This window comes from Microbacterium sp. Root553, from assembly GCF_001426995.1.
Taxonomy (GTDB): Bacteria; Actinomycetota; Actinomycetes; order Actinomycetales; family Microbacteriaceae; genus Microbacterium.
The window spans coordinates 854066-911512 of record NZ_LMFY01000001.1; the positions used below are offsets into that span (position 1 = coordinate 854066).

The window sequence follows — 57447 nt, forward strand, 5'->3', positions numbered from 1 at the left end:
GGGCGCGCCGCCAGGCCTCCTCACGTTTCCCGATCACGCTGAGGGCATAGGTCGCGAAAAGGGCGTCTGCACGGTCGTCGCCACCGCCGTGCAGCTCGGCCACGGCCCGGGCCACCGTCTCCGGTCGAAGCTCGGCAGCATCCGTGCGGATCAGGCGGACCCTGTCACCCCACCCCTCGTGGTCGACTCGTCGCTGCGCCACGGCCAGCATCTCGGGACTGCGGTCGACGCCGATCACGACCCCCGACGGCGCCGTCGCCTCGAGGAGCAGCGCGAAGTTCAGTCCGGTCCCGCACCCCAGGTCGACGACGGAATCCCCGGGGCTCAGGTCGAGCAGCGCGATCCCCGCCTGTCGACCCGCCCGATAGACCGGCCGCTCGCCCGAGAGCACGTCGTACCAGCGCGCGCCCGCGCCGTATCGCCGCATCAGTGCCGCCATCCGCCCTCCCGCTTCCGGGTCCACTCTAGGCTTCAGGAATGAGCACTCCTTCTCGCAGACCGGCACGCGCACTGACCGCGCGCGAAGCGGCAGGACGTACGTGGGACCTGGTCGTCATCGGCGCGGGCAGCGCCGGGCTCGTCGGTTCACGAACGGCTGCCGCCCTCGGCGCACGCGTACTGCTGATCGAGGCGCACCGGTTCGGAGGCGAATGCCTGCACACCGGCTGCGTGCCGTCGAAGGCTCTGATCGCCTCAGCCGCTGCCGCGCACGCCGCGCGCAGCAGTGCGGAGCTGGGTGTGACCGTGGGGGAGGTGCACGTCGACTTCCCCGCCGTGATGCAGCACGTGCACTCCGCGATCCATGACATAGAGCCGGTCGACTCCCCTGAGACTCTCAACCGAGACGGCATCCACACGCTCACCGGTCGCGCGCGGTTCGACGGTCCTCGCTCCGTCGTGGTCGACGGCGCGCGCATCGCGTTCCGTGACGCGCTCATCGCCGCGGGGAGTTCGCCGGTGCGCACGTCGGTCGAGGGCGAGGCATCGATCGACGTCCTCACGAACGAGACCTTCTGGGATCTGGATGCGCTGCCGGCACGCCTGCTCGTGCAGGGCGGTGGCGCGATCGGCTGCGAGATCGCACAGGCGATGGCGCGACTGGGCAGTCAGGTCACGCTGATCCACCGAGGCGATCGGGTGCTGCCGAAGGAGGATCCCGCGGCGAGCGCCGTCGTCCTCGCAGCTCTCCGTGCAGACGGCGTCGACGTGCGCCTCGGCACGACCGTGCGCTCTTTCGACTCCTCCCGATCCGACGACGCTCCGTCACCGTCAGGCACCGCCCAGTTGAGCGACGGCACGACGGTCGTGTTCGATCGCGGACTCGCGGCGCTGGGACGCCGGGTCGAGGTCTCCGACCTCGGGCTGCCGGCAGCCGGTGTGCGCCTCGATCGCCGAGGAGCGGTCGACGTCGACGCCTCGCTGCGCACGTCGAACCCGCGCATCCGTGCCGCCGGTGACGTCACCCCGCTGCCGCGATTCACGCACACGGCCGGCATGTACGGCAGCGTCGCCGCGACGAACGCCGTGCTCGGGCTCTCCCGCAGGATCGACACCGACGTCGTGCCACGCATCACCTTCACCGCCCCCGAGGTCGGAGCCGTCGGCGTCTCACCCGCCGATGCGTCGGCACGCGGGATGAGAGTGGTCGTGCAGCATCACTCGCACCTCGATCGGGCGATCGCCGACGGGCACACCGACGGCTTCACCAGCATCGTGGTCGATCGGCGGGGCAGGGTCACCGGCGCCGTCATCGTCGGCCCGCGGGCCGGAGAGTCGCTCGCCGAGTACACCACCGCGGTCAAGGCCGGAATGAGCGTGCGCACGCTCGCGACGACGATGCATGCGTATCCCAGCTACTCGGATGCCGGGTGGAACGCTGTCGTGAAGGAGGCGCAGCGTGGTCTCCGCGGCGGGGCGGTCGGGTTCGGGATCGGACTCCTGTCCCGGCTCCATCGCCGCAGGCGCTGAGGGCCGACCTCGCGGCTCAGCGCAGGCTGCGGTAGCCGACGACGATGCGCTGCACGGCGCTCACCGCGACGAAGAGCGACCAGACGAGCGCGATCTGCCACGCCCAGAACGGCAGGATGAGCCAGAGCGCGTGCACCGCGATAGTCTCGGTGCCCTCGGCGATCCGGCCGAGGAAGGAAAGAGATCGCCCGTCGTCGATCGTGCGCCCTGTGCGCTCGGCGATCGAGGAGAACGCCAGGAATGCCGTGCCGTTCACGTAGTAGACGAGGAGCACGACGAGGAACGGCCACCAGGGAGCCCCGAACTGCGTCGTGGATCCGAAGGCGACGCCGACGACCGTGGCGCCGTAGACGACGAAGTCGGCGGTGATGTCGAGGAATCCGCCCGCGTGGGAGGGCGCGGAGTCCTTCCCCTCCGATTCGGCGCGCCGTCGGCGACGTCGGGCGAGGGTCCCGTCGAGCCCGTCGGCGACACGCGACACCAGCCACAGCACGAGAGCGACGCCCCACAACTGGAATCCGGCAGTGACGGCGGAGGCGACACCGAGCACGAGCCCGAGCACGGTCAGCCGATCGGGAGTGATCCCCGGTCGATCCAGGGCCGCCGCCGTCGCCTCGAGCGGTCGGGCGAGCACGGCCCGCAGAGAACGGTCAAGCATCGTGCCCGCTGTCTGTCATCTGCGACGGCGACGGCATCGGTGAAGGGCCGTCGCCGTGGCGGCGTCGCAGGATCGCGGCCGTCACGACACCGCCGAGGATGAGCGTCCCCAGCACGGCCACCGCCACCCAGAAGGGCGGCCCGAGTTCGAGCCCGAACGCACCGAGCGCCACGTACGCGGCGGACCCCGGCAGGATGCCGACGGCCGTGCCCAGCGCGTAGTCGCGGCGTCGCACCGCTGTCAGGCCCGCGCCGTAGTTGATGAGCGTGAACGGGATGATCGGCACCAGCCGCGCTCCGAGCACGGCGAGGAATCCACGGTGCGCCAGGGCCGCGTCGAGGCGCGCGACCCGCGCGCCGGTGAGCCGTTCGACGGCTTCCCTGCCGAGAGCTCGACCGATCACGAATGACGCGGCGGCGCCCAGAAGGGCTCCGACGTAGACGAGCACCAGAGCGAGCCAGAAGCCCCACACGAGCCCTGCCGCGATGGTGAGCAGATTCTTGGGCACCGGTGTCAGCGTGAGCGCGGCATACCCCATCACGAAGAGCAGCGCGCCACCCGGTCCGAGACCTGCAGCCCAGTCTCTGACCACGTCGATGTCGCTCGGAGCGAAGAAGAACCCAACCGTTCCGACGACGGCGACGAACAGGAGGAGAAGCAGCAGGCGGACGATCGCCGACCGCTTCGAGGGGGCGTCTCTGACACGCGAATCACCTGCGTCCACAGCATCCTCCCCGACTCCTATACCCTAGTGCGGCGCGACGAGGCCCACACCGATTCCGAAGCGAGGACCCCCGATGAGCAGCACCCCACGACGGTATCGGAGGAGTGCGGCTCTCGCCCTCGCGGTGCCGCTGATCGCCCTCACCGCCTGCGCGGCCCCCGAGAGCAGTGCATCGACGGCCTACGAGGACTGGGACGCGGTGCTCGAGGATGCCGAGGGGCAGACCGTGCAGCTGTGGATGTACGGCGGCGACGATCAGGGCAACGCCTACGTCGACGACATCCTCGCCCCGGCCGTGGCGGAATACGGAGTGACGCTGGAGCGTGTACCCGTCACCGATACGGCGGATGCGCTGAACCGCGTGTTCACCGAGATCCAGGCCGGCCGCGATGACGGCACGGTCGACCTCATCTGGGTCAACGGCGACAACTTCCGCACCGGCAAAGAGGCCGATGCCTGGCTGTGCGGCTGGACCGATCTGCTGCCGTCGATGGCGGCCACCGACCCCGACGACCCGCTGCTGCAGTCCGACTTCGGCACTCCCGTCGACGGCTGCGAGGCTCCGTGGCAGAAGGCGCAGTTCACGCTCGCCTACAACGCCGAGGCGATCCCGAATCCGCCCACCACCCTCGCGGGAGTGCTCGACTGGGCCGAGGCCAACCCCGGACGCTTCACCTACCCGGCCCCGCCGGACTTCACCGGTTCGGTGTTCGTGCGCGAGGTGCTGGCGAGCGTCTCGGGCGGCGCCGATGAGGTGCCTGCCGCGTATTCCGACGAGGCGTTCGACGAGCTGAGCCCTGCTCTCTACGATCGGCTGAGCGAACTCGCCCCGAGCCTGTGGCGCGGGGGCGACACGTATCCTGCGAACGAGGCCGAGCTGGGCCAGCTCTTCGCCGACCGCCAGATCGACATCACGATGACCTACGGCCCGGCGACCCTCACGGATCTCGTCGCCGACGGCACGTACCCGCCCGAGACGACCGTGCTGCCCCTCGAAGACGGCACGGTGGGCAACGCGAGCTTCCTCGGCCTGCCGGCGAACTCCGACTCGGTGGCGGGTGCCATGGTCGTCGCGAACGTCGCCCTCTCGGTCGAGCAGCAGGTCGCGAAGGCGCAGCCCGACGTCTGGGGTCAGTTCACGGTCCTCGACATCGAGAGCCTCTCGGACGCCGACCGGGAGCTGTTCGACACCCTCCCCGAGTCGCCCGTCGTTCCCGGCTACGAGGTGCTGTCCGAGAACGCTCATGGCGAGCTCGCCGCGGAATGGGTCCCCGCCCTCGACGAGGGCTGGCGCACGGGCGTGCTGGACCGATGAGCTTCGCGCCGGTGGCGCGCCGACAGGGGAGCGCCGGTCAGCTCCTCCGCGGCGCGATGCTGGTGCTTCCTGCTGCCCTCGTGACGCTGCTCGTCGTCGGCGGCGGCATCGGCGCGACGCTGTTGCAGGCTCTGGGCCTCATGCCCATCGCCGGCCCGGTGACGCCGGGGGTCGATGCATTCCTCGCGCATCCGGACGACCTCGCCGCCGCGACCGGTGTCTCGATCGCTGTTGCGACGGTGTCGACCGTCATCGCGGTCATCGTCGGCACTGCGGCCGCGGTCGTGATCGCCTCCGGGCGCGCGGGAAGCCGCCTGCTCGCCGCCCTCGGCGCGACGACCGTGACCGTGCCCCACCTGGTCGGCGCTGCGACGATCGGACTGCTGCTCTCCGACGCCGGCGTCCTCCCCCGGCTGCTCGGCATCCCGCCCGAGTCATGGGCTCCCTGGGTGGGCGGCCCCCTGTGGGCTGCAGCGATCGCGGAGTTCGCGTGGAAGGAGTCCGCCTTCGTCGCGCTCGTGGTGACCGGCACACTCGCCACCAGGATCGCGACCTACGACGAGACCGCCGCGCTGCTCGGCGCCGGTCGGTGGCGGCGTTTCCGTCACGTGCTGCTTCCCCTGACCGCGCCGACCATCGTCATCTGCGCGGCGATCAGCTTCGTCTACGCCCTCGGCTCCTACGAGGTGTCCTGGCTGCTCGGCCGCACCTACCCCGAACCGCTGCCCGTGCTGGCCGTGCGGCTGTTCCAAGGCGTCTCGCTCTCCTCCCGTCCGGAAGCGGCCGCCGTCGCCCTCGTCACCTGCGCGATCGCCCTGGTGGCGGTGGCCGGCACATTCGCCGCGCTTCGGCGCACGGCGGTCTGGCGGTGATCCCGTGACCTCGAGCACCCTCACGACGCCACGCGGCCCCGGCCGCATCGTCCGCCTCGCTGTCACCGCGCTGCTGGTGGTCTGGTTCGCCCTGCCGTTCCTTCCCCTGGTGCTGTGGGCGTTCGCCGACGGCTGGTCGTTCCCGTCGCCCCTGCCCACAGCCTGGGGAGTCCAGGGCATCCAGGATGCGCTGGGCTTCGGCCTGCTTCCGGGATTCGCCAGGTCCGTGCTGCTCGGGCTGGTCGTCGCCGCGATCGCCACACCGCTGGGCGCCCTCGCCGCGCGGGCGCTGACGTTCGGCACCGTCCCCTTCCCCCGCACGTTTTCGGCACTGTTGCTGGCGCCCATCGCGCTGCCGCCGTTCGCCGCCGTCCTCGGAGTCAACGTCCTGCTGTTGAGGGCGTACATCCCTCCGGCCATCGGCGTGGTCGTGGTGCTCGTCGTCCTGGCCCTGCCCTACACGACGTTCGTGATGCGCACCGCGTACGGAGGCTACGACCTCTCGTACGAGGAGGAGGCACGACTGCTCGGCGCCGCCCCCGCGCAGGTGCTGCGCCGCGTGCATCTGCCGATGATCGCCCCCGCGCTGGCACGGGCCGCGTTCCTGGCATTCCTGGTCGCGTGGAGCGATTACATCGTCACCGTCATCGTGGGAGGCGGCGAACTCGTCACCCTGCCACTGATCGTGGCGGGAGCCGCCGCCGGACTCGGCAACGATGCCGCCGTCGCCGTCATGTCGCTCGGGGCGGTCATCCCCCCGGTGCTGCTGCTCCTCGCCGTGCTGGCGGTGGGCGGATCCGGTCGCGCGACCGGAAAGCGACGCCCCTCATCCGCTCTCCCGAACACGATCTCTGCCGCCCCGTCTGCCCACCCCACGACATCAGGAGCATCCGCGTGAGCGCCGACCTCGTCCTCGACGGACTCGACAAGAGATTCCCCGGCTCGCCGACGCCGGCGCTGCAGACGTTCTCCCTCACGGTGGCCGCCGGCTCCTGCACGGCCGTGCTCGGCCCCAGCGGCTCGGGCAAGAGCACCCTGCTGCGGGTCATCGCCGGGCTGGAGGAACCGGATGCCGGCACGGTGCGCATCGGCGGGACGGATGTCGCCGGCGTCGCCGCCGAACACCGCGGAATCGGAATGGTGTTCCAACGCTCGCTGCTGTTCCCGCACCTCACGGTCCTCGACAACGTCGCGTTCTCCGACCGCGTCTCGGGCATGAACCGCAGGGCCGCGCGATCCCGTGCCGCGGAGTACCTCGAGATGGTGCAGTTGCAGGGATTCGGCGACCGCAGGGTCGGGGAGCTGTCGGGGGGTCAGGAGCAGCGGGTCGCGATCGCTCGGGCTCTCGCAGCAGAACCGGCGGTGCTGCTTCTCGATGAGCCGTTCAGCGCGCTCGATCCCGCCCTTCGCAGCGACATGCACGACCTGCTCGAGGCGGTACGCCGTGAGGTCTCGCCCACCATCGTGCTCGTCACGCACGATCGCGACGAGGCGGCGCGAGCGTCAGACCGCATCGCTCTGCTCGAGCGTGGCGTTCTTCTGCACGAGGGCACCGTGCTCGACGCGTACCGCCGCCCGCAGAACCTGCGGGCGGCGCAGCTGATGGGAGGCCGCAACGAGGTCACCGGTGAAGTTCGTGACGGCCACCATCACAGTGCGCTCGGAGCGGTGCCGGTGCCACCTGAGACGCCGACAGGTGTCGGAACACTCGTGATCCGGCAGGAGGACGTGGCCGTGCTCGACGACGATGAGCGGGCGGCGCCGTCGGGCGCGATCCCGGGCGTCGTGGAGTCGGTGCGGGTGACAGGTGCGCGCTCCGAGATCGCGGTTCGCTGCGGCGACGTGCTGCTGCACGCCGAGGCGCCGCCGACACAGCGGTGCCCGCTCGGCGGCAGGCTCCTGCTGATGCTGCCGACTGCCGCCGTGCACGTCGTCGCCTGATCCCGCGGGCCGAGTCAGGGGCCGTCGCGCCCGAGGCAGGGGCCGTCGCGGCGCCCCCCGCGGATCAGCGAGTGGCGGCGCGGGCCGCGCCGGTTTCCCTGACGCCCGTGAGACCCGAAGGCCGGGACACGACCTGCGGTTCGACACCGTCGCGGACGGAGGGGATCGGCAGCAGCCGTCGCAGCTCGATGTTCTCGATCGGGTCGAGGACCGAGTGCTGCACGCAGGCAGGAACCAGGCGTCCGTCTTCCGGATGCGCCATCGCGTACATGCACGAGCCGAGGCGCTCCTGCGTCTCCTTGAGCAGGGGATCCTCGGCGACGATGCCCTGTTCCATGAGCTTCCATGCCGGATCGACCTGCTCTGCGTCCATGAAGTTGTGGACGACGAACGTCTTGAAGGAGACCTTGCCCCGCCGCGCCTCGCGCAGCACGCGCCGCAGTCCGCCGGCACGGCGGAGCACGCGTCGGGCGAGACCGATGAGCGGAGGGATGTCGCCCGGGTGGCCGGCGATCGCACGGATGACCTTCACCACGAGCACCGGCTTCGGGATGCCGCCGAAGATCATACCGCCGAAGTGGTCGAGGAATCGGTCGCGAGCGGCGATGTCCTTCGGGTCATCGGGATCGAGCAGGGCGGCGAACCCGCCGCCGACACGCACGCCGACCGTCGAGCGGTTGCACCGCGGGTCGCCGAACTGGGTGGCCTGCCAAGGCAGCTTGTGCCCCGCACCCGCCTCGATCCGCTCCCATACGGCGTCGATCGTGACCTCGCCGAAGTCCTCACGCCAGCGTCGGTCGTCACCGATGAAGGCGGCCGGCTGGAAGGACATCATGTCGAACGGCATCTCGAGAACGTCGCGGGTGACCTGCTCGACCTCGTCGACATTCGACGGCGTCACGGTCATGTTGTGCGCGAGGTAGCTGTCCACACCGTGATCGCGCTTGAGGTCGAGGAACATCTGCGCGAACTTCTCACGGAACGGATTCAGCTCGGCTTCGCTGTGCGGACGCACCGCGCCCTTGCGACCGCGCATGAGCGAGTCGAAGTGGGCGGCGAACGACACCTTGTCGAACCTCGGCTGGCGATCCTCGTCGAGCACCACGTCGAGCAGGTAGTCGTACTCGAAGTCGCCGTGGGTCATCGACATCGGCTCGCGCCCGACCGCGCGCATGGCGAGGAGCGCCTGCGCATGATCTTCGGCCGAAAGCAGGCTGACTTCCCCACCGATCAGCTGCGCGTGGGCCCGAGGTCCCCGAACCTGACGCAGGAACGACATCTGACGCTCGACGTTGTCGACCGTGTGGTCGCCGTCGATGCGCACCTTGTTGGCATCTGCCGAGTGATAGCAGGGCGAACACGTGAGGTTGCACTTGGGAAAGACGCCGTGAGTCCCCTCGCATCCGACCGCGCAGCGCCCGAGCAGCTGGTTCGGCGTCTTCACGTGCTCGGGCAACTCGGACCAGCGGATGGCGAGAGCCCGACGTGTCTCCGGATGGATCGGTCTCGTCTCGAGCTCGATCCGCTTGATCGTCTGTGCGAGTCCCATGGCTTCCTCTCGACTCGGCGAGCGTCCGCACCGTCGACGGGCTCGATGTCCGCGAGTTGTTCGACGCCGAACGCCTCCCGGATTGCCTCCGATTGTCGCACTCCGCAGCTCCACCGGCGAGGCTTCGGGCGAACTCACCCGACAACGGCAGCCGGAGAGAGAGCGGGGCTCACTCGGAGGCCGGGGTGACCGCCTTGCCGGTGACAGGCTCCCCCGGTGCCGCCGAAACGCTCGTCACCGCCCGTCGTCGCCGGTCTCCCTGGCGAAGAGCAGCAGCTCGGGAAGACTCGTCGCGAAGTAGTCCGTCGAGCCGTCGTCGCGGCGGGCGGCCGGCGGCACGTACTGCGCCCTGGCCTCGCCGAGCGACGCCGGCGGGTCGGCACGCGCGAGGCCGAGCGCGTCGTGCACGGCATCCCACGCGGCGAGCGCCTGCCCCTCTCCCCCCTCCCAGGGGCGGAAGCGACGATCGATGAGGATGCGGTGGGCGCGTGCCGCCTCGCCCTCGGCCACCAGCAGCCTGATGTACTCGATCGTGAAGTCGTCGCGGGTCAGCACCAGGTGCTCCGCGGAGCGCAGGCGGTCGAGCCGCTGCGCCGCGGTGCGCCCCACGCGGGCGGCGAGCTGGTCCTGCTCGTAACGGAGTCGGGCGTCGCGCGGCGCGGCGGCGATCGCGCGCTCGTACAGCTCCTCCGCGCGAGCATCGTCGTGGCTGATGTTGTAGGCGGCGAGCGCGGCGTTGCGCAGGAGCACGGCATCCGCACGCCCGAGGGCGATCGCCCGCTCCCCGTGCGCAGTCGCCGCGTGACGACGGCCGTGGGCGTACAGCAGCATGCCGAGCAGCGAGTGGGCGACCGCATCGTCCGGGTCGACCGCCAGCGCCGCTTCCAGCGCATCGAGCGCGTCGAGCCCGAACGGGAACGCCCAGGTCAGGTCGGCCTCGCGAGCGCGGCGACGCTCGTCGGCGGCCCGGGTCTCGTCACCCCGCGTGCGGTGGATCTGCGCCGCGACGTAGTGGGCGACCGGCCGCACGTTGCCGCTCGCGGTCACGGGCAGTGCCGCCGCATCCCGGAGCACACGCAGGGCGTCGTCGAGGGCGCCCGCGTCGCGCAGGTCCCGTGCGACGTCGAGCATGAGGCCCGCGTCGGGTGCGATCCCCCGGCCGGCCAGCACCCGCAGGGTCGCATCGAGGGGATCGGCGACCAGGGCATCGGCGATCAGCGCGTCGGCGGCGGCGTGCTCCCCCGCGCGCCGCTGGAGGATGGCCCGCAACGCGACCCTGCGGGTGTCGTGGCCGACGATGCCGTCGAGGGTGTCGAGCACGCGCACCGCCGCGCGGTTCTGCTGACGCGAGGCGAGCGATCGGGCGAGGGCGAGCCCTGACGCCGCCGCCCAGGTTCCGTCCCACCCCGCCTTGCCGAACGCCTGCTCGGCCTCGATGTGGCGGCCGAGCCGGCGCAGGATCAGGCCCCGCAGGTAGAAGGCCTCGGCATCGGCCGGATTCGCGTTGCGCCGGGTGAGCCGCGCCAGCGCCCGCTCGACCCGCTCGAGGGCGCGCGCGTAGTCGCCGGCCCGGTAGTCGCGGTCGGCGAGGGCGAGGTTGGTGCGCGCGTCGCCGGGATCCCGCTGCAGGGCGGCGTTCCAGTAGCCCGACGGCGATCGCGTGGGGTGGCGGTACTGGCTGAGGTGCAGCCCGGTCAGATACAGCTCCTCGACGGAATCGATGTCGTCGGGGAGCGGAGGCTCCTCGGCCACCCACGGCTCCTCGGCCGCGGCGACCGACGGGGTCCAGCGCACGAGCACCTGTCCGGAGGCGCTGAGCACCTCAACCCTGACGTCGTCTCCCGCATCGATCCCGCCCGCGCCCTCCGCCGTGACCGTGAGCGGCACTCCGGGCACGAGATCCTGCGTCCGCGCGGCGACCACCACGTCGCCGCGGAGGATGCGCGCGGTGGCTCCCGCCTGCGGTGCGGTCACCGCGAACGAGGCCGAGACCCCTCCCTCGCGGTCGACGTGCACCGCCGCATCCGGTGTCGCCTGGTGGGCGACGCCGATGCCCGGGATCGGGTACCAATACTGCGTGAACACCTTCGTCTCGCCGGGGAGGATCCAGGTGAAGTCGGGCTGGTTGTCGGTGTAGACGCCCGCCATGAGCTCGACGTACGGCCCGTCGCCGTCGGTCAGCTGCGCGTCCCAGGCGTGCCCGAAGGGCGCATCACCCCAGGTCCACTGCTTCTTGCCCGGCGACACCCGCCGCTCGGCCCAGTGCACGAACCCGGCCCCCGCGGCATGGTCGTACCCGCCGAAGAAGTCCTGGGTGCTGTCGACGATCATGTACGACGTCGGCACCGGGATGTTGCGATACCAGTCGATGCGATCGGCATCCGGATGCTCGGCGGCCAGCCCCGGGTAGTCCACCCCGTAGTACTCGCGATCGGCGGCGGGGAACCGCGTCAGCGCGCGACGTGCGTGGTCCGCGACGTAGCGCACGTCCTCCGGGAAGAACGATTGGTAGTCGTCGTGCACGCGCGCCGCGACGTTCGCCCACCACAGGAACGACTGTCGCTCGTCCGTGCGGTTGTGCAGCCGCACGGCGAGCTCGACCACCGAGCTGTGCGCACGCAGCCGCACACCGTGCTGCGCCGACATGCGGGCGAACGGATCGTGATCGTGACACCACACCGTCACCGTGCCGTCCTCGTCGACCTCGATCGAGGTCTCCACCGGCAGGTAGGTGGCGGGGCGGTGGTGCTGCGGCCAGTTGAACTCGACGCCGCCCGAGATCCAGGGCCCGGCGAGACCGACCAGGGCCGGCTTGATGACGTTGTTGCGGTAGAAGAAGTCGTAGTCGCTCGTCTTGTCGTACCCGACGTGGATGCGACCGCCGAGCTCGGGCAGCACGACCAGCCGCACGTACTCGTTCTCCAGGTGCACGGCATCCCACTCGCGGACGACCGCCTGGTCGGCGACGCCCTCGGTGAAGGGCAGCGGATAGACCCGCCCGCTCGACCCCTGGTAGACGCGCTGATCGAGGTACATCGGGTACACGCTGGGCGCATCCGCCTCGTATGTGCGGATCGCGAGCGGCTGCCGCCAGGCCACCGCCTCGCCGCGCTCGAGCGCGTCCTGCAGCTCGGCGGGCGCCGCGGGCAGCACGAGGGTCTCGTGATCCGCGTGCGCGGAGGTCTGTTCCTCGGTCATCGTCGGCCTCCTCGTCATGACCTGCGGCGGCTCCCGGCGGCGATGCGCCTCCGATGCGGTGGGTCACCTCCGAGGCTACGAAGACGGCGCGAGCGGAGCTATGGTGAGATCGAGGAACATCATGGACGAAACAGCGATACCACCCGAGCGGAGCGGACGGCCGGACGGCTTCCGCAATCAGCGACTGTGCGTCGTGCCGCGACCCCAGATCGAGGCGGCGCTCTCGCGAACCGTCACCCGCAGGCTGCTGGTGACCGACGCGGGGTATTTCCCCGCCGCGTCCGGTCATCGCCGGATCCGCGCGCATGGAGCCGCCGAGACCATCGTGATCCTCTGCGTCGCGGGCTCGGGGACCGTGCGCCTCGGCGAGGAGGAGCACCCGATGACGCCCGGTGCCTGCGTGACCATCCCCGCGGGGGTGCCGCACGACTACCGGGCATCGCTCGACGATCCATGGACGATCTGGTGGATGCACGTGCGCGGCACCGACGTGGCCGAGCTCACCGGCCCGCTCCTCGGCATCCCCCGCCCGCTCACCCGGCTGCGCGCCGTCGACGGTGCCGTCGCGCTCTTCGACGAGCTCGTCGGACACCTCGAACGACGCGTGTCACCCGCGCAGCTGCTCGCGGCCTCGGGAGTGGCATGGCACCTGCTCACGCGCCTCGCCGCCGACAGCATCCTCCCCGCCGAGGGCTCACCGCTGGAGCGCGCCATGCGGTTCCTCGAGACCCGCGTCGACAGCAACATCCCGGTGGCAGAGCTCGCCGGCATGGTCGGGCTGTCGTCGTCGCACCTGAGCGCGATGTTCCGGCGCGCGACCGGAGGGGGGCCCGGCGCGTTCCACACCGCCGTCAAGATGGCGCGAGCGCGCACCCTGCTCGACACGACATCATCGACCGTGACCGAGGTCGCCGCAGCGGTCGGCTACAGCGATCCGCTCTACTTCTCCCGGCACTTCCGCCGGGTGCACGGCATGAATCCCACGACCTACCGCGCCCAGCACAAGGGGTGACGCGCGCTCAGCGGAAGGATGCCGTCGCGGTGCGACGCACCACCGCCGAGCGGATCTCCAGCACGTCCTCGCCGCCGCCTGGCCGCACCCGCGGGGCGACGTAGACGGGGGAGCGCGCCGCCCAGGCGAACGCGTTCAGGGTCAGCGGCTGCGTGGCGAGCACCTCACGGTGCGGGGTGAGGTCGATCTCGAACGGTCGTCCGTACCAGAACTGGTCGGCGATCAGGCTGTCGCCGATCATGACCCGCATCACATCTCCCGTCCAATCGAGGGTCAGCACCGACCGCTCGCCGGCGCCGGCCTCGAGGGCGCCTCGCGGGAGGTGCACCTCGACCGTCGCGGCATCCGCGAAGTCGTCGTCGGTGGGTGCCGAGAATCTGCCGGACGGACCCCCGGTGCGCACCGGCACGGTCGGTCGCGCGCCGAAGGCCGGTACGTCGAGCGACAAGGGAGCAGGCCCGGCCGCGACCGCATGGCGAGCGAAGACGGATCCTTCCGCAGGGAGCGGTGCGAGATCGGGGTCCCGCAGCGCGGGGAACGCCCCGATGACGCCCGCCCCGTCATCGAGCACGGCGCGGAATCCGTCGTCGTCGAACCATCCGCCGCCGGGCCACAGGATCACGGTGTCACGGCCGTCGACGTCGCCTCGCCACACGCTCTCGGCGGTCTTCCGGTCGAGGAACACCAGGATCGTGTCGCCGATACGAACCTCGCAGTCGAGCCCCGGGGGCAGGGACGGGACGGCGCGGACCGCTTCGTCCTCCACGCGGACCTCGGCACCGGAGATCTCGGCGGCGTCCACGCCCTCGAGCTGCAGCTCGACGTCGATCCCCTCGCTCGCCGCGAACAGCACGACGGTGCGGTCGCCGTCGGTGATCTGCGTGATCGGCTGCGCGGTGACCGTGAGCGCGGGAACGCCCGGGTACGCCTGACGCAGCGGCCAGACGGCGTAGGCACCGCCGGGCACCGCGATCGGCGCGGTCGGGACGGTGATCGCGTGGTCGCCGAGGCGCACGTCGAAGTGCACCCCGTCGAGGTCGGGCAGTGCGGCGATCGCCGGCTGATGGTTGTTCAGGAACAGGAATCCGCGCGCGCCGTCGCTGCGCACCGCCCAGCGGGGACCCCCGTCGATCCGCGTGGGAATCGTCGTCGCGGCGGGAGCGAGCGCCGCGCCGAAGGCGTCGAGAAGCAGATGCTGCTGCCGCAGCGCGTGGAAGTGCGGGCGCTGCGCACCCACGGTGCCCAGCGGTGCGAAGAAGTCGTAGTCGCGCACCGGCACGTCGTTCGGGTACCCGGTCGCCTGCGACTCCTGCGTCGACGACAGCTCGCCGCGCACCTGCAGGCCGCCGTGATACATGTAGTAGCCCTGCCACGCGGATCCGCTGCCCATCTTCGTCAGCGCGAGGGCGGCCACGTCGTCGGGGTCGACGAGCGGACGCCGGTGGTAGGCCACCGCCATGCCGCCGCCGAGCTCGCACGTCACGAACGGCCAGGGATCGTCGGCGCCGAGACCGGCATCCGAATCCTCATCGGCCGCCGCACCCCGCAGATCCGCACCCCGCAGATCCGCCGCCCGCACATCCGCCGCCCGCAGATCCGCCCCGACGCTGAGGTCGTCGCGGACCGTGCTGTAGGTGAAGTGCATCTCTCCGAAGTCCGGCCACCCCGTGTCCGACTCCTCCCAGAAGCCGTCGGAGTATCCGGCGTAGACCGGCAGCACGCGGCCTCGCGGCAGCTGCGCTCCGCCCCACCCGGTCGCGGTCCACAGGCTCGCCCGCATGCCGACCTCCTCGGCGAGGGCGCGCAGGGTCGCCAGGTGCGGACCGTCGTCGTAGAGCTCGTTGTCGACCTGGATGCCGATGATCGGCCCCTCGGGATTCTCCGACGTGTGGAAGAGGCCGCGCACCTGCTCCTCGATGCCGCCGTACCACCGCCGTGTGACAGCGAGGTAGGCCGGGTCGTCGGAGCGGTGCCCGATCGGCAGCGCCTGCAACCAGTCCGGGAAGCCGCCGTTGCGGGTCTCGCCGTGCGCCCACGGGCCGATCCGCAGCATCACCCGGAGCCCCACCCTGTCGGCCGTCTCGATGAACCGACGCAGGTCTCGCCGCCCGTCCCACCGCAGCTCGCCGCGGATCTCCTCGTGCACGATCCACAGCACGTAGGTGGCGAGCACGGAGATGCCGCCGGCCTTCATCTTGCGCAGCTCGCGCTCCCAGTTCTCGGGCAGGTCGCGACTGAAGTGGTACTCCCCCATCACCGGGATCCACGGCTCACCGTTCCGCGTCACGAAGCGCGAGGTCAGCTGGAGACGCTCCGCGGTCGTGTCGTCGTCACCCATCTCGAGCGGTGCGGGCACCACGGCCGGGGGCGCCGAGACGGTGACGGTGAACGGTGCGGGCGGCGTCTGCGGGGCGTCGTCGAACGTGGTCATCCCCTCGACGATAGGACGTCGGCCCCGTGCGATCCATGACGATCCGATGCCGTGCCTGGACGAAGCGCCGGGTGTGCGGTTCGGCCGCGTCACCCGACGAGCGGACCGCCGACCTTCCAGTACCCGAGGAACGACACCCGTTCCTTCGGGATGCCGACCTCGGCGGTGAGAAGGCGGCGCACACGGGCGGTGGCCCCCGACTCCCCCGCGATCCAGGCGTAGAAGGCCGGATCGGCGCGCACGCCCTCACCGTGCTCGTCGCTCCAGAGCGCCACCGCACGCTCCAGCTCCGCACTGTCGCCCGGTGCGCGGCGGACGAGTCGGATGTCGGCGCGATCACCGGCATCCGCCGACACGATGTCGTCGGCCGGGTCCGCGCACTCGAGGATCACGTCGACGCGGTGCGCCTCGCCGAGCGTCTGCAGGATCCCGCGCACCGCGGGGAAGGCGGTCTCGTCGGCGACGAGCAGCAACCTGGTCGCCTCACCGGGATGCCAGTGCAGTCCGTACCCCGTCCAGCCCATCCGTCGATCCGGACCCGTGATCACCACGCGGTCGCCGGGCACCGCCTGTGCCGCCCACTGCGATGCGGGGCCCGCAGGCTCGTGCAGGAAGAAGTCCACGTCGAGCTCGCGCGCCTCCGCCCGGATCCCGGCCGGGGTGTAGGTGCGCAGCACGTTGCGCTCGCCTTCGGGCAGGCTCTTCCAGCGGGTGTACCAGTCGGAGGGATGCGGGGTCGGCTCGTCGAGCAGACCGAAGTCCGCGAGCGAGCCGTCCGCCATCGGCAGCACCAGCTTGATGCGCTGGTCGGTGCCCCAGTTCGCGAAGTGCTCCAGAGCGTCGCCGGCGAACGTGATCCGGATGAACCCCGGGCTCAGTCGACGCGTCGCACGCACCTCCACGGGGAAGGCGCTGTAGGCCCACGGTCGTTCGGCGTTCATCCGGCATCCTTCCTCGCGGGCACGCGGAGCGGGACCACCATCGGCCCTCCGGTGACCGGATCGTCGATGACGATGTTCTCGAGCCCGAACACCTCGCGCACCCGCTCGCTCGTGATGACCTCGGCGGGAGTGCCCTCGGCGACGATGCGCCCGGCCCGCATCGCGATGATGTGCGAGGCGTACCGCGCCGCATGATTCAGGTCGTGCAGCACCGCGACGATCGTGCGGCCTCGATCGTTGAGCTCGGCGAACAGCTCCATGAGCTCGACCTGGTGCGCCACGTCGAGGAAGGTCGTCGGCTCGTCGAGCAGCAGCAGGTCGGTCTCCTGCGCGAGGACCATCGCCACCCACACCCGCTGCCGCTGCCCGCCGGAGAGCTCGTCGACGGACCTCGCCGCGAGGTCGGTCGTACCGGTGGCCGCGAGCGCGCGGCGCACCGCATCCTCGTCGGTGTCGGACCACTGACGGAACAGGCTCTGGTGCGGATACCGCCCCCGAGCGACGAGGTCGGTCACGGTGATGCCGTCGGGAGCGCTCGCGCTCTGCGGCAGCAGACCCAGCCGACGCGCCACCTCCTTCGCCGGGTACGACGCGATGGCCCTCCCGTCGAGCACGACCTCGCCCTCCGCGGGCTGCAGCAGCCGCGAGAGGCCGCGCAGCAGCGTCGACTTGCCGCAGGCGTTCGCACCGATGATCACGGTGAACGAGCCGTCGGGGATCGCCACGCTGACCTCGTGCACGATGGCGGATCCGTCGTACGCGAGCGTGATTCCGTCGGCGTGCAGGCGGGGGTCGGGGCGGGGGTGGGCGCGGGGGCTGTCGAGGTCAGGCACGGCGGCGGATCTCCAGGATGATCATGAGGACGAGGTAGGCGCCGCCCGCCGACACGGTGACGACGCCGACGGGGAGCGCGACGGGCATCACGTGCTGCGCGACGAGGTCGGAGGCGAGCACGAGCACACTCCCGACGAGAGCGGCGAGGCCCAGCGACAGATGCGGGGTGCGTGCGACGAGGCGTGCGATCTGCGGAGCGGCGAGAGCCACGAACGCGATGGGGCCGCCGACGGTGGTGGCCGCCGCGACGAGGACGACGCCGATCAGCAGCGCCAGGGTGCGCACCAGCGCGGGGCGGGATCCGGTCGCCGAGGCGACATCGTCGCCGAGGTCGAGCTGGCGCAGGCGCGGCGGGAGGAGCGCGGCCGCGACCACGAACGGCACGGCGCAGAGCACCGCGGTGCCCAGGCCCGCGGCGGTCACCCCGTTGAGCGATCCCGCGCCCCACGCCGAGGCGAACATCGCCGTGTCGAGTTCGATCTGCAGCAGCATCCAGGTGTTCAGCGAGGCCAGCATCGCCGAGACGCCGATGCCCACGATGATGAGCCGGAACCCCTGCACGCCGCCTCGCACGGCGAGCAGCCAGATCACCGCGGCGGCGGCGAGACCGCCGCAGAGCGCCCCAATCGTGCGGGCCGGAAGGCTGGCGGAGACGAAGACCAGAGCGAGCAGCATCCCGGTGAAAGCCCCGCTCGACAACCCGAGGATGTCGGGGCTCGCGAGCGGATTGCGGGTGACGGTCTGGAAGAGCGCACCGGCGATCGCGAGCAGGGCGCCCACCGCGATGGCCGCCAGGGCCCGCGGCATCCGCCAGTCCCAGACGACCGTGCGGTCGATCGGCTCGCCGCCGCCGAGCAGGATGCGCACCACCTCGTCGGGCGCGAGCGGGAACGACCCCAGTCCCAGGGACAGGACGAACAGCGCGGCGAGGACGAGCAGCGAGATCGCGGCGACCAGCAGGCTGCGCACCCGGACAGGCAGCGCCACCGGGCCGATCCGCACGAGAACGCGGCGGGGGGCTCTGAGGGGAGACGGACGGGAGGACGGCGTGCGGAGGGACGGCCGGCGGAGGACGGTCACAGTGCACGCGCCTTCCCGCGTCGGGCGAGGGCGATCAGCACCGGCGCGCCCACCAGTGCGGTGACGATGCCGACGGGCACCTCCGCCGGCGCGATGATCACTCGCCCCAGAACGTCGGAGAGCAGCACCACCACGGGAGCGAGCACCGCGGACAGCGCGATGATGAGTCGCTGATCCACCCCGAACGTCCACCGGATCACGTGCGGCACCATCAGCCCGACGAACGAGATCGGCCCGGCGATCGCGGTCGCGGCGCCGGCCAGCACGGTGACCGCCACGATCACGCCGATGCGGATGCCGACGACGTTGGCGCCCTGTGCGCGCGCGACGTCGTCGCCGAGGCCCACCGCGTTCAGGCCCGCCGCCAGCACGAGAGCGATCAGCAGCGCGACGACCACGAAGGGGAGCACCGCGACGAGGTCGTCGAGCCCGCTGCCGAGCAGCGAACCCGCGTTCCAGCTGCGCATCGCCTCGAACGCGTCCGGGTCGCTCAGCGTGAGGCCGGTGGTGATGCCCGACAGCACGGCCCCGAGCGCCACCCCCGCCAGGGTGAGCCGGAGGGGATCGGCGGCGCCGCGGCCGGCCGACCCGACGAGGTAGACGGCGACCGTCACCACGAGTGCTCCGAGGAACGCCAGCCAGATGAACTCGGAGGCGTCATGGAGCCCGAGGAACGCCACCCCGAGGGCGACCGCCACCGCTGCTCCCGCATTGACGCCCAGGATGCCGGGATCGGCGAGCGGGTTGCGGGTGAAGGCCTGCACGAGCGCGCCGGCGACGCCCAGAGCGGCTCCCGCGACGAGGCCGACCGCGGTGCGGGGGATGCGCAGCTCGAACAGCACGAAGTTCGTCTCGGTGGTGCCGCGACCGGCCATCGAGTCGAACACCGCGGCGGGCGAGAGCGGATTCGCGCCCACGGTGAGCGAGAGCAGCACGGCCAGCACGAGAGCGCCGCACAGGACGATCGTGCCTGTCGCTGCCCGTGCCGCACGTCGCGGCAGCGGGGCCGCGGTCGGTCCCGCCGCGGAGACCGCGGTCACCGGTTCGCTTCGAGGTACTTCTCGATGTCGTCGAGCACGGCCTGCGCGCCCTTCGGTCCGACGCCCGAGACCCAGTAGGCGGTGTCGACGAGGGTCACCCGACCGAAGGCATCCGCGTTCTGCGTGAGCGCGGCGGGGATCGCCGACTCGTCGTCGACGTCGGCCGCGGTCACGAAGACGTTGTCGGCCGCCGCGTCGACGATGTTCTCGGGCGAGATGTCGGCCTGCAGACCGTCGGCCCAGTCCTGGTCGGGGATCGTGTAGCCGACGCACTCGAGCAGGCTGCCCGCGAACGACACCGGACCGTACAGGCTGAGGGTCGTCTCGTCGCGCGGACGGATGAGCTGCGCCGTCTCGCCGTCGACCGCGTACTCGTCGCTGAGGCTCTCGCACCGCTCGTCGACGGCGGTCAGCAGGTCTGACACCTCGTCCTCGCGGTTCAGCGCCTCGCCGATGAGCTGCGCGTTGTCGCGCCACGGGTCGGCCTGGGTCTCGATGAAGACCGTGGGGGCGATGGCCGAGAGCTGCTCGTAGAGCGCCGAGTGGCGGGCCTCCGTGCCGAGGATCAGGTCGGGCTTCAGTGCGGCGATGGCCTCGAGGTCGGGCTCGGGCACCGTGCCGACCCCCTCGACGCCGTCGACTCCGAGGTAGGCCGGGGTGCTCGCGACGTTCGAGGCGACCGCCGCACCCACCGGCGTGATGCCGACGGCCACGGCGGTGTCGAGCTCCAGCGGCTCCAGGGTCACGACGCGCTCGACGTCGTCGGGGACCTCGGTGGCCCCACGCGCGTGCTCGACGGCGTGCGTGCCGGCGGACTCGCCGGAGGCCGCGGCATCGGCGGGCGCGGGGTCGGGGGCGGAGCATCCGGTGAGCACGAGGACGGCTGTCGCCGAGACGGCGAGGGCGGACGACAGGGGGCGGCGGAGGCGTGCGGACACGGCGAAGACCTTTCGGGGATCTGCGGGAGAGGCGGCGGGGCCGGTTAGGTAAGGCTAACAAACCTGCATCCGGGAAGAGAAGTCGGCATCCGGAGAATTCCATTCACGCGCATCCATCCAGGTGCGACGGGCGTACCCTGGAGAGGAGGACGGACCGTCCGAGAAGATCTCCCGGCACCGCGACCGTCCAGGAGAGGAGCCACCCGTGGCTCAGTACGACGTCTCGAACCGCTCGGCGATCGTGACGGGAGCGGGAAGCGGAATCGGTCGTTCGACCGCTCTGCTGCTCGCCCGGAACGGCGCATCCGTCGTCGTGAACGACCTGAACGCGGAACACGCGAACGCGGTCGTCGAAGAGATCCACGCCGCCGGCGGCATCGCCGAGGCCTCCGTCGGCGACGCCACCGACGTCGAGTGGATCGCATCCTCGGTCGAGCTCGCGAATTCACTCGCCCCACTGCGCATCGGCGTCAACAACGCCGGCATCGGCGGAGCATCCGCCCCCACGGCCGAGTACGACGACGCCGCGTGGGACAAGGTCATCTCGATCAACCTCAACGCCGTGTTCCGCAACATGAAGGCGCAGATCCCGTCGATCCTCACCAACGGCGGAGGGTCGGTCGTGAACATCGCGTCGATCCTCGGCAGCGTCGGCTTCGTCGGCTCTCCCGCCTACGTCGCGGCCAAGCACGCGGTGGTCGGCATGACCAAGTCGGCCGCCCTCGAGTACTCCGCCCAGGGCGTGCGCGTGAACTCGGTCGGTCCCGGATTCATCGACACCCCGCTGCTCGCGACCATGGGCGACGAGGCGAAGGAGTTCCTCGTCAGCAAGCACCCGATCGGACGCCTCGGCCAGGCCGACGAGGTCGCGAACCTCATCGCGTTCCTCGCCAGCGACGCCGCGAGCTTCATCACCGGCAGCTACCACCTCGTCGACGGCGGCTACACCGCCCTCTGAGTCGCGGATGCCGGTGGCCCGGCGGCCGGGGCCGGTGCCCGGTATCGCCCGGATGCCGGATGCCGGGGCCGGTGTGCAGGGCGCAGGCACGGATGCAGGATCAGACGGGCCACCCGGCCCTGCATCCGTGCCCCGCTCCTGCATCCGGACCCAGGGTCGACACGTCAGCAGCCCGGATCCCGGACGTCCGGGACTACCTCGGCGTGCGCGCCGCCAGCGCCCCGGCGAGCAGCACCGCGACCAGGGCCGCCGCCGGCGCGACGATCAGCCCGGCCCGCAGGCTCTGGGTGTCGGCGATGAATCCGACGACCGGCGGGGAGAGCAGGAAGCCCAGCCGCAGCAGCCACGACACGACCGTCAGACCGACCCCCGGGCGCAGCCCCGGCAGCTCGTCGGCGGCGTGCATGGCGGCGGGGATGAGGGTCGCGATCCCGAAGCCGATGGCCGCGAAGCCCGCGATCGTGCCGGGGACGCTGGGAAAGATCAGCGCGAGGGTCATGCCGACCGCCGCGATCAGGCCGCCGACGACGGCCACAGCTCGCTGTCCGAAGCGGTCGGTCATCCCGTCGCCCAGCATCCGCCCGATGAACTGGGCGCCCACGAGGGCGATGAAACCGAGCGGCGCGATCGCGGCAGCGGCGCCGAGCGACTCCGAGAGATAGAGGGTCGCCCACGAGTTCCCCGCATCCTCGGCGATCGCTCCGGCCATGGCGATCAGTGTCAGAGCGATCACCATCAGCACGATCCGCGGGCTGACACCGCGGCGCACCGACGATGCGACCTCTGCGGGTTCGGCCACGGCCCGGGCGTCGGCCTCCTCATCGCGTCCCGGCAGGCAGAACCTCAGCGCCGTGAGCGCCACCGCCGCGAACACCGCGGTCGAGATTCCCAGGTGCACGCCGAGGGGCAGCTGCAGCGCGATGGCCGCCGCGGCCATTCCGCCACCGACGACCGCGCCGATCGACCAGATCGCGTGGAACGTGTTGATGATCGACCGACCGTACCGACGCTGCACACGCAGGCCGTGGGCGTTCTGCGCCACGTCGGTGATCGCATCGAAGGCGCCACCGCACAGCAGGGCGACCGCGAAGAGGATGCCCGTGGGCGACAGCGCCGCGGCGAGAAGTCCGAGGGCGGTCGCGATCGTGCCGAACACGGCGATGCGCGCCGATCCGAACCGGCGGATCAGCACTGCGGATAGAAGGCCCGCGGCTATCGCCCCCGCGGGGAAGGCGGCGATAGCGAGGCCGTAGCCGACGTTGTCGAGCTCGAGGGCCGTCTTGATCTCGGGGTACCGCGGGAGGATGTTGGCGAACAGCGCCCCGTTGGTGAAGAACAACGCCGAGACGGCGATGCGCGCTCGGGTCGTTGCGCGATCCGGAGCGGCGGATCGAATCGATTCGACAGTCGTCATGTCGACGACGTTACACGCTCACGCGCGCGCCCGCCCTCACCGAGACGCGCTGCGCCGACGACCCCCGCGCCGCGCCTGCGCCATCCCCCGATCCCCCGTCACGCACTCATGGCGTGCAGCGGCGGTCGCGTCGAGACCGCGACGGCGAACTCGTCGCGGGTCAGGTCGAGTCCGCCCGCAGAGCCCGCGGCGTTCATCATCGCGGTGACCAGCGCACGGTCGATCTCCGACGGCCGATCCATCGCGATCCGGAGCGGGATGGACGCATGCACCCACAGTGTTTCGACCACACCGCCGTCCATCGCCAGAGTGAGCGGGAACGACTCGTTCCGTCGCAGCTTGGTCATGGCCACCATGCGCAGATGAGTGAGCGTGCGGTCATCGATCTCGATGCGCTCGGCGGTGTTTCCGTAGGTCAGGTGGCCCATGATCTCTCCTTCAGGCGAAGACTTCGCTTGATAGATAGATTACTAGGTTACCTAGCTAAACGAAAGCCGGAGTTAAGGGATCTCGCCGATCTCCTCGATCAGGCGACGCAGGAAGCGGCCCACGACCTCGGTCTGCTCGGGGGTGAACTCGCTCGCGATCGCCTCGACCCTCTGCGTGAGCTCGTCGGCCGGCGAGTGGAGATCGCGCAGCGAGGCGCGGAGCACTTTCGAGCGCGCATCGTCGGGGTGCGGTGCCACCACGATCTGCCCGCGCTCCTGCAGACGACGCAGCAGGCTCGTGATCGCCGCCGTGCTCACGTTCAGGTGGGCTGCGAGCCCTCCGGGCGTCGCCGGCGCATCGTCCGGGGCATCGACGATGTACCGCATGGCCTCGCGGTCGGTGTCATTGGGGGCGCGGACCGCCGCGAGTCGTCGCGCGAGTTGCGCTTCGGCACGGCGGAGTTCATCGACACGGGCGACCAGGTCGGTCTTCGCCGTGCGGACGTGGATATTCATCTTCATGCGACACCCCCTGAAACTTCCATGCTACTACTCGGAAGCCACGTAACCAGGTGAGCTAGCTATATATCTGTACGCAGTATCTCGGCGTGGGTGCCAAGATAGAGGCCTGCGCCGATGAGGCTCTGAGCACCGACGAGGAGGTGGCGTGATGGAGAACTCCGAAGAGTTCACCCGTTCCGGCTACTGGTATCCGGACGCCGAATCAGCCAGCACCGTCGACGTGCTGAATCTGCTTCGTCGCTACAGATCGGCCGAGACGGCCATGCGCGCCCGCACGCGCGTCTCGATGAAGATGAACGAGACCGATCTGGTCGCCCTGCGGTTCCTGCTGCGCGAACAGCGTGCGGGTCGCATCGTGCGTCCGATCGACATCGCTCGCATGCTCGACATCTCGACGGCGTCCACGACGACCCTGATCGACCGGCTCGAGAAGGGCGGGCACGCCCGCCGCGAGCGCCACCCCACCGACAGGCGGGCCGGCGTCGTCGTCCCCACGGTCAGCAGTGACGACGAGGTGCGCGACACTCTCGGTGCCATGCACCGTCGGATGCTCGCGCTCGTCGACGAGATGAGCGACAGGGAGCGCGCCGTCGTGACGCGGTTCCTCGCCGGGATGACCTCGGCGATCGAAGAGGCGAGCGATCTCGATCAGGAGCTGCGCGACGTCATCCGCTCGCATGAGGAGTCGGAGGGGGAGGCGGGCGAGTAGCCCGACTCCCCCTCGACTCACGCCTTCTCGGCAGCCCCTTCGCCCTCGGCATCCGCATCGGCGAGACGCTCGGGGAACAGCTCGTCCAGATCGAGGTCGGGGTTGTCCTCCTGCGTCTCGACCAGCTCGACAGCCTCTTCGTGCGTCTGCACGCTCGGCATGGCACCCGGCAGCGGACGCCGCGCCGACTCCTTGAGCACGACGACCGCGATGAAGCCGGCGATCGACGTCCCGATGACGTAGAAGGCCGGTGCGAGCGACGACCCCGTCATCTGCACCAGTGCCTCCATGACCACCGGTGCGGTACCGGCGAACAGGGCGACGGCCAGATTGTAGGAGATGCCCATGCCGCCGTACCGCGATGACGTCGGGAAGAGCGCGGGCAGCGACGAGGCGAGGTTCGCCACGTAGAAGGTGACCGGGAACGCCAGCAGCGCGAGGCCGAGCAGCGTCGACCAGATCTCGCCGTGCATCATGAACAGGAACGCGGGGACGGCGAGGACGATCGCCGAGATCGAGCCGACGAACAGCACCTTCTTGCGACCGATGCGGTCGGACAGCTTGCCGGTGAGCGGGATGCACAGGGCCATCGCGACCAGCACGGGCAGCGTCAGCAGCGTGCCGTGCACCTCGTCGTAGCCGAGGGTTCCGGTCAGATAGGTCGGCATGTACGAGGTCAGCGCGTAGCCGACGGTGTTCGCAGCCGCGACGAGCACGAACGCCGTGAGGAGCTCACGCCAGTAGGCACGGATCAGGGCGAGCACGCCCTTCGGTGCATCCGCCGCGGCCTGCGCCTCGTCGGACGCGCGCGCGGCGGCATCCTGCGCCTCCTGGAAGGCGGGGGTGTCCTCGATCTTGAGGCGGAAGTAGATCGCGATGAGCCCCAGCGGCAGTGCGACGAGGAACGGGATGCGCCAGGCGAAGCCCTGCATGGTCTCCGCCGAGAGGGTGAGCTGGAGGATCGAGACGAAGGCGGCGCCGATCGCGAAGCCCATGTACGAGCCGAGGTCGAGCAGCGAGGCGTAGAAGCCGCGGCGCTTGTCGGGCGCGTACTCGGTGATGAACGTGGTGGCGCCGGCGTACTCGCCGCCGGTCGAGAAGCCCTGGGCGAGCTTGAGCACGATCAGCAGGATCGGCGCCCAGACGCCGATGACCGAGAAGTCGGGCAGCACGCCGATGAGGAAGGTCGCGGCCGCCATCATGATCAGGGTGAACGCGAGCACGCGCTGTCGACCCAGACGGTCTCCGAGCTGGCCGAGGACGATGCCGCCGAGCGGGCGCGCGACGAAGGTCACCGCGAAGACGCCGAGAGAGAAGAGCGACTGGGCTCCGGCGGAGGCATCCGGCAGGAAAGCCCGGCCGATGATGACGGCGAGATAGCCGTACACGCCGATGTCGTACCACTCCATGAGGTTCCCGACCACGGTGCCGGCGACGGCGCGGCGCAGCATCGGGCGGTCGACCACGGTGACGTCCTCGACCGTGAGGCGTCGCGGTTCGTCCTTCACCGGTCGCAGACGACGCAGGAGTCGCTGCCACAGGGTCGGGACCTGGTTCTTCAAGGGATCGGACATGCCGTCAATCATCTCTCTCGTGGTGGCCGGTCCCGGTATTCGGGGCCGGACATGAAGCGAGGAGGCGACTCTCGTCGCCTCCCCGCTCGGTGCAGACCGTTCTCAGTTGAGAGCGTCCTTGACGTTCTCGCCGGCCTTCTTGACGTTGGCCTTGGCCTGGTCCGCGCGGCCCTCGGCCTCGAGCTTCTCGTTGTCGGTCACCTTGCCGACGGTCTCCTTCGCCTTGCCGGCGAGGTCCTGAGCGGCGTTCTTGATCTTGTCATCGAGTCCCATGGGGGATCCTTTCTCTTCTCTGCGGTGGTCGGGGGGAGTCAGAGGGGGAGGCCGAACGTGGCCGCCATCATGAGCGGCATCGTCGCCGCGGCGATCAGTGCGACCAGTGCCGCGGCACGCCAAGCCCCATGGCGTGCCGCGGCGGTCAGGGGCGCGCGTCCGACACCGGTCGCGCGCCCCACAGCCTCGCTGGCGGGTAACGGTGCGAGGCTGACCGCCGTCGAGAGCGCAGACGATGCGTCGAAAGAATCTGGGGAGACGCGGGTGGGGGAATTCGTTGCCCTGGACATGTGATCACCTTCCTCGCGGTAAAGGTTACTAGGTGAACTAGTGATTTGTCACCCTAGCGATAATTCGGCCGGACCGGCCTACTCTCGAAACATGACGGAGCTCACCCAGCCCACCGGGCACGAAGAGGCGCTGCGCGCCCTCCCCCACGACGACGGAGCCGCCCCTCGCGTCCTCGTCCTCGGCGCCACCGGCTACATCGGCGGACGCCTCACCCCACGCCTGCTCAATGCCGGCTACCGCGTGCGGGTTCTGGCCCGCGATGCCGCACGCGCGGCATCGTTCCCCTGGGGCCCGGAATCCGAGATCGTCGAGGGCTCGGCCGACGATGCGGATGCCGTGGCCGCGGCCATGGCGGACGTCGACGTGGTCTACTACCTGATCCACTCCATGAGCGCCGGCAAGGGTTTCGAAGAGAGCGACGAGCAGGCGGCGACGACGGTGGCGGATGCCGCGGCGAAGGCCGGCGTGCGGCGGATCGTCTATCTGGGCGGCCTGCACCCTGAGGATGCGAAACTGTCGCCGCACCTGCGCTCACGCGTGCGGGTCGGCGAGATCTTCCTCGAGTCCGGTGTGCCGACGCTGGTGCTGCAGGCCGGTGTCGTGATCGGCTCGGGATCCGCGTCGTTCGAGATGATCCGGCACCTCACCGACGTGCTGCCGTACATGCCGGCACCGAAGTGGGTGCGCAACCGCATCCAGCCCATCGCCGTGCGCGACGTGCTGCACTATCTGCTCGGCGCTGCCCGCGTCGACGACGACGTGAATACCGCGGTCGACATCGGCGGCCCCGACGTGCTGCGCTACGGCCAGATGATGAACGGCTACGCGCTCGAGGCGGGGCTGCGGCAGCGGGCGATCGCGGCGCTGCCGGTGCTGACCCCCGGTCTCGCATCGCACTGGGTGAACCTGGTCACGCCGGTGCCCCGGTCGATCGCCCGCCCCCTCGTCGCCTCGCTGCAGAACGAGTGCATCGTGAAGGACCACGCGATCGACGACCTCATCCCCCGTCCCGACGGGGGGCTGACCCCGTATCGCACGGCCGTGTCGCTCGCGCTGGGTCGCGTCGACGCCGACACGATCGAGACGAGCTGGCAGGATGCCGAGGTCTCGGGGGCGCCGAGCGACCCCCTGCCCAGCGACCCCGAATGGGCGGGTCGCACGGTGTTCACCGACACCCGCGAGCTCAAGACTGCGGCGCCCGTCGATGGTCTGTGGCGCGTGATCATCGGCATCGGCGGGTCGAACGGGTGGTACTCCTCGAAGTTCCTCTGGGCCGTGCGCGGCTGGATGGACCGGCTCGTCGGCGGCGTGGGTCTGCGCCGTGGACGTCGCAGCAAGGTCGAGGCGCGGGTCGGTGACGCGATCGACTTCTGGCGCGTCGAGGCCGTCGAGGAACCGGGGCGCGCGACCGAGTCCTCGGCCGCGAGCGGAGGCCTGCTGCGGCTGCGGGCCGAGATGAAGGTTCCGGGCGAGGCATGGCTCGAGCTGCGGGCGCTGCCCGACGGCGACGGGTCGCGCTACGAGCAACGTGCCGTCTTCTTCCCTCGCGGACTCCTCGGCCGGATGTACTGGCTCGGGGTGCTGCCCTTCCACGGATTCATCTTCGCGGGCATGGCGGCCCGGATCACCGACGCCGCCGCGGTGCCGGTCGAAACCGTCGCCGCGGACTGACCCGCTCGCCCGCGATCCGGCGGGGTCGAGCTCGCCCGCCGCCGGGTGGGCGGGGCCAGTTCTGCACCGCGGACGGTAGGCGGGGTCAGTTCCGCACCGCGGACGGTAGGCGGGGTCACTTTCGCACCGGAAACAGGAGATTCGGATGCGTTTCTGACCCCGCACCGAGCCGACGCTGCGCGCGGGGGCAAACGTCGCATCCGGAACGGCGTGCGGGGCCAGTTCTGCATCCCCAATCCAGGCGGGGTCAGTTCCGCACCCCGATCCAGGCGGGGTCAGTCCCGCACCCCCGATCCAGGCGGGGTCACTTTCGCACCGGAAACAGGCGATTCGGATGCGTTTCTGACCCCGCACCGAGCCGAAGCCGCGCGCGGGGGCCAGTCCCGCACCCCGATCCAGGCGGGGCCAGTTCCGCACCGCCGATCCAGGCGGGGCCAGTTCCGCACCGGAAACAGGCGATTCGGATGCGTTTCTGACCCCGCACCGAGCCGAAGCCGCGCGCGGGGGCAAACCCCGCACCCCGAACGGCGTGCGGGGCCAGTTCCACACCCCGATCCAGGCGGGGCCAGTTCCGCATCCCCGATCCAGGCGGGGCCAGTTCCGCACCGGAAACAGGCGATTCGGATGCGTTTCTGACCCCGCACCGAGCCGAAGCAGCGTGCGGGGTCAGTTGCGCACCCGGCGTCAGGAGGGGCGTTCGGCGAGGCCGTCCGGGTCGGCGCCGGCATCGGAACCGGCATCCCCTCCGGCGAGCGTGCCGGCATCCGGGATGATGTCGATCGCCTCGGTCGCCGTCGCGTAGACCTCGGCGAGGCTGTCGTCGACCTCGGCCTCGTCGATCCAGGCGAGGTCGTCTTCGGAGTGGTCGTACTCGACGGGCACGAGGGCGAAGTCGTCGCCGTACTCCTCGAGGCCCGCCATGACACTGTGGCGCACGGCCATGCGTGCATAGCGGTCTCGCAGGATGAGGGGATCGCGACGCAGATCCTTCATGAACGCGACCATCATGAACGCCATGATCACCGCGAACGGCAGCGCGGCGATGATCGTCACATTCTGCAGCGATCTCAGGCCCGCGCCCTCCTCACCGGTGACGAGGAGCACCGCGGCGATGACGCCGACCAGCACGCCCCACACGACCGCGACCCACCGAGACGGTTCCGGCCGGCCCTGCTGCGACAGCGTGCCCATCACGAGCGAGGCCGAGTCGGCGCCGGTGATGAAGAAGATCGCGATCAGCAGGATGAGCACGATGCTGGTGATCAACGGGAACGGCAGATTCTCGAGGACACCGAAGAGCACCTCCTCCGGCGGATCGACCGTGAGGTTCGCGCCGTCCATCTGCTGCTGGATCGCCGTCGTCCCGAAGATCGCGAACCACACCAGCGAGATGACCGCGGGCACGACGATGACGACCGAGACGAACTGGCGCAGCGTGCGACCGCGCGAGATCTTGGCGATGAACATTCCCACGAACGGGGACCACGAGATCCACCACGCCCAGTAGAAGATCGTCCAGCTCGACAGGAACGCCTGCGCCTCATCGCCCTGCGAGGCCGAGCGACCGATCATCTCGGGCAGGTCGCCGAGGAACTGCACGGCGACCGAGGGGATGACGTTGAGGATGAGCAGTGTCGGTCCGACGAAGAAGACGAAGAACGCGAGCAGCAACGCGACGACCGCGTTGATGTTCGACAGTGCGCGGATTCCCTTGGAGACCCCCGACACCGCCGAGGCGATGAAGCAGGCGGTGAGCACGGCGATCGCGGCGATGAGCACGCCGTTGCCGAGCTCGCCGATGCCGCTGACGATCTCGACGCCGTGGCCGATCTGCAGGGCGCCGAGTCCGAGCGAGGCGGCGGTGCCGAAGAGGGTGACGATGATCGAGAAGATGTCGATCGTGCGTCCGAGCGGTCCCGCGGTGCGGCCCTCGCCGAGAAGCGGGGCGAAGATCGACGAGATCAGCGGGGTGCGTCCGCGGCGGAAGGCGCCGTAGGCGATCGCGCCTCCGACGAGCGCGTAGAACGCCCACGCTTGCGGGCCCCAGTGGTAGAGCACCTGCGCCTGCGCGGTGTGCATCGCGTCGAGGGTGCTCGCCTCGACGGTGCCGGGCGGCGGGCTCTCGAAGAACGTCAGCGGCTCGGCCGCGCCCCAGAAGACCAGACCAATGCCCATGCCCGCGGCAAACAGCATCGAGATCCACGAGAACATCGAGAACTCGGGCTCTTCGTCGTCTCGGCCGAGGGGGATCCGGCCGTACCGACTGAAGCCGACGAACAGCATGAACACGAGGATGACGGTGGCGATCGTCGTGAAGAAGAAGCCGAAGTACTCGACCACCCACGCGAGGACCGTCGAGGTGGTGCCCGCGAGGTTGTCGCCGGCGAAGACGCCCCAGGCGATGAAGGCGACGGTGAAGGCGGCCGCGGATCCGAAGACGAGCGGATCGGTGCGATAGGTGCGTCCCGTCTCCTCCACCGACACCCCGGGGATGAGGGCGGGGTGCACGCTGGGCGGTGGAGGTACGGCTGCGATGTCGCGCACGATCTTGCGTGCGGTCTCGGCTGCTCTCACGGTGCCCGTCGTCGGCGTGCTCGCCGTCACGTGGGCCGCGGAACTCTCAGATGACTCATCGTTCGGTGTGCCCATGAGAATCGATTCTCCCATGCCCGGGCGGAGCGCACCGGCCCGCCCGGTGGCGTCCCCTCGGCATCAGCGCGGCGTACGACGCCCCACGCCCGCGAAGACCGCGTGCAGCAGGGGCAGCGCCGAGACGCAGATGAGCGTGATCCCGAGCGGCGGGATCGAGGGCACGAGCAGCGCTCCCCCGACCAGCATCGCCGCGAACAGCACGCCCGAGCCGATGCGGCGCGCGATGCCCTCGAGCCGGTCGAGCCGCCTCTCCAGACGCGAGGTGTCGAAGGTGACGTTGCCGTCGTCGACGCGGGTGATGATCGCGTCGATCTTCTTCGGCAGACCGTAGGTGACCGCCATGGTCTCCATCGCCTGCTGCGCCATGTCCTGCATCAGGTTGCCCGACTCGTCGCGCAGCAGACGGCCGGCGTACGGCTCGGCGGCATCCCACACGTTGAACGTGGGATCCAGGCTCGAGCACATGCCCGAGGTGAGCGAGACCGCGCGGATCAGCAGCAGCATGTTCTCGGGGAGCTGCAGGGGGAGCGAGCGCACCATGTCGCCGAACTCGTCGGCGAAGTCCGCGAATTCGCGCGGATCGACGGTGCTCAACTCCGCGAAGCCCATGCCCCCGAACCGGGCGAACAGCGCCCGGAGCGCGCGCTCGAGCTCGGCGGTGTCGGCCGACGGCAGCAGCACGCCGATCTCCTGCGCGGCGGCCACGAGACCCTTGCTGTCGCGACCGGCGACCGCGATGAGCAGGGTGCGCAGGCCCGCGCGCAGGTTGTCGGGCACCTCGGCCATCATCCCGAAGTCGATGAACGTGAGGCGGAAGTTCCGGCCCGTGGTCGACGAAGGGACGGGAGTCACGAAGATGTTGCCGGGGTGCGGGTCGGCGTGGACGAAGCTGTGCGTGAACACCTGGTCGAACATGACCTCGGCGAACACGTCGGCGACCTCGGACGGATCGATGCCGGCCGCCCGCAGCGCCTCGACGTCGTTGATCTTGATCGCCGTCACGTCGGAGAGGGTGAGCACGCGACGGGTCGAACGCTCCCACACGATCTCGGGCGCACCGATGCGCGCGTCGCCGGCGAAGTTCTCGCGGAACCGTTCGGCGCTGGCCGCCTCGTGCAGGTAGTCGATCTCCTCGAGGCTCGTGACCGCGAACTCCTCGATGAGCCCCGGGGCGTCGACGCGGTCGGCGACGAGCCGCACCCGGGTGAGCCAGCGCGCGACACGGCGCAGGACCGCCAGGTCGACGGCGACGATCTCGTCGATGCCGGGGCGCTGCACCTTGACGACCACGTGCCCGAGACCGGTGTCGGCGGCATCCTGCGCGGTCAGGCGCGCACGATGCGCCTGACCGAGGGATGCCGCAGCAACGGGCGTCTCGTCGAACCACGCGAACGCCTGGGTGAGCGGTCGCCCGAGCTCGGCCTCCGCCGCGCGTCGGATGTCGGCGAAGGGCACGGGCGGCACTTCATCCTGCAGCCCTTCGAGCTCCTTCGTGATCTCCGGCGGCAGCACGTCGAGACGCGAGGACATGAACTGGCCGACCTTGATCATCAGGCCGCCGAGCTCGACCGCGAGCACGTGGAACCGCCTCGCGAAGCGCTGCATGCGCGGAGAGCGGGTGCGCTCGGCGACCGAGCGCAGTCCCACGCGGGGCAGGATGAGCTCGAACCACCAGATCTTGATGAGCTCGCGCGCCGCGAACGACAGGATGCGGCGGTACCGGGCACGATGGGCGCCCTGCGCCGCAGCATCCGTCATATGTCGTCCCTGGTTCGTGTGCGATCAGTCCTGAGCGAGGATCGAGTACAGCCTACGGCGGGCCTCGTCGAGGATCTCGACCGCCTGCTGTACCTGCTCAGTGCTGCCGCTGCGTCCGACGGCCGCCGCGGCGGCGGCCAGGTCGACGCCCGACTTCGGCAGTGCGGAGTACCGGGGGTTGTCGTGCGCGCCCTCGCCCTTGTGCTGCGGCTCCCACGGAGCGCGGGTCTCGGTGTGCTCGGATGCGACCGCGCGGCCGGCCTCGGTGAGCGAGTAGGTCTTGCGACCGTTCTGCTCGTCGGCCTCGATCAGTCCCTCGTCGGCGAGCAGCTGCAGGGTGGGGTACACGGAGCCGGCGCTGGGCTTCCAGGTTCCGCCACTGCGATCGGCGATCTCGGTGATGATCTGGTAGCCGTGCATGGGCCGCTCGGCGAGGAGCGAGAGCACCGCGGTGCGGACGTCGCCCTTGGCCATGCGGGAGCCGCCGCTGGGGCGCTGCTCGAACGACTTGCGGAGCTGGTCCATCGCGTCGAAGATCGCGGATGCGGGTCCGCCGGGGCCCGCGCCGAAGCCGGATCCGCCGAACGGGTTCGAGGGGAATGCGTTGTTCATGATGACCTCCCGGGTGTGGTGAGCGATAGTCAACGATATATCGTTAACCCTGTGCGCGGGGTGGGAATTCCCCGCCGCCTGCACGGCGTCTTCCTGTGCGCAAGGGTCGTGCGTCGTGCAGGTGGGGGTGCTTTACTACCTTCGATGTCGAATTCTGTTGCCGCCGCGCCCGCACCCGCCTCTCTCCGCGTGAGCGTGGTCGTTCCCGTCTTCAAGCCGGGCGCATCGTTCGACGACCTGATCGCCTCGCTCGACCGGCAGACTCTCGACCATTCCCGGTTCGAGGTACTGCTGTGCGACGACGGTTCGGGCGAGGAGACCGCCGCGCGGCTGGTGGAGATCGCGCGTGACCGCCCGTACATCCGCGTGGCCTACCTCGCCCCCTCCGGGTGGCCGGGAACTCCGCGCAACCACGGCATCGACGATGCGCTCGGCACCTACATCCAGTTCGTCGATCAGGACGACTGGCTGTACGACGGCGCGCTCGAGGCACTGTGCGACTACGCCGATCTGCACGGGTCCGACGTGGTCCTCGGCAAGGAGATGGGCATCGGCCGCCGACTGCCCGCACGCATCTTCCGCAAGGACATCCCGAACGCCCGCCTCGGCGACGACCCGTTGCTCGAGATGCTCACCCCGCACAAGATGTTCCGTACGGCGTTCCTGCGCGAGAAGGGCATCCGCTTCCCCGACGGCAAGGTGCGGCTCGAAGACCACCTGTTCGTCATGCGCGCGTACTTCGAGGCGTCGAAGATCTCGATCCTCGCGAGCCGGCCGTGCTACGCCTGGGTGAAGCATCCGGGCAGCGCGAGCGCAGCGCGGATCGAGCCCGAGTCGTACTACCCGCACCTCGAGGCCGTGCTCGATCTCGTCGAGCGGTACACCGAGCCCGGCCGCCTTCGCGATCGCCTGCTGCGGCACTGGTTCCGCGGCAAGGTCCTGAAGCGACTCACCGGCAGGCAGATGGTCCGCTACCCCGACGACTATCGCGAACGCCTGCTCGACGTGGTCGCTCCCCTCGCCGAGCGGCGATTCGGGCCGGGCGTCGACGGAGGCCTGTCGTTCCCGAACCGGATCCGCGCCGCTCTGCTGCGGGCCGACCGCCGGACGGATCTGCTGACTTACGCCCGCTTCGAGGACGACCTGGAGTGTCGCGCCGTCGTCACCTCGGCGCGGTGGTCTCGCGGGGGCGGACTCCACCTGACGCTCGCGGTGTCGATCACACACGAGGGACGGGATGCGCTGGTGTTCGAGCCGGGCACCGGGGTGCTGACGTCGCTGCCCGTGGCGGTGGACGGGCTGCCGGCCGCTCTGCTCGAGGCGAAGAAGGAGCTGCAGAACGATCGGGTCGGACTGGTGCTGCGCGATCCCGCGGCGGGTGTCGAACGACACATCTCGGGCACGCATCCGCGCAAGCTCGACGCCGTGAAGGTCGCACTCGACCCGCTCAAGGTGTTCGACCGGGACGACCGATCGACCGGTGCGCCGTTGTTCGTGGCGGTGCGTCGAGCCGGCTGGACCTTCGACGTGCCCCTGACTGCGGATGCCGCGACGCTCGCCGCGGCGGGACGCTCGCCGCTTCTCGCCGGTCGCGCCTGCACCCCTGTGGTCGGCCGTGACGGCGGCGTGGAGTTGCGCCGCCAATGGCCGGGCGGTCGCCTCAAGGATCTCGCCGGCCGCACGGCCCGTCGCCTGCGGAGCGGATCGCCGAAGAAGTAGCGCGCGCTGCGTGCGGATCGGGATCCGGTCGGGATCGGCGGGAGCTCAGGAGGCGAGCGTGAGCACCTCCGCGCCGGCATCCGTGATCGCGATCGTGTGCTCGGAGTGGGCGGTGCGGCAGCCCGTCGCGCTGCGCAGGGTCCATCCGTCGGCGTCGGTCACCAGCACATCGGTATCGGCCATGACCCACGGCTCGATCGCGAGCAGCAGGCCGGGGCGCAGTCGGTAGCCGCGACCGGCACGGCCGTCGTTGGCGATGTGCGGATCCTGATGCATGGTCGATCCGATGCCGTGGCCGCCGAACTCGAGGCTGATCGGATATCCGGCCGCGCTGAGCACCGCGCCGATCGCCTGCGAGAGATCGCCGATGCGGGCGCCGGGGCGGGCCACGGCTATGGCGGCGGCGAGCGCGCGTTCGGTCGCGTCGATCATCGCCAGGTCCGCGGATGCCGCCGTGGTTCCCACCACGAAGCTGATCGCGGCATCGGCCGAGATCCCGCGCAGGGTCACGGCGAGGTCGAGGGTGAGCAGATCTCCGTCGAGCAGGGCGTAGTCGTGCGGCATACCGTGCAGCACCGCGTCGTTCACGGCGGTGCAGAGGCAGTGTCCGAAGGGCCCGCGGCCGAACGAGGGGGCATAGTCGACGTAGCATGACGTCGCCCCGGCATCCTCGATCATGCGCTTCGTCCACCGGTCGAGCTCGAGCAGGTTCACCCCCACGCGCGCCCGCACCTTCAGTGTCTGCAGGATGCGGCCGACCAGTGCGCCGGCATCCCGCGCGCGGCCCAGCTGGTCACTGTCGAGGATCTCGATCATGGTGCTCTCCGATTCATGCGAATCCAATAACTATCCCGGTAATACTATCCCGGTATTAGAATCGGCACATGATGGTTCGGATGCCCCTCACTCCCGCCGAGGTCGAGCGCGGCGAGCGCCTGGGAGCCCTGCTGCGGCGCGCGCGCGGCGAGCGCTCGATGCTGAGCGTCGCCCTCGACGCCGGCGTGTCTCCCGAGACGCTGCGCAAGATCGAGTCGGGCCGCGTGGCCACCCCGGCGTTCTCGACGATCGCGGCGATCGCGGGTGTGCTGCACCTGTCGCTCGACGCGGTGTGGGCCGAGGTGGAGCCCGCCGCGCCTGCCACCGTGCATGCCCCCGGTCACGCGCAGATCGCGTCCTGAGATGGCGAATGCGCTGATCACCGGCGGCTCCCGCGGCATCGGCCGGGCGATCGCGCAGGCGTTCGCGCGCCGTGGCGACCGTGTCGCGGTGCACTACGGACGCGATCGCGCCTCCGCGGAAGAGACCCTGACGTCGCTCGAGGGCACGGGTCACGCCATCGTCGGTGGAGATCTCGGCACCCCGGCCGAGGCACAGCGGGTGGTGACGGAGGCGATCGCCGCACTCGGTTCGCTCGACATCCTCGTGAACAACGCGGCCGTGGCCCCGAGTGCCGCGAACACGCACCGCGCCGACGCCGTGCCGTACGCGCAGTGGCAGCAGGTCTGGTCGGAGATGGTGGCCGTGAACCTGCTGGGCGCCTCGAACGTCACGCTGCTCGTGGCCCAGCACCTGATCGAACGCGGGAGCGGCGGTTCGATCGTCAATGTCGGTTCGCGGGGCGCGTTCCGCGGCGAGGCCGACCACCCCGCATACGCCGCGACCAAGGCGGGGCTGCAGGCTTTCGGCCAGTCGATGGCGCTCACGCTCGCACCGCACGGCATCTCGGTGACCTCGGTCGCCCCGGGCATGGTCTCGACCGAGCGCCAGTCGGCCACGCTGACGGGCCCGGAGGGCGACGGCATCCGCAGTCAGAGTCCGTTCGGGCGCGTCGGCAGGCCCGAGGAGATCGCGGATGCGGTCGCCTACCTCACCTCGCCCACCGCGGTATGGGCCTCGGGCACCGTGCTCGACCTCAACGGGGCATCGTACTTCCGCTGAGCGCATCCGCACCACGCCGACACAGCAGGCCCGCACCGCTCTCCACAGCACGCCCGCACCGCTCTCCACAGCACGCGCCGACACCACACGGCAACGGCGCGCCCGCGCGTCGCTCATGCCGCCACATCGAATCGCGCGCGGCCCCCGAGCCGAGGTCTGCACTCCGGGTCGACGTATCCGGGCGGAATGAACCACACCGTGCCCGCGACCCCTTTTCCGTCGATTCGGATCTCCCACCCGTTGTCGTGAATCCGATGGTGGCACGTCTCGCAGAGCAATACTCCGTTCGACAGATCGGTCGGACCGTGATCCCTGCTCCACCATCGGAGGTGATGCGCTTTTGTCATCTGCGGAGGAAGCCCGCACATCGCGCACCCTCCATCTCTCTCGACCAGTGCGAGGCGTTGCGCCCGAGTGAAGAGCCGCTTCTCTCGTCCCCAGTCCAGGATCTCGCTGCCACCGCCGAGCACACAGGGGATCACGCCACCGCTCGCAGCCATCCTCCTCGCCGCGCCGACGCCGATCTTCTGGTCGAAACCGTCGATGGTGGCGCAGCCCGTGCCGGCCTGCAGATCGTCGAGGGCGATGCGCACGACCACCGTGGCCCCGGCGAGAGGCATACTCTCCCCCTCGCATCCGAGAACGTGCGCACAGAACAGTGCGAGTGCGTCGACCTGGAGCATCGGCACCGTGCGGCGGTCGGCATCGGGTGCATCCGCGTCGGGAGCATCCCTGCGCGCTGCGAAAGCCGCGGTGACGTACCCGCGGATCGCGGCGACGATCGGCGCGGCGGTCTCGACGTCGATCCGCGCATCAAGATGCAGCATCCCGTCTCGCTCGAACATGGTCAGTGACCGACGACGTCGCATCTCCTCACCCTTCGGCTCCAGTCCGTCGGGGTCCAGCCACGCCTCGGCGCGAGTGACGAGCCGGCGGACATCGTCGAGGGAGAGTCCTGCGGCCTTGTCGGCCAGGATCCGCTCAGCCTCCGCGATGCGGTCGATTCCTGCCGCGATCCGGCAGCGCTCCAGAAGTGCGACGATCAGCCCGGCGGCCTGTACTCCGAGCCGACCGGCCGCGAGCGCCTCGCCGAGGGCGGGGTATCGAGCCGGCAGCCGAGAGCCCCGCAGATCGGTGCGTGGGGCGGTCGCCTCGCCGACGGCGACGAGGCGCGTCGCTTCGACCCGGGACACTCCCGTCGTCGCCGCGATCATCGTCTCCGCGGAACGGAAACCCTGCTGCTTCGCGAGGCCGCCGGCGCCCAGCTCGCTGCGTGACTCCTGAGAGATGACTGCAGCGACGTCCGCATGGACGGCGTCGAGAAGCCGCCTCAGCTCACCCGTCGCGGAATGCACCGCGATCAGACGGTCGCGGGGCAGGCCCGCGGCATCGTCTGCGTCAGCCCACAATCCATCGAGGCGGGACATCGCCTCGTGGAGAGCGGACAACTTCGACATGCCTCGATTTTACCGCGCCAGATGCCTAGTTTCGAAGTTATGTTCTAGTGAATTCCGAGGTGCCAGCATGCGGGTTGCGCCCACGCACGCCGACATACCGCCAAGCAGCACGCACACGCCACACGCCACACGCCACACGCCACACGCCACACGCCACACGCCACACGCCRCACGCCGCACGCCGCACGCCGCACGCCGACGATGCCACTCCGAGTCAACTCAGAGCAACGCCGCTACGCGGCTACACCTGCCCACGCAGGGCCACACCGCCACACCGCTCACGCCTCACAGCTCACAGCTCACAGCCCACAGCCACAGCCACAGCCACAGCCACAGCCACAGCCCACAGCCCACAGCCACAGCCCACAGCCACAGCCACAGCCACAGCTCACAGCCCACAGCCCACAGCCCACAGCCCCCGCCTCACAGCCCACAGCCCACAGCCCCCGCCTCACAGCCACAACCCACAGCTCACAGCTCACAGCTCACAGCTCACAGCTCACAGCTCACAGCTCACAGCTCACAGCTCACAGCTCACAGCTCACAGCTCACAGCTCACAGCTCACAGCTCACAGCTCACAGCTCACAGCTCACAGCTCACACCCCCCATACCCATGCGCCACCCCCGGACCGGACCACCCCCGGCCGAGCTACCCCCGCAGCACCGATTCCAACAGTCCGGGGAACAGCGCATCCAGGTCGTCGCGCCGCAGCGTCAGCATCCGCCGCCGACCATGCGGCTCGTTACGGATGATGCCGGCCTCGCGCAGGACCTTCATGAAGTGCGACTTGGTCGACTTGGGGAGATTCGGATCGGTGGCGTGACAGGCGGCCATGTCGAGCGGTCCGTCGGCGAGCTGCCGGGTGATGGCCAGGCGCTCGGGGTCACTGAGGGCGAAGAGCACGTCGGTGAGCTGGATCTCGGAGCGGTCCGGATGCGGGAGGTCGCCTGGCATGGTTCGAGAATAGTTGAACAATCGAGCGATGGCGAGTACGCTCCGATAGTTCGATGATTCTCGAACTCAATGATGTCGAGCACCAGACCCGATCCCACCGCGCGGAGCGCCCATGACCACCACGTCACCGATCACCACGTCACCGATCACCACGTCACCGATCACCACGACGATGCACGCGCAGATCCGACGCCCTCGATTCGGCTTCGTCCTGGCGATCGTGACCCAGGTCGCGATGATGATGGGTGCGAGCGCGCCCTCGCCGTTCTATCCGGTGCTCGCGGCCGAGATCGGATTCGACGCGATCGTCATCAGCGCCGTCTTCGCCGTGTACGCGATCGCGCTGCTGCTGGCGCTGCTGTCGGCGGGCTCGCTGTCCGACCATGTCGGACGCCGGCCCGTCGCGATCGGCGGGCTGCTGCTGCTCGCCGCCAGCATGATCCTGTTCTGGCATGCCGATACGGTCGCCACACTCCTGCTGGCCCGCATCCTCCAGGGTGTCGCCAGCGGTGTGCTCATCGCCGCCCTCTCTGCCGCCGCCCTCGATCTCGCCCCGGGCGGACGCTCCCGGGTCGCCGCCCTCTGGAATGCCCTCAGCCCCGGCATCGGAATCGCGCTCGGCGCGCTTCTCGCCGGCGTAGCCCTCGACGTGACCGGGCAGCCGCTGCTCGACGTGTTCGCCCCGTTGACCGTGGTGTACCTCGTGCTCGCGGCGCTGTTCGTCCTCGCCCCCGAGACCGCACCGCTGCGGCCCGGAGCATGGGGATCGCTGAGCTTCCGACTGTCGGTGCCTGCCGGCATCCGCGCCGACTTCTGGCGCGGAGCCCCCGCGGTCATCGCGGGGTGGGCGACGGGCGGACTCTTCCTCTCTCTCGGCGCGAACATCGTGCGCACCGAGCTCGGCGGAGAGGCGCACGTGTGGCAGGGTCTCGCCGTCGCGATGCTCGCCGGAGTCGGCGCGATCACCGCGTTCGTGCTGCGCACCCGCACTCCGCGCACCTCGGTCGTCTTCGGCACGGCGGCTCTGGCGACCGGCACCGCTCTGTCGCTCGTGGCGTTGAGCGTCGCGTCCCTGCCGTTCTACCTCGCCGCCACCGCGATCACCGGCATGGGCTTCGGCACCGCGTTCTCGGGGGTCGTCGCATCGCTGGCTCCCCGCATCCCCGCGACCGATCGCGCCGACACGTTCGCCGTGATCTACGTGCTGGCGTACCTCGCCTTCGGCGTGCCCGCGGTCATCGCCGGGATGCTGGTCGGACTGTTCGGACTCGGCGTCGTGTGCGTCGGCTACGGGGTCGTCGTGATCGCACTCGCGGTCATCGCCCTGGTGCTGCGGCTGCGCCGTCGGGAGTAGTCCCCGCGCGGCTCCGGCACAGGCCACCTCACCACGGGCCACCTCACCGCAGGGCGAGCATCTCCTGCAGCCGCACCGCCTCGGCTGCCGGCATGGCGTACTCGTGCGCGGATGCCGGATACGCCCCCGACCGCACCTCGTCGGCGTACGCCCGAACTCCCGCGACCGAGACACCGCGGACGTCGGCGTAGCGCTTGACGAACTTGGCGGCCCCGCCGGCGTGGATGCCGAGCAGGTCGTGGAAGACGAGCACCTGGCCGTCGGCGCCGGGCCCCGCTCCGATGCCGATCAGGGGAACGTGCAGAAGGGGCGCGAGCGCCGCGGTGACCGCCGACGGGACCGCTTCGATCACGAGCAGTGAGACCCCGGCGTCCTGCAGGGCGAGCGCATCGTCGATGACGGCGAGCGCGGCGTCGGCGGTGCGCCCCTGCGCGCGGTACCCACCGAGCGACGTCGCGGTCTGCGGGGTGAGCCCGACATGCCCCACGACGGGGATGCCGGCGTTCACGAGCGCCCGCGCCCGGTCGACCGTCGTGCCTCCGCGTTCGATCTTGATCAGGTCGGCCCCGGCCTCCTTGAGGAAACGCTGCGCGGTCGCGAGGGCGAGCTCGTCGGATGCCTCGTACGACCCGAAGGGCAGATCGCCGACGAGCAGCGGCGCCTCGAGCCCGCGACGCACGGCCTTGGTGAGCATCAGCATCTCGTCGACGGTGACGGGCACGGTGCTGTCGTAGCCGAGCACGGTCATGGCCGCAGAGTCGCCGACGAGCACCAGGTCGACCCCCGCCTCCTCGACGATCTGCGCGCTCGGGAAGTCGTAGGCCGTGACCATGACGAGCGGATCACCGGTATCTCTCTTCGTCCGCAGATCGTTCAGGGTCAGACGGGTGCGCGGGGCGGGGTGCGCGCTCATGGTGCGGTGCCTTTCAGCAGGTGGTTGTCGATGAGACGGGCGGCCCCGACGCGGGCGGCGACGAGCAGCAGCGCATCGCGGTCAGCTCGGGCGACGGGCTGCAGTGTCTCTGCATCCCGCAGTTCCAGGTATTCGACATCGATGCCCGCCTCAGCGAGCACGGCTGTCGCAGCGGGGAGGATGCCGTCGCGCTCCCCCGCCCGATGCGCGGCGTCGGCGGCGGCGAGCGCCCGGTTGAGGGCGGATGCCCGGACGCGGGCATCTGCATCGAGGTACACGTTGCGCGAACTCATCGCGAGTCCATCCGCTTCGCGGACGATCGGACGAGCGTCGATGCGCACGTCGAGATCGAGGTCGCGCACGAGCCGGCGCACGACGAGCACCTGCTGTGCATCCTTCTGCCCGAAGTAGGCGACATCGGGCCGCACGATGCCGAACAGCTTGGCGACGACCGTGGCGACGCCGTCGAAGTGGTGGGGTCCGCGGCTCGCACCGTCGAGGACCTCGGTGATGCCCGCGACATGGATGTTCGTCGCGAAGCCGTCGGGATAGATCTCGCTCGGAGTGGGCGCGAAGAGGATGTCGACGCCCTCCGCCTCGGCGAGGGCGGCGTCGCGGGTCTCGTCGCGCGGGTAGGTGCTGAGGTCCTCGTTCGCGGCGAACTGGGTGGGGTTGACGAACAGCGAGACGACGACGAGGCCGTTCTGCTCTCGAGCCGCGCGCATCAGCGAGAGGTGGCCCTCGTGGAAAGCGCCCATCGTCGGGACGAGTCCGACAGTCTCGCCCGCTGCCGTGGCTTCGCGAACCGCGGCGCGCACCTCGGCGACCGTGCGGAGGGTTCTCATACGTGTGCCTCGTTCTCTGCCGCGGGTCCGGGCGCTGCCACCGCGGATCCGGGCGCTGCCACGGCGGATCCGGGCACAGCCACCACCGATCGGGGCGCGGTGCGAGCGATCGCACGCGTCGATGCGGCGAGCGCATCGAAGAGCGGGGCGAGGTGAGCGGATGCCGCGCGCTGCCGCGCCACCGTCTCTTCGTCGCCGCGCGCGATGGGACCGGTCAGCGCGGCGGCGGCCCCGGAGACGGCCCAGTTGTCGACGGTCTGCCGCACGAGCGGGGCGAGGTGGGCACGGTCGACCCCGGCGGTCGCGGCGAGCTCCTCCGCCGCGTCGAGCACGGTGAGCACGAAGTTCGAGGCGAACGACGCGGCAGCGTGATAGCTCGCGCGGTGCGCATCGTCGACGCGGAAGGGGACCAGGCCGAGGGTCGTCGCAAGCCGCGCGGCACGCGCCCGATCGTCGGCGGTGCGGCCGTCGATCGCGGCCCCCACTCCACGGAACACCGTGGGCGATTCCGCGCCGGTCAAAGTCTGCAGCGGGTGGATGCTGAGGTCGACGTCATCCAGTCCGGTCGCGCCCGACACATGGGCGATGAGCGCCGCACTCGCCCGGGCGGACTCCGCCGCTGCGGGGATCGCGGCGTCCGGCACGCAGAGGATCGCGAGATCGACCGGCGGGATGGGCTCTCCTCGACGCAGTGGCCCGACGATCTCCACACCCGCCGCGTGGAGGGCCCGAGCGAGGACACCACCGAGCCGCCCGGCGCCGACGATGGCGATGGTCGTTTCAGAGGGGAGAGCAGGGGTGCTGTGCATGTCGATTCCTCGGCCGAGACGATCGGCGCGAATGGGATGAGTATCCGCCCGATATGGGGTCGCGGCAAAATCTGAGAGCAGAGTGCATATATTCCATCTCGGTTTGCTGCTCGTAATGCGAGCTTGCACACAGACTCACGGTGCATATCGATCTTCCGGAAGTCTCGGGATGAGCGCGTGACGTGCCACCTCCCGCATCGCAGACGTGATCGTTCCATACGCATCGGTCGCGGAGAGAAGGGCGAGGCGCTCGACGGTGCGCGCCGCCCCGCCGTCGTCGTCGCTCACTCCCCGAAGTCCTGCCCACGGCGAAGCTCGACCATCGAGGTCCACTCGCACGTCCGACTCGTCGAAGGCTCGGGACCCCTCGACGACGAGACCCGGAAGGTCGTCGACGTGCGTCGCCGTCCCATCCGCGATCGCGAGCAGCACGAGCGCTTCCTCCGCCCGCGACCGCGTCGACCGGAGATCGAGCAACCCGCCCTCGCCGGCCACGATCATCGAGGCGAGTGTCCGAAGCGTGTGCGGAGAGGCGACACGCAGCGTGCGGGCGAGAGCGGTCGCGACCACCCGCCCCTTGAAGCGACGGATGAGCTTCGCACGCCTGGCGAACGAGACCAGCGCGTCGCCTCGTGATCGCACCTCGTCGGACGTTCCGCCCCACCCGAGCGAGCGCACGAGTCGGTCGCTCTCGGCTTCAGGCAGCCACCCGGTCGTCTCATCCTGCACCATGCCGACCGTGCCGAGCAGATCGAGAAGTCGGGCGAGAGGCGCGAGCGCCGACTCCGCGTCGCTGTGGTCCGCGTCCGCCGGCCGCCGCAGGCCGGCCGCGTCGACATGCGCGAGCAGAGCCAGTCGCCGCGCGGGCGTCACCGCCGATGCGAGCGTCGCGATCGGCGAAGGCGACGGGAGCTGAGGATCGACGAACCACAGATCGCTGTCGTCGAAGAACGGCTGCACCACACCGTGTCGACGCAGAAGTTCGCGGTTCACGTCGTCTTCACGAAACGGCGCCTCTCCGGTCAGCCATCCGGTCGCCGGTGCATCGGCCGGTGAACCCACGGCGCCCGAGACCTCGGACGGGGAGGACAGGGAACTGACCGACAGCCACGGCGTGCCGACCGGAGGAGTCTCGATGGCGCGGATGCCCACCACCGGGTCATGGGGGAGCCCCGGAATCTCGTCGATTCCGGGCCTCGAGGGCCGCGGATACGCGTAGGCCTCGTCGTGGTGACAGCGGTCGATGCCGTCGTGCTCGGAACTCTCGTGGGGTTCGAGCCCGAGACTCAGCCGGTATGCCTCGACGATCCAGTCGTGCGGCGATCCGCTCGGCAGGTCGATCGCCCGATCGAGCTCGGGATGACCGTCGACCGTGAGCTCGACGCGCATGAAGGTGGGCATTCGGACAGGAATCTGAATCGTCATGCGAGCGAGGCTACGAACCTGCCCCGACACCGGAAGGCCCCCACCGCACGACCTGTGGAGGAGATCAGAGAAGGGGATCTGAGTGGAGAAGGCGTCGCACTCGCGTTCTTCTCGCAAGGAGTGATTGACCAATCACTCTCACCCGAGTACAGTCGCTCGCATGACCCCCCGCAGCCCGATCCTCTCGACCGCCGACATCCGACGCCCGCTGGTGGCGGCGGCGGCACTGGTCGAGTTCGCCCGTGGCGGCTACTTCCGCACGACCGTGGCAGACGTGGCGCGCGAGGCGAAGATCTCTCCGGCGTACGTGTTCAAGCTCTATCCCCGCAAGGAGCAGCTGTTCGTCGCGGCGCTCGAGACCTGCTTCGAGCGGATCATCGACGCCTTGGAGGCGGGCGCCGATGCCGCCGGATCCCCTCGCCCCGACGACGTGCTCGACGCGATGGGCGAGGCGTACGCCGACCTCATCCGCGATCGGTCGCTGCTCATGCTCCAAGTGCACGCGCAATCCGCCGCCGAGACCCCCGAGATCGGCGACGCACTCCGCGCCGGACTCGCCAAGGTGACGGAGTTCGTGCGGCAGCGGTCGGCGGGCAGCGACGACGCCGTGCAGCGTTTCATCGCCTACGGGCAGCTCTGCCATCTGATCGTGACCGCACGGGTCGACGAGAGCAGCGCACCCTGGGCGAAGATCGTCGCCCACGGCATCCGCCACCCCGAGTGAGACGCACCGCCGAACCCGGGCCTTTTTCGCGCCCTCAAGAGTGAGTGATCGCTCACTCTCATCAAAAAGATCCCCCATCGACAGGAGAGACCATCATGAGAACCACGACCCCCACCCCCGTACCGACCGCCCGCAGCAGTCGACGCTGGCTCGCCCTCAGCATCCTCGCGCTCGCGCAGTTCCTCGTGGTGCTCGATGCCTCGATCGTCAACATCGCGCTGCCGGTGCTCGGCGCGCAGCTCGCCATGGGCACCGCCGCGCTCGCCTGGGTGATCACGGCGTACGTCCTCGCGTTCGGCGGTCTTCTGCTGCTCGGCGGCCGACTCGCCGACCGGTACGGTCACCGCCGGATCTTCCTCATCGGCACGGCGGGGTTCGTCGCCGCCTCCGCTCTCGCCGGGCTGTCGCTCTCGAGCGAGATGCTGCTCGCCGCGCGCGCCCTGCAAGGGGTCTCGGCGGCACTGCTCGCACCGTCGGCACTGGCTCTGCTGACCCAGCTGTTCCCTGACTCCCGCGACCGCTCGAAGGCGCTGGGCGTGTGGGGCGGCGTCGCCGGCATCGGTTCGGCCGCCGGCGTGCTGCTGGGCGGCGTGCTCACCGCGACGTTCGGGTGGCAGTCGGTGTTCTTCGTGAACGTGCCGGTCGGAGTGATCGTGCTCGTCGCCGTTCCGCTGCTGATCTCCCGCGACACGGACTCCGCAGCGCCGCGGCTCGACCTCTGGGGTGCGGTCACCATCACCGGCGCCCTCGTCGCCGTGGTCGGCGCGCTCAGCGCGGTCGAGCAGGTCGGCATCCTGCATCCGCTCCCCCTCGCGCTGCTCGTGGCCGCACTGGTGCTCGGCGCGGTGTTCGTCGCGATCGAGCGACGCGCCGCGTCGCCACTGGTGCCCCTGGGCGTGTTCCGCAACCGCAACCTCTCGATCGGCAACGTCGTCGTGCTGCTCGTCGGCGCCGGGATGGTCGCGCTGTTCTTCGCCCTCTCGGTCTACATGCAGGCCGCACTCGGATACGACGCACTGACCGCGGGTCTCTCGCAGCTGCCGCTCGCCGGAGCGCTCGTCGTGGTCGCCGGCGTCGTCCCCGCACTCGTGCAGCGCCTCGGGCTGAAGGCGACGCTCATCGGATCCCTGCTCGTGCTGGCCACGGGCCTCGTGTGGCTGTCGTTCGCACCGGCGGATGCCGGGTTCGTCGCGCAGCTGCTCGGGCCGACCCTGCTCATCGGCGTGGGTCTCGGCGGCGCGTTCGTCACCGCCACACAGCTGTCGGTCGACGGGGTCGACGGCGGAGAGGCCGGGCTCGCCGGCGGACTCGTGAACACCAGTCAGCAGATCGGCGGCGCTCTCGGACTCGCCGTGCTCGGGACCATCGCCGCGCTGCGGACCGAGGCCCTGACCGCGGCCGGGGTCGCGGCACCGGAGGCCCTGACCGGGGGATTCGCGTGGCTGTTCCTCGGAGCCGCGGCTGTCACGGTGGCCGGAGCCGTCGTCGCGGGATTCGCACGCACGGAGTGAGTGGCCTGAGGTGAACGGATGCCGGGCGGCGGCGAGCCCCCGGCATCCGCCGTACCCTTGAGTGTTCGGCCCGCCTCCGGCCGGCTTTCTGGAGCATCCCATGTCTGCACTCACGGTCGACGATCGCGCCCGCTATCGGGCCAAGCCCTCCGTCCTCGACGCCCTGAAGAACCCGCGGATGCTGACGCGCGAGGTGCTGGCCGGTCTCGTCGTGGGGCTCGCCCTGATCCCCGAGGCGATCGCGTTCTCGGTGATCGCGGGCGTCGACCCGAAGGTCGGCCTGTTCTCGTCGTTCATCATGGCGGTGTCGATCGCGTTCCTCGGCGGACGCCCGGCGATGGTGACCGCCGCGACCGGAGCCGTCGCTCTCGTGATCGCCCCCGTCGCGCCGACGTATGGGATGGACTACTTCATCGCGACGGTGATCCTCGCGGGCATCTTCCAGGTGATCCTCGGGGTGCTGGGGGTCGCGAAACTCATGCGATTCATCCCCCGCAGCGTCATGGTCGGCTTCGTGAACGCGCTCGCGATCTTCGTGTTCAGCTCGCAGTTCCCGCAGCTGATCGACGTGCCGTGGCTGGTGTATCCCCTGGTCGCCCTGGGAATCCTGGTCATGATCGTGATGCCGAGGATCACCAGGATCGTGCCGGCGCCGCTCGTGTCGGTGATCATCGTGACCGGCGTGGTGCTGACGATGGGACTCACGGTGCCGACCGTCGGCGATCAGGGCGAGCTCCCTCGCAGCCTGCCGTCACTGTTCCTGCCCGACATCCCGTTCACCTGGGAGACGTTCACGATCATCGCGCCGTTCGCGCTCGGGGTCGCGCTGGTCGGGCTCATGGAGTCGCTGCTCACCGCCAAGCTCGTCGACGAGATCACCGACACGCACTCGAACAAGACCCGCGAGTCGTGGGCGCAGGGCGTCGCGAACATGCTGTCGGGGTTCTTCGGCGGCATGGGCGGATGCGCGGTGATCGGTCAGACGATGATCGGCGTGAAGGCATCCGGCGCCCGCACGCGCATCTCGACGTTCTGTGCCGGGATCTTCCTGTTCCTGCTGGTGGTCGTGTTCGGCGACTTCGTCGGCACGATCCCCATGGCGGCCCTCGTCGCCGTGATGATCATGGTGGCGATCGGAGCCTTCGACTGGCATTCGGTCACGCCGTCGACCCTGAAGCGGATGCCGAAGAGCGAGACGTTCGTGATGGTGGCGACCGTCGTGCTCGTGCTGCTGACGCACAACCTCGCGATCGGCGTGGTGGGCGGCGTGCTGGTCGCCTCGGTGCTGTTCGTGCGCAGGGTCGCGCACTTCGTGTCGGTGGCGCGGACGGTCGCCGGCGACACGGTGACCTACACGGTGACCGGCGAGCTGTTCTTCGCCTCGAGCAACGACCTGACGACGCTGTTCTCGTACCCTTCCGACCCGCACTCTGTCGTTGTCGATCTGTCCGGATCGCACATCTGGGACGCGTCGACCGTCGCCGCCCTCGACGCGATCGAGACGAAGTACGCGGCCCTCGGGAAGAGCGTCGAGATCGTCGGGATGAATGAGAGCAGTCAGCGGATGCGCGGACGGTTGAGCGGCGGGTTCGAGTAGCCCCCTGGTGCTCGCGATGAGTACAAGTACAATTGCACTCATCGCGAGAGGTGCCACGAGGGCACTTCGGAGAAGAGTCAGCCCATGCCAGACATCCGCATCCCCTCTCCCGCCCCGGTCGGACTCACGACCCATGGCGTGCGCCGCCCGTTGCCGGTCTCGCCGGTCATCGAGCGGGGGCTCCTGCACGACTGGCACGTGCGCAACCGGGAGGTCACGCTGCCGCACGGGATCGCGATGCTCGAGGAGTACGGCACCCTCGACAACGTGCGGCGGCTCACCGGCGAATCCGATGCCGAGTTCCGCGGAATGCTCTTCGCCGACTCCGACATCTATAAGACGCTCGAGGCGGCGGCCTGGGAACTCGGTCGCGACGGCGATGACGGCATCCGTGCGTTCTTCGATCGGACCGTCGCACTCATCGAGCGCGCACAGCAGGAAGACGGCTACCTCGACTCGGCCTATCTGGAGCGCGAGGACCGGCAGCCGTGGACGGACTTCGCCCAGGGACACGAGCTCTACTGCCTCGGCCACCTGATCCAGGCGGCGGTCGGGGCGCATCGGGCGCTCGGCGACGACCGGCTGCTGCGCGTCGCCGAGCGATTCACCGACCATGTCGTGGCCCGCATGGGCGCCGACGATGCGGTGGAGTACTGCGGACATCCGCTGATCGAGGCGGCGCTCGTCGAGCTGTACCGCACCACGGGTTCCTCGGGGGCGCTCGACCTGGCCTCCTCCTTCATCCGTCGACGCGGTTCCGGGTTCCTCGGCGGGGTGATCTTCGGCGCCCCCTACTACCAGGACGAGCAGCCGGCCCTGCAGGCCACCAGGATGCGCGGGCACGCGGTGCGCGCGCTCTACCTGAACCAGGGCATCACCGACCTGTACCTCGAGACCGGCGAGACGCAGATGCTCGACGTGATGCGCATCCAGTGGGATGACATGGTGTCGCGCCGCTCGTACATCACCGGCGGCACCGGCGCCCGACACGAGGACGAGGCGTTCGGCGACGCTTTCGAGCTGCCGCCCGATCGCGCGTACGCCGAGACCTGCGCAGGGGTGGCTCTCTTCGGATGGGCCTGGCGCATGTACCTGGCGACCGGCGACGTCTCCTGCATGGATGTCGCCGAGACCGCCCTCTACAACGTCGTCGCGGCCGGCATCTCGACCCGCGGCGACTCGTTCACCTACGTCAATCCGCTGCAGGTGCGCGACGAGCATCTGCACGGCGGCGATGCCCCGCCGGCCCGCCGTCGGTGGTTCAGCTGCGCCTGCTGCCCGCCCAACCTCATGCGCACGTTCGCGGCCCTCGAGAGCCACCTCGGCGCCGAGCGCCCCGACGGGCTCGACATCGTCCTCTACGCATCGGCCACCCTGCAGGCGCACGGCGCGACGGTGACGATCGACACCGCGTACCCCGCCGACGGCCGCGTACGCATCAGCGTCGACGGAGACGCCGCTGACGGATGCCGCAGGCTCGCCCTGCGTGTACCGGGCTGGGCGGCCGGGCGCCCGCTGACCCTGCGCCGCGACGGCGCAGCGGCCGGTGCGGTGGATGCGGTGGATGCGGTGGATGCGGTCGATGCGGTCGATGCGGTCGGTGCGGTCGGTGGAGTGGATGCGGTGGTCGGCACGGTGGACGCGGTGGACGCGGTCGTCGAAGACGGGTGGATCGTCGTCGACGACGCGCTCGTCGACGGCACCGTGCTCGAGCTAGCCCTGCCGGTCGAGATCGACGTCATCCATCCGCATCCGCGCATCGACGCCGTGCGCGGAACCGTGGCCGTGCGCCGCGGGCCTGTCGTCTACTGCGCGGTCGGCGACGTCGACGGCCTGCTCGTCGACGAACGGGAACTCGCGGCAGGGGCCGCTGTAGTTGTCACTCCTGCCGACGCTGCTACCGCCACCGCGACCGAGGGCGATGGCGACGCCGAGGCCGCGGGCGAGGCGCCGGGTCTGCTCGGCCCCCGCGTGAGGATCGCCGCGCACCGGATGTCGACCGTCGCGCGGCCGCTGTACACCCGCGGGGCCGAGGAACCGGCATCCGAGCCGACCACCGTCGAGCTGCGTCCGTTCGCCGAGTACGACGGCGGCGCCTCGATGCGGGTCTGGATGCCGACCTCGACGGCCTGACCGCGCAGCCGGCCCGGTGCGGGGTGGGCGCGGTGCGGTGCGGGGTCGAAAACGCACCGGAAACGGCCGAGACGGATGCGGAAGTGACCCCGGACCCGTGACAGATGCGAAAGTGACCCCGGGACCACGGGGGACCACACGGGCCGGATCGCGGAGCGGGGTCGAAAACGCACCGGATCACGGTGCGGGGTCGAAAGCGCACCGGAAACGGCCGAGACGGATGCGAAAGTGACCCCGCACCCCGGCAGATGCGAAAGTGACCCCGCACGCGGGAGACCAGACACCGGATCGCGGTGCGGGGTCGAAAACGCACCGGATCACGGTGCGAGGTCAAAAACGCACCGGAAACAGCCGGGACGGATGCGAAAGTGACCCCGCACCCCGGACCGATGCGAAAGTGACCCCGCCCCGGGACAGATGCGAAAGTGACCCCGCCCGGGTCAGGGCAGGATCAGGATGCCGTCGACGCGCCGCACGATGCCGAGGGGGTTGCCCTCCTTGAGCGCATCCGGCAGCAGCCCCTCGGGCACGTTCTGGTAGGCGACGGGACGCAGGAACCGGGTGATCGCGGCCATGCCCACCGACGTCGTGCCGACCGCTGTCGTGGCGGGGTACGGTCCGCCGTGCTGCTGCGCCCAGGTCACCGAGACGCCGGTCGGCCACTGGTTCCAGAGCACACGCCCTGCCCGCTCCGACAGCTTGGGGAGCAGGTCGACCGCGATCTCGTCGTCATCCTCCCCGATGATCGTGGCCGTCAGCTGCCCCTCGAGCAGATCGGCGAACTCGAGCAGCTCGCTCTCGTCGTCGTAGGTCACGACGAGCGCCGCGGGTCCGAACATCTCGCTCATCAGGGTGTCCATGTCGGCGCGCAGCGTCTCGCTCGACGCGGCGAACAGCACGGCCGACGGCGCCTGGGCGTCCGACGCATCGTCCGGCGCCGCGGCGAGCGTGCGCACGCCGTCGACGGCGCGGGTCGAGGCCACCGCGTCGCGGAAGCCGCTCTCGATGCCGCCGTTCAGCAACGGCGTCGCGGCCGGCAGCTGCTGCGCTTCGAGCTCTGCGACGATCGCCGACCCCGCGGGCGCGAAGAGCACCCCCGGCTTGGTGCACAGCTGTCCGGCGCTGCCGGTGACCGAGGCGACGAAGTCGCGGGCGATCCCGGCGGCATCCCGCTCTGCCGCGCGCTTCGTGACGAACGCGGGGTTCGTGCTGCCGAGCTCGCCGTAGAACGGGATGGGCTCGGGGCGCGACGCGGCGATGTCGAACAGCGCGCGCCCTCCCCTGACCGATCCGGTGAAGGCGGCGGCCTTGACCCCGGGGGCGCGCAGCGCACGCACACCGGCCTCGGTGCCGTGGATCGTCTGGAAGAGTCCCTCGGGCGCACCGGCGGCCGCGAGAGCCGCCACGACGACATCGGTGGTCGCATCGGAGAGCTCGGGGTGCCCGGGGTGGGCTTTGAGCACCACGGCGTTGCCTGCGGCGAGCGCACTCGCGGTGTCGCCCCCGGCCACGGAGAACGCGAAGGGGAAGTTGCTCGCCGCGAACACGAGCGTCGTGCCGACGGGCTCGAGCTGACGACGCAGGTCGGGGCGCGGGGCCCCCATCGGCCACTCGGCGTCGGCGTGGTCGATGCGCGCGTCGAGCCAGAGCCCTTCGGGCAGCATCTCGGCGAACATGCGCAGCTGGAAGCTGGTGCGACGCAGCTCACCCCGCAGGCGCGCCTCGGCGAGGTGCGTCTCGCGCTGCGCGAGCGGGATCAGCTCGTCGGCGTGCTGGTCGAGAGCATCCGCCACGGCGTCGAGCGCCCGCGCACGATCGGCGATGGTGGCGCGCTTCCACTGTTCGGACGCGCGGCCTGCGCGATCGATGATCTGGTCGACGCGGTCGTCGGATGTGTCGTGCAAGGTCATGACTCCTCCTGGTTCGGATGGTGCGGCACGAGCGAGGCGAGGTCGCCCAGCGAGACGGGCACGCCCACCTGTCGATTGGTCAAGGATTCGAGGGCTGCGGCATCGACGTCGCCGCCGGTGCCGGTCGCGACGAGCTTCGAGAGGGCGAATCCGCACACCCTCCCCTGGCAGAGCCCCATGCCGGGTCTGGCGGTGACCCGCACGTCGCGTGCGTCGTCGGCGCGCAGCGCATCGACGGCGTCGGTCACCTCGGCGGCGGTGACCTCTTCGCAGCGGCAGATGTGGGTCTCGGGGGTCAGCCACTGGTCCCAGGCGGCGGGAACGGGGCTGGCTCGGTGCATGCCGATCGCGAAGCGCCGGCCGCGCTGCAGGCGTCGACGATGCCGCGCCATCGTCCGTGCGTCGGTGGGCGCGCCGAGGTCGCGTGCGACGGCGGATCCGACGAGCTCGCCCTCGGCGCACGATGCGACGGCTCCGCTGATGCCGGTGACCTCGCCCGCGGCGAAGACGAGCGGATCGGAGGCGCGCAGGTCGTCGTCGACATCGATCACGAGCGATCCGTCGACGTCGATGCGGGTGCGCAGCCCGAGTCCGACCGCGAGTTCGAGCTGCGGGGTGAATCCCCAACCGAACGCGACGAGGTCGGCGGCGACGGTGCGCGACGAACCGGGGCGGATGCGGCCTTCGCCGTCGACGCGCGACAGCTCGACCTCGCTCACGCGACCGCTGCCGCGGACGGCACTGATCACGGTGCGTGTGCGGAAGGGCACGCGATGGCGCAGGAAGGTGGTGGCGTACCCGACGCCCTCCCACAGCTTGCCCGGCTCCTGCAGCGCGCGCAGCGGCGTCGCTGCCCAGCGCGTGAGCGCGTTGGCGTCGACCACCTCGACGACCTCGACTCCGGCCTCGGCGAGCCCTGCGGCGACCGAGAGCAGGAAGGGTCCGGTGCCCGCGACCACCGCACGGCGTCCGGCGCGCACCTGGTTCGCCTTCAGCATCGCCTGCACGCCTCCGGCGGCCATCACCCCGGGCAGCGTCCACCCGGGAACGGGCAGCTGCCGGTCGTACGCTCCGGTCGCGATCACGAGTCGTCGCGCCCACGTGGTCCGCTCGGCGTGCGGCAGGGTGTCGGTGCCGCTCACCGCGCTCGTGCGCAGGGCGACCCGGTCGCCGTAGCCGTCGGTGCGCCACACCTGCCGCCCGGCGAGATGCCGGAGGCGGCCCGATGCCACGGCGGCCGACAGCCGATCGCGCAGGTCGGTGTAGTGACGCCAGTGGTGATGGCCGGTGCTCTCGGGCGCGGTGAAGGCGTCGCGATGACGCTCATCAGGGTGCCGCCAGTACTGGCCGCCGGTCTGGCGTCCGGCATCGATCAGCACGACCCGCAGCCCGTGCTCGGCGGCGACGACCGCCGCGCTCAGCCCGGCCGGGCCCGCACCGACCACCGCGACATCGGCGGGCGCGGTCTCGGTCGTCGAGTCGGTCCACTCAGCCATGCGAGTCCTCCGGATGCGGCGACGCCGGGTGCGCCGGGGTCGACGCGGGGCGCGGCAGCGCCGACGCGGGACGCACCTCCGCCTCCGCCTCCGCCTCCGCGGGAGCCGACAGCGTCAGCGGCAACGTCAGCGGCAGCGGCTCGTCGGGATCGGCGCTGCGCACGTCCTGCCCCTCGCACGCCTCGACGAGACAGGCGCGCTGACTGCGTGCGCCGTCGACCGTGACGAGGCAGTCGAAGCACACCCCGATGCCGCAGAAGAGCCCGCGGGGAGCGCGGTCCCTGCGAGTCGTGCGCCACGAGACGATCCCCGCGTCCGCGAGGGCGGCACCGACCGTCTGCCCAGGGATGAAGGGCACGGGGGCGCCGTCGAACTGCAGGCTGGTGCGGGTCATGCGGCGACGAGCCCTTCGAGTCGATCGGGGCGGAAGGCGGTCAGGTCGAGATCGGTCGCCTCCGACCGCAGCGCCTGCGACAGCAGCTTGCCCGTGCCGACCGAGAGGCCGACTCCGGCGCCCTCGTGCCCGGCCGCGTGCCACAGGCCCGGCAGTCGCGCATCCTCGCCGATGGCCGGCAGGTGGTCGGGGCAGTACGGGCGGAATCCGGAGTAGGCGCGCTGCACGCCCACATCACGCAGCGCCGGGAACAGACCGAGCCCGCTCGCGGCGATGCGTGCGACGGCGTCGGCCGAGAACGACCGGTCGAACCCGACGCGTTCGCGGCTGGCGCCGAGCAGGATCGTGCCGCTCGGGGTGCCCTCGACGACGGGCGAGACCTGCAGCCCGGCATCCGAACTCGCGACATCGCCGACGTACTCCGCGGCGTAGACCTTGTGGTGCACCGTGATCGGCACCGGCTCGGTGACGAGCACGAACCCGCGTCGGGGCAGCACCGGCAGGTGCACGCCGGCGAGGGCGGCGAGCTCACCGCTCCAGGGCCCTGCGCAGTTCACGACGGCGCCGGCCGAGATGCGGCCGATCGAGGTGTCGACTCCCACGGCACGGCCGTGATCGGTGCGGATGCCGTGCACCGCCGTCCTGGTGTGCAGCTCGGCGCCGTGCGCGATCGCGAGGCGCAGGAGGTGGTGGGTGGCCAGCAGCGGCTGCACCTGCGCATCGTCGGGGTAGAACGCGCCGCCGACGAGAGCGGGGTTGATGTAGGGCTCGACCTCGCGCAGCCCGGGGTTGCCGTCGATGATCTCGGCGCGGATGCCGAGCTCGCGCTGATGCCCCACGAGCGCGGTCAGTCCCGCCATGCTCGCGGCACTGCCGGCGACGACGAGACCGCCCTTGGACTCGAACTCCCACAGGGCGGCGTGCTCGGCGAGGTCTTCGCGCCACACCCGCTGCGAATACAGCGACAGCTCGAGCTCGGGGCCGACCTCCTTGTCGGAGACGAGGATGTTGCCCTCGCACCGACTGCTCGTGCCCGAGGCGATCGACCCGCGCTCGACGACGATCGTCCGCAGGCCCGCGGCCGCGGCGAAGTAGGCCGTCGCGGCACCGACGACTCCCGCCCCGACGACGACGACGTCGGCGCGCGCTGTCGATGAGCCCACTAGCCGTTCGCCTCCGAGGGGTGGGGCTCGCCCACCGTGTGCCCCGACCAGTCGCCCTTCACGTGCTCGATGTGCGCGACCACGAGCTCGCGCGCACGCACCGCGTCGCGGGACTCGATGGCATCCATGATCGTGTGGTGCTCCTTGGCGGAGCCGGTGAGGCGCCCGCGTTCGTACAGCTCCGCGAGACCGAACAGACGCGTCTGCGAGCGCAGCGACTGGACCAGCTGCGTGAGACGGGCGTTGCCCGCGTACTGCAGGATCGCGAGGTGGAAGTCGCTGTCCGCGCTCAGGTACTCGACGAGGTCGCCGCGTTCGGCCGCCTCGACGATGTCGTCGGCCTTGCTGCGGAGTTCGGCGAACGCGCTCTCGGGGATCAGCGGGGTCGCCTTCTCGACGGCCGGCGGCTCGAGGAAGAGTCGCAGCTCGGTGACCTCGGCGAGATCGTGGGACGACACCTCGGTCACCCGGAAGCCGCGGTTGGGCATCGCGACGACGAGCCCCTCGCGCACCAGGTCGAGCATGGCCTCGCGGATGGGCGTCGCCGACGTTCCGAACTCCTCGCCGAGGCTCGGCGCGGAGTAGACCCGCCCCGGCTGCATCTCACCGCTGATGATGGCCGACCGCAGCGCACGGGTCACCGTGTCGCGCACACTGGGCTGCTTGCTGAGTCGCACCAGGCTGCGTGTGTCAGTTCCGGACATCTGTGTTCCCCCTCCGAGGCGATGCATCAGCGCGGTGCGCCGAGCTCAGGATCCGCGCCACCACGGCGAGATCCTCCCAGCTCATGCCGACGCCGGTGTAGACGGCCGGTCGAGCCTGGCGGCGCACGAATGCACCCGCCACCAACTCTCCCAGATTCGTCAGGGGCTGCGTACCCGCCCTCCCGTGCGCGAGGTCGAGCGCCTGCAGCAGGTTGCCGTTCTCGCGCAGTGCGGATGCCCGGGCCTCGACCACCAGATCGGCGTCGGTGATCAGATCGGCGCCCAGTTCCCGGCGCTCAGCGCCGTGCGAGCCGATGGCCGCCACGACGGCGTGATCGCCGACATCGGCGCGGCCGAGAACCGGCACGTTCGACGAGGTGGCCGTGATGACGACATCGGCGGCGCGCACGTCTTCGAGAGCACCGGATGCCGCGGCGATGCCGTCGGCGCGGAGTCGCTCGACCAGTGCGGCGGTGCGGTCAGGGGCGCGGCCCACGATGCTCACCGCGCCGACCGGCATCAGGTCGACGAGCGTGCGCACATGCGCCTCGGCCTGCGGTCCCGACCCGAGCACCGCGAGCGACTCGATGCCGCCCCTCGGGCCCCGCGGGTCGGCCTGCAGCATGCCGCGGATCGCGACCGCCGTGACCGCGGGGGTGCGCAGGGTCGTCAGGTGGGCCCCGTCGAGGATCGCGAGGGGGCTCAGCGTCGCCGCGTCGAACACCAGGTACCACGCCTGGATCTTGGGCAGACCCCGCGCGGTGTTGTGCGGGGCGATCGTCACGACCTTGATGCCCGCGTGCTCGGGCGACTGCGTCGGCATCAGCAGGAACTCGCCGCTGTCGAGCGGGCTGAACAGGCGTGGAGCGTCGGCCTCGATGTCGACCCCGTCGCGCAGCGCCGACGTGATGGCGTCGACCGCACCGCGGCGGTCGATCGCCGCATCGATCTCGTCGACGCCGATCACGGGAACTGACGTCACAGCACGAACCCCCGGGGGAACGGATCGCTGGGGTCGAGCATGTACTGCGCCGTG

General features: G+C 70.5%; 51 protein-coding genes (2 of these 51 only partly in view). 17 read left to right on the plus strand and 34 right to left on the minus strand.

Annotated elements, in window-relative coordinates; translation table 11 throughout:
• Positions 1-439: the 5' portion of a class I SAM-dependent methyltransferase gene (locus ASD43_RS03840; protein ID WP_056413824.1), read on the minus strand. 248 nt of this gene lie to the left of the window's left edge; 439 of the gene's 687 nt are visible here — the first part of the coding sequence; the start codon lies at positions 437-439; its stop codon lies beyond the left edge, outside the window.
• 38 nt (positions 440-477) lie between these two features.
• Here ASD43_RS03840 and ASD43_RS03845 point away from each other — a divergent pair, with 38 nt between their 5' ends.
• On the plus strand, positions 478-1968 hold the full coding sequence (locus tag ASD43_RS03845) for a dihydrolipoyl dehydrogenase family protein (protein ID WP_082539232.1): 1491 nt from the start codon (positions 478-480) through the stop codon (positions 1966-1968).
• A 16-nt stretch (positions 1969-1984) separates the two neighbouring features.
• On the opposite strand, the gene ASD43_RS03850 is transcribed toward ASD43_RS03845, so the two are convergent.
• Both ASD43_RS03850 and ASD43_RS03855 read right to left on the minus strand, forming a co-directional pair.
• Positions 1985-2626, minus strand: a complete 642-nt coding sequence (locus tag ASD43_RS03850; protein ID WP_056413828.1) for a CDP-alcohol phosphatidyltransferase family protein — start codon at positions 2624-2626, stop codon at positions 1985-1987.
• Entirely contained in the window at positions 2619-3350 is a 732-nt protein-coding gene (locus tag ASD43_RS03855; protein ID WP_056413831.1) for a TVP38/TMEM64 family protein, read from the minus strand. Before ASD43_RS03855 ends, ASD43_RS03850 begins: the two co-directional genes overlap by 8 nt.
• 73 nt (positions 3351-3423) lie before the next feature.
• Here ASD43_RS03855 and ASD43_RS03860 point away from each other — a divergent pair, with 73 nt between their 5' ends.
• From ASD43_RS03860 to ASD43_RS03875, 4 genes are read left to right on the plus strand one after another with little or no spacing between them, the layout of a single operon-like run.
• The gene (locus tag ASD43_RS03860; protein WP_056413833.1) at positions 3424-4665 is read left to right on the plus strand and encodes an ABC transporter substrate-binding protein; all 1242 of its coding nucleotides are present in this window, start codon (positions 3424-3426) and stop codon (positions 4663-4665) included.
• On the plus strand, positions 4662-5537 hold the full coding sequence (locus ASD43_RS03865) for an ABC transporter permease (RefSeq protein WP_056413836.1): 876 nt from the start codon (positions 4662-4664) through the stop codon (positions 5535-5537). Before ASD43_RS03860 ends, ASD43_RS03865 begins: the two co-directional genes overlap by 4 nt.
• Before the next feature lie 4 nt (positions 5538-5541).
• A complete protein-coding gene (locus ASD43_RS03870) occupies positions 5542-6435 on the plus strand; it encodes an ABC transporter permease (RefSeq protein ID WP_082539233.1) in 894 nt (297 codons plus the stop codon).
• Complete coding sequence (locus ASD43_RS03875) at positions 6432-7478, plus strand: ABC transporter ATP-binding protein (RefSeq protein ID WP_056413838.1); 1047 nt, start codon at positions 6432-6434, stop codon at positions 7476-7478. The genes ASD43_RS03870 and ASD43_RS03875 overlap by 4 nt, the downstream gene beginning before the upstream one ends.
• 64 nt (positions 7479-7542) lie before the next feature.
• Here the strand turns inward: ASD43_RS03875 and ASD43_RS03880 are convergent, their stop codons facing one another.
• Together ASD43_RS03880 and ASD43_RS03885 are read right to left on the minus strand one after the other, a co-directional pair.
• On the minus strand, positions 7543-9027 hold the full coding sequence (locus tag ASD43_RS03880) for a hypothetical protein (RefSeq protein ID WP_200946559.1): 1485 nt from the start codon (positions 9025-9027) through the stop codon (positions 7543-7545).
• Between the two features lie 234 nt (positions 9028-9261).
• Positions 9262-12225: a DUF5107 domain-containing protein gene (locus ASD43_RS03885; protein WP_056413841.1), complete on the minus strand. Its 2964-nt coding sequence runs from the start codon at positions 12223-12225 to the stop codon at positions 9262-9264.
• A gap of 121 nt (positions 12226-12346) precedes the next feature.
• On the opposite strand from ASD43_RS03885, the gene ASD43_RS03890 reads away from it, so the two are divergent.
• Positions 12347-13237: a helix-turn-helix domain-containing protein gene (locus ASD43_RS03890; protein WP_056413844.1), complete on the plus strand. Its 891-nt coding sequence runs from the start codon at positions 12347-12349 to the stop codon at positions 13235-13237.
• A 7-nt stretch (positions 13238-13244) separates the two neighbouring features.
• Here ASD43_RS03890 and ASD43_RS03895 read toward each other — a convergent pair whose 3' ends face one another.
• The 6 genes from ASD43_RS03895 to ASD43_RS03920 all read right to left on the minus strand — a co-directional run bounded on the left by ASD43_RS03895 (position 13245) and on the right by ASD43_RS03920 (position 20501).
• A complete protein-coding gene (locus tag ASD43_RS03895) occupies positions 13245-15668 on the minus strand; it encodes a beta-galactosidase (RefSeq protein ID WP_056413847.1) in 2424 nt (807 codons plus the stop codon).
• Between the two features lie 89 nt (positions 15669-15757).
• On the minus strand, positions 15758-16609 hold the full coding sequence (locus ASD43_RS03900) for a siderophore-interacting protein (RefSeq protein ID WP_056413849.1): 852 nt from the start codon (positions 16607-16609) through the stop codon (positions 15758-15760).
• Complete coding sequence (locus ASD43_RS03905) at positions 16606-17442, minus strand: ABC transporter ATP-binding protein (RefSeq protein WP_200946560.1); 837 nt, start codon at positions 17440-17442, stop codon at positions 16606-16608. The genes ASD43_RS03900 and ASD43_RS03905 overlap by 4 nt, the downstream gene beginning before the upstream one ends.
• Positions 17435-18430 (minus strand): FecCD family ABC transporter permease, encoded by a 996-nt coding sequence (locus ASD43_RS03910; protein WP_235564007.1) that lies wholly within the window; start codon positions 18428-18430, stop codon positions 17435-17437. The genes ASD43_RS03905 and ASD43_RS03910 overlap by 8 nt, the downstream gene beginning before the upstream one ends.
• An 89-nt stretch (positions 18431-18519) precedes the next feature.
• Positions 18520-19563, minus strand: a complete 1044-nt coding sequence (locus ASD43_RS03915; RefSeq protein ID WP_235564009.1) for a FecCD family ABC transporter permease — start codon at positions 19561-19563, stop codon at positions 18520-18522.
• Positions 19560-20501: an ABC transporter substrate-binding protein gene (locus ASD43_RS03920; protein WP_056413857.1), complete on the minus strand. Its 942-nt coding sequence runs from the start codon at positions 20499-20501 to the stop codon at positions 19560-19562. The genes ASD43_RS03915 and ASD43_RS03920 overlap by 4 nt, the downstream gene beginning before the upstream one ends.
• A gap of 205 nt (positions 20502-20706) precedes the next feature.
• Here ASD43_RS03920 and ASD43_RS03925 point away from each other — a divergent pair, with 205 nt between their 5' ends.
• The gene (locus ASD43_RS03925; protein ID WP_056413861.1) at positions 20707-21459 is read left to right on the plus strand and encodes an SDR family NAD(P)-dependent oxidoreductase; all 753 of its coding nucleotides are present in this window, start codon (positions 20707-20709) and stop codon (positions 21457-21459) included.
• A gap of 193 nt (positions 21460-21652) precedes the next feature.
• Here the strand turns inward: ASD43_RS03925 and ASD43_RS03930 are convergent, their stop codons facing one another.
• From ASD43_RS03930 to ASD43_RS03940, 3 genes are all read right to left on the minus strand, one after another.
• Positions 21653-22873, minus strand: a complete 1221-nt coding sequence (locus ASD43_RS03930) for an MFS transporter (RefSeq protein ID WP_056413864.1) — start codon at positions 22871-22873, stop codon at positions 21653-21655.
• A 98-nt stretch (positions 22874-22971) separates the two neighbouring features.
• On the minus strand, positions 22972-23301 hold the full coding sequence (locus tag ASD43_RS03935; protein WP_056413867.1) for a DUF7882 family protein: 330 nt from the start codon (positions 23299-23301) through the stop codon (positions 22972-22974).
• A gap of 72 nt (positions 23302-23373) precedes the next feature.
• The gene (locus ASD43_RS03940) at positions 23374-23823 is read right to left on the minus strand and encodes a MarR family winged helix-turn-helix transcriptional regulator (protein ID WP_230111798.1); all 450 of its coding nucleotides are present in this window, start codon (positions 23821-23823) and stop codon (positions 23374-23376) included.
• A 148-nt stretch (positions 23824-23971) separates the two neighbouring features.
• On the opposite strand from ASD43_RS03940, the gene ASD43_RS03945 reads away from it, so the two are divergent.
• Positions 23972-24532, plus strand: coding sequence for a MarR family winged helix-turn-helix transcriptional regulator (locus ASD43_RS03945; RefSeq protein WP_056413871.1), 561 nt, complete (start codon positions 23972-23974; stop codon positions 24530-24532).
• A gap of 17 nt (positions 24533-24549) precedes the next feature.
• Here ASD43_RS03945 and ASD43_RS03950 read toward each other — a convergent pair whose 3' ends face one another.
• The 3 genes from ASD43_RS03950 to ASD43_RS17150 all read right to left on the minus strand — a co-directional run bounded on the left by ASD43_RS03950 (position 24550) and on the right by ASD43_RS17150 (position 26561).
• The gene (locus ASD43_RS03950; protein ID WP_056413875.1) at positions 24550-26106 is read right to left on the minus strand and encodes an MFS transporter; all 1557 of its coding nucleotides are present in this window, start codon (positions 26104-26106) and stop codon (positions 24550-24552) included.
• Positions 26107-26208: 102 nt separating this feature from the next.
• A complete protein-coding gene (locus ASD43_RS16910; RefSeq protein ID WP_082539236.1) occupies positions 26209-26379 on the minus strand; it encodes a CsbD family protein in 171 nt (56 codons plus the stop codon).
• Between the two features lie 38 nt (positions 26380-26417).
• Complete coding sequence (locus ASD43_RS17150; RefSeq protein ID WP_157550769.1) at positions 26418-26561, minus strand: hypothetical protein; 144 nt, start codon at positions 26559-26561, stop codon at positions 26418-26420.
• Between the two features lie 199 nt (positions 26562-26760).
• On the opposite strand from ASD43_RS17150, the gene ASD43_RS03955 reads away from it, so the two are divergent.
• A complete protein-coding gene (locus ASD43_RS03955) occupies positions 26761-28341 on the plus strand; it encodes an SDR family oxidoreductase (protein ID WP_056413880.1) in 1581 nt (526 codons plus the stop codon).
• Positions 28342-29025: 684 nt separating this feature from the next.
• Here the strand turns inward: ASD43_RS03955 and ASD43_RS03960 are convergent.
• The 3 genes from ASD43_RS03960 to ASD43_RS03970 all read right to left on the minus strand — a co-directional run bounded on the left by ASD43_RS03960 (position 29026) and on the right by ASD43_RS03970 (position 33363).
• On the minus strand, positions 29026-30990 hold the full coding sequence (locus ASD43_RS03960; protein WP_056413884.1) for a BCCT family transporter: 1965 nt from the start codon (positions 30988-30990) through the stop codon (positions 29026-29028).
• A 63-nt stretch (positions 30991-31053) separates the two neighbouring features.
• Positions 31054-32751 (minus strand): ABC1 kinase family protein, encoded by a 1698-nt coding sequence (locus ASD43_RS03965; RefSeq protein ID WP_056413887.1) that lies wholly within the window; start codon positions 32749-32751, stop codon positions 31054-31056.
• A gap of 24 nt (positions 32752-32775) precedes the next feature.
• A complete protein-coding gene (locus ASD43_RS03970; protein ID WP_056413891.1) occupies positions 32776-33363 on the minus strand; it encodes a PadR family transcriptional regulator in 588 nt (195 codons plus the stop codon).
• Between the two features lie 144 nt (positions 33364-33507).
• On the opposite strand from ASD43_RS03970, the gene ASD43_RS03975 reads away from it, so the two are divergent.
• A complete protein-coding gene (locus tag ASD43_RS03975; protein WP_082539237.1) occupies positions 33508-35082 on the plus strand; it encodes a glycosyltransferase family 2 protein in 1575 nt (524 codons plus the stop codon).
• Between the two features lie 45 nt (positions 35083-35127).
• Here the strand turns inward: ASD43_RS03975 and map are convergent, their stop codons facing one another.
• A complete protein-coding gene (gene map, locus ASD43_RS03980) occupies positions 35128-35898 on the minus strand; it encodes a type I methionyl aminopeptidase (RefSeq protein WP_056413897.1) in 771 nt (256 codons plus the stop codon).
• Between the two features lie 71 nt (positions 35899-35969).
• Between map and ASD43_RS03985 the strand changes: the two genes are divergently transcribed.
• Positions 35970-36260 (plus strand): helix-turn-helix domain-containing protein, encoded by a 291-nt coding sequence (locus ASD43_RS03985; protein WP_056419046.1) that lies wholly within the window; start codon positions 35970-35972, stop codon positions 36258-36260.
• 1 nt (position 36261) lies between these two features.
• Positions 36262-37020 (plus strand): SDR family NAD(P)-dependent oxidoreductase, encoded by a 759-nt coding sequence (locus ASD43_RS03990; protein WP_056413900.1) that lies wholly within the window; start codon positions 36262-36264, stop codon positions 37018-37020.
• A gap of 113 nt (positions 37021-37133) precedes the next feature.
• On the opposite strand, the gene ASD43_RS03995 is transcribed toward ASD43_RS03990, so the two are convergent.
• Positions 37134-38477: an HNH endonuclease signature motif containing protein gene (locus tag ASD43_RS03995; RefSeq protein ID WP_056413903.1), complete on the minus strand. Its 1344-nt coding sequence runs from the start codon at positions 38475-38477 to the stop codon at positions 37134-37136.
• Between the two features lie 650 nt (positions 38478-39127).
• On the minus strand, positions 39128-39433 hold the full coding sequence (locus tag ASD43_RS04000) for an ArsR/SmtB family transcription factor (RefSeq protein WP_056413906.1): 306 nt from the start codon (positions 39431-39433) through the stop codon (positions 39128-39130).
• Between the two features lie 112 nt (positions 39434-39545).
• Between ASD43_RS04000 and ASD43_RS04005 the strand changes: the two genes are divergently transcribed.
• Entirely contained in the window at positions 39546-40787 is a 1242-nt protein-coding gene (locus tag ASD43_RS04005) for an MFS transporter (protein ID WP_082539238.1), read from the plus strand.
• Positions 40788-40830: 43 nt separating this feature from the next.
• Here the strand turns inward: ASD43_RS04005 and panB are convergent, their stop codons facing one another.
• The 4 genes from panB to ASD43_RS04025 all read right to left on the minus strand — a co-directional run bounded on the left by panB (position 40831) and on the right by ASD43_RS04025 (position 44779).
• Positions 40831-41700 (minus strand): 3-methyl-2-oxobutanoate hydroxymethyltransferase, encoded by an 870-nt coding sequence (gene panB / locus ASD43_RS04010; protein ID WP_056413909.1) that lies wholly within the window; start codon positions 41698-41700, stop codon positions 40831-40833.
• Positions 41697-42545 carry a pantoate--beta-alanine ligase gene (gene panC / locus ASD43_RS04015; protein WP_056413912.1) on the minus strand — a complete coding sequence of 283 codons (849 nt, stop codon included), beginning with the start codon at positions 42543-42545 and terminating at the stop codon, positions 41697-41699. Before panC ends, panB begins: the two co-directional genes overlap by 4 nt.
• Complete coding sequence (locus ASD43_RS04020) at positions 42542-43354, minus strand: Rossmann-like and DUF2520 domain-containing protein (RefSeq protein WP_082539239.1); 813 nt, start codon at positions 43352-43354, stop codon at positions 42542-42544. The genes panC and ASD43_RS04020 overlap by 4 nt, the downstream gene beginning before the upstream one ends.
• A 135-nt stretch (positions 43355-43489) precedes the next feature.
• The gene (locus tag ASD43_RS04025) at positions 43490-44779 is read right to left on the minus strand and encodes a hypothetical protein (RefSeq protein ID WP_157550772.1); all 1290 of its coding nucleotides are present in this window, start codon (positions 44777-44779) and stop codon (positions 43490-43492) included.
• 160 nt (positions 44780-44939) lie between these two features.
• Between ASD43_RS04025 and ASD43_RS04030 the strand changes: the two genes are divergently transcribed.
• The 4 genes from ASD43_RS04030 to ASD43_RS04045 all read left to right on the plus strand — a co-directional run bounded on the left by ASD43_RS04030 (position 44940) and on the right by ASD43_RS04045 (position 50744).
• Complete coding sequence (locus ASD43_RS04030) at positions 44940-45503, plus strand: TetR/AcrR family transcriptional regulator (protein WP_056413918.1); 564 nt, start codon at positions 44940-44942, stop codon at positions 45501-45503.
• Positions 45504-45598: 95 nt separating this feature from the next.
• Entirely contained in the window at positions 45599-47014 is a 1416-nt protein-coding gene (locus tag ASD43_RS04035; RefSeq protein ID WP_056413921.1) for an MFS transporter, read from the plus strand.
• Between the two features lie 100 nt (positions 47015-47114).
• Positions 47115-48611, plus strand: coding sequence for a SulP family inorganic anion transporter (locus tag ASD43_RS04040; RefSeq protein ID WP_056413926.1), 1497 nt, complete (start codon positions 47115-47117; stop codon positions 48609-48611).
• Between the two features lie 84 nt (positions 48612-48695).
• On the plus strand, positions 48696-50744 hold the full coding sequence (locus tag ASD43_RS04045; protein WP_056413929.1) for a glycoside hydrolase family 127 protein: 2049 nt from the start codon (positions 48696-48698) through the stop codon (positions 50742-50744).
• 440 nt (positions 50745-51184) lie between these two features.
• On the opposite strand, the gene ASD43_RS04050 is transcribed toward ASD43_RS04045, so the two are convergent.
• The 7 genes in view from ASD43_RS04050 to ASD43_RS04080 are tightly spaced (each overlapping or abutting the next) and all read right to left on the minus strand, a layout consistent with a single transcriptional unit that may run on beyond the window.
• On the minus strand, positions 51185-52654 hold the full coding sequence (locus tag ASD43_RS04050; RefSeq protein WP_082539240.1) for an aldehyde dehydrogenase (NADP(+)): 1470 nt from the start codon (positions 52652-52654) through the stop codon (positions 51185-51187).
• Positions 52651-54150, minus strand: a complete 1500-nt coding sequence (locus ASD43_RS04055; RefSeq protein ID WP_056413932.1) for an NAD(P)/FAD-dependent oxidoreductase — start codon at positions 54148-54150, stop codon at positions 52651-52653. Before ASD43_RS04055 ends, ASD43_RS04050 begins: the two co-directional genes overlap by 4 nt.
• The gene (locus tag ASD43_RS17620) at positions 54143-54544 is read right to left on the minus strand and encodes a (2Fe-2S)-binding protein (RefSeq protein ID WP_082539241.1); all 402 of its coding nucleotides are present in this window, start codon (positions 54542-54544) and stop codon (positions 54143-54145) included. Before ASD43_RS17620 ends, ASD43_RS04055 begins: the two co-directional genes overlap by 8 nt.
• A complete protein-coding gene (locus ASD43_RS04065) occupies positions 54541-55707 on the minus strand; it encodes an NAD(P)/FAD-dependent oxidoreductase (protein WP_056413935.1) in 1167 nt (388 codons plus the stop codon). Before ASD43_RS04065 ends, ASD43_RS17620 begins: the two co-directional genes overlap by 4 nt.
• Positions 55707-56411, minus strand: a complete 705-nt coding sequence (locus tag ASD43_RS04070; protein ID WP_056413939.1) for a GntR family transcriptional regulator — start codon at positions 56409-56411, stop codon at positions 55707-55709. Before ASD43_RS04070 ends, ASD43_RS04065 begins: the two co-directional genes overlap by 1 nt.
• Complete coding sequence (locus tag ASD43_RS04075) at positions 56398-57393, minus strand: ornithine cyclodeaminase family protein (protein WP_056413941.1); 996 nt, start codon at positions 57391-57393, stop codon at positions 56398-56400. The genes ASD43_RS04070 and ASD43_RS04075 overlap by 14 nt, the downstream gene beginning before the upstream one ends.
• Positions 57390-57447 carry the 3' end of a proline racemase family protein gene (locus tag ASD43_RS04080; RefSeq protein WP_056413944.1) on the minus strand. It continues 944 nt past the right edge of the window, so the window shows 58 of its 1002 coding nt (coding positions 945-1002); its start codon lies off the right edge, out of view; the stop codon is at positions 57390-57392. The genes ASD43_RS04075 and ASD43_RS04080 overlap by 4 nt, the downstream gene beginning before the upstream one ends.

Coding starts and splice junctions, on each gene's coding strand:
- ASD43_RS16910 (WP_082539236.1), bottom strand. CDS start 26,379: ATGGGACTCGATGACAAGATCAAGAACGCCGCTCAGGACCTCGCCGGC.
- ASD43_RS03850 (WP_056413828.1), bottom strand. CDS start 2,626: ATGCTTGACCGTTCTCTGCGGGCCGTGCTCGCCCGACCGCTCGAGGCG.
- ASD43_RS03900 (WP_056413849.1), bottom strand. CDS start 16,609: ATGAACGCCGAACGACCGTGGGCCTACAGCGCCTTCCCCGTGGAGGTG.
- map (WP_056413897.1), bottom strand. CDS start 35,898: ATGATCGAGATCCTCGACAGTGACCAGCTGGGCCGCGCGCGGGATGCC.
- panC (WP_056413912.1), bottom strand. CDS start 42,545: ATGAGAACCCTCCGCACGGTCGCCGAGGTGCGCGCCGCGGTTCGCGAA.
- ASD43_RS03865 (WP_056413836.1), top strand. CDS start 4,662: ATGAGCTTCGCGCCGGTGGCGCGCCGACAGGGGAGCGCCGGTCAGCTC.
- ASD43_RS04020 (WP_082539239.1), bottom strand. CDS start 43,354: ATGCACAGCACCCCTGCTCTCCCCTCTGAAACGACCATCGCCATCGTC.
- ASD43_RS04070 (WP_056413939.1), bottom strand. CDS start 56,411: ATGTCCGGAACTGACACACGCAGCCTGGTGCGACTCAGCAAGCAGCCC.
- ASD43_RS04005 (WP_082539238.1), top strand. CDS start 39,546: ATGACCACCACGTCACCGATCACCACGTCACCGATCACCACGTCACCG.
- ASD43_RS03955 (WP_056413880.1), top strand. CDS start 26,761: ATGACGGAGCTCACCCAGCCCACCGGGCACGAAGAGGCGCTGCGCGCC.
- ASD43_RS04035 (WP_056413921.1), top strand. CDS start 45,599: ATGAGAACCACGACCCCCACCCCCGTACCGACCGCCCGCAGCAGTCGA.
- ASD43_RS04050 (WP_082539240.1), bottom strand. CDS start 52,654: ATGACCTTGCACGACACATCCGACGACCGCGTCGACCAGATCATCGAT.
- ASD43_RS03940 (WP_230111798.1), bottom strand. CDS start 23,823: ATGAAGATGAATATCCACGTCCGCACGGCGAAGACCGACCTGGTCGCC.
- ASD43_RS03945 (WP_056413871.1), top strand. CDS start 23,972: ATGGAGAACTCCGAAGAGTTCACCCGTTCCGGCTACTGGTATCCGGAC.
- ASD43_RS03960 (WP_056413884.1), bottom strand. CDS start 30,990: ATGGGCACACCGAACGATGAGTCATCTGAGAGTTCCGCGGCCCACGTG.
- ASD43_RS04055 (WP_056413932.1), bottom strand. CDS start 54,150: ATGGCTGAGTGGACCGACTCGACGACCGAGACCGCGCCCGCCGATGTC.
- ASD43_RS03885 (WP_056413841.1), bottom strand. CDS start 12,225: ATGACCGAGGAACAGACCTCCGCGCACGCGGATCACGAGACCCTCGTG.
- ASD43_RS03890 (WP_056413844.1), top strand. CDS start 12,347: ATGGACGAAACAGCGATACCACCCGAGCGGAGCGGACGGCCGGACGGC.
- ASD43_RS03930 (WP_056413864.1), bottom strand. CDS start 22,873: ATGACGACTGTCGAATCGATTCGATCCGCCGCTCCGGATCGCGCAACG.
- ASD43_RS03995 (WP_056413903.1), bottom strand. CDS start 38,477: ATGTCGAAGTTGTCCGCTCTCCACGAGGCGATGTCCCGCCTCGATGGA.
- ASD43_RS03845 (WP_082539232.1), top strand. CDS start 478: ATGAGCACTCCTTCTCGCAGACCGGCACGCGCACTGACCGCGCGCGAA.
- ASD43_RS04000 (WP_056413906.1), bottom strand. CDS start 39,433: ATGCCAGGCGACCTCCCGCATCCGGACCGCTCCGAGATCCAGCTCACC.
- ASD43_RS04045 (WP_056413929.1), top strand. CDS start 48,696: ATGCCAGACATCCGCATCCCCTCTCCCGCCCCGGTCGGACTCACGACC.
- ASD43_RS04030 (WP_056413918.1), top strand. CDS start 44,940: ATGACCCCCCGCAGCCCGATCCTCTCGACCGCCGACATCCGACGCCCG.
- ASD43_RS17620 (WP_082539241.1), bottom strand. CDS start 54,544: ATGACCCGCACCAGCCTGCAGTTCGACGGCGCCCCCGTGCCCTTCATC.
- ASD43_RS03880 (WP_200946559.1), bottom strand. CDS start 9,027: ATGGGACTCGCACAGACGATCAAGCGGATCGAGCTCGAGACGAGACCG.
- ASD43_RS03970 (WP_056413891.1), bottom strand. CDS start 33,363: ATGAACAACGCATTCCCCTCGAACCCGTTCGGCGGATCCGGCTTCGGC.
- ASD43_RS03895 (WP_056413847.1), bottom strand. CDS start 15,668: ATGACCACGTTCGACGACGCCCCGCAGACGCCGCCCGCACCGTTCACC.
- panB (WP_056413909.1), bottom strand. CDS start 41,700: ATGAGCGCGCACCCCGCCCCGCGCACCCGTCTGACCCTGAACGATCTG.
- ASD43_RS03985 (WP_056419046.1), top strand. CDS start 35,970: ATGGTTCGGATGCCCCTCACTCCCGCCGAGGTCGAGCGCGGCGAGCGC.
- ASD43_RS03860 (WP_056413833.1), top strand. CDS start 3,424: ATGAGCAGCACCCCACGACGGTATCGGAGGAGTGCGGCTCTCGCCCTC.
- ASD43_RS03965 (WP_056413887.1), bottom strand. CDS start 32,751: ATGACGGATGCTGCGGCGCAGGGCGCCCATCGTGCCCGGTACCGCCGC.
- ASD43_RS04025 (WP_157550772.1), bottom strand. CDS start 44,779: ATGACGATTCAGATTCCTGTCCGAATGCCCACCTTCATGCGCGTCGAG.
- ASD43_RS03950 (WP_056413875.1), bottom strand. CDS start 26,106: ATGTCCGATCCCTTGAAGAACCAGGTCCCGACCCTGTGGCAGCGACTC.
- ASD43_RS03975 (WP_082539237.1), top strand. CDS start 33,508: ATGTCGAATTCTGTTGCCGCCGCGCCCGCACCCGCCTCTCTCCGCGTG.
- ASD43_RS03990 (WP_056413900.1), top strand. CDS start 36,262: ATGGCGAATGCGCTGATCACCGGCGGCTCCCGCGGCATCGGCCGGGCG.
- ASD43_RS03935 (WP_056413867.1), bottom strand. CDS start 23,301: ATGGGCCACCTGACCTACGGAAACACCGCCGAGCGCATCGAGATCGAT.
- ASD43_RS04040 (WP_056413926.1), top strand. CDS start 47,115: ATGTCTGCACTCACGGTCGACGATCGCGCCCGCTATCGGGCCAAGCCC.